Raw genomic sequence first — 56800 nt, forward strand, 5'->3', positions numbered from 1 at the left:
CGCCGAGAGCCCCGGGGTCGCCGTCGAAGTGAAACCGGCGAGTGCCGCACTGCACGTGCGCAACGCGAGCCCCGAGGTCGGCGAGGCCGCGCTCACCCGGGTCCGCCAGGGCGCCGCCAAGTGGAACGGCGTCCAGGTCACCGAGGGCAAGGCCGTCATCGAACTGGCGGTCATCACGACCGACAAGGGTGAGGCGCTCGACATCCTCCGGCACCGGGAGGGCGCCTCCGCGACGGTGTTCTTCGGCGACGACGTCACCGACGAGAAGGCCTTCGCGCGCCTGCAGGGACCGGACGTGGGGGTCAAGGTCGGCGAGGGCGACACGCTCGCCGAGTTCCGGATCGACCGCACCGAGGACGTGGGCGCGGCGTTGGCCTTCCTGCTCGAGGAACGCCGCACCTGGCTGAACGGTGAGAGCGCGCCGCCGATCGAACGGCTCACGATGCTCGCCAGTCCGCGCACGGTCGCGCTGCTGACCCCGGAAGCCGGGGTGACCTGGCTGTGTCACCCCGAACCGGACTCGGCGGCGGTGTTCGCGCACCTGCTCGGCGGGGTCGGGGCCGGGCACTTCACCGTCGAGCCGTACCGGGCCGGGCTGCCGCTGAGCCAGAGCTACGTCGACGGCACGATGACGGTGGAGACGCGCTGGGCGAGCCTGCAGGTCACCGACTACCTGCCGCACGACGTCCCGGCCGGACGGACCGAGCTGACCCGGGTGATCACCGGCCGGGCGAAGGCCGTGGTGACGTTCGCACCGCGTCCCGAGTTCGGCCAGGTGCAGGTGCACCTGGAGCCGGAGGAGAACGGTCTGCGGGTGTACGGCATGAACGATCCGCTGGTGCTGCGCTCGCCGGGTGTCGAATGGGAGATCGTCAGCGACGGCGTCCAGCAGACCGCACACGCGGTCATCGACCCCTCAAACGGGCCGATCGTTCTCGAACTACGTTGCGGCACCACGGATCTGAGCCCATCACCCGTACCGGAACCGGACCGCCGCGCACAGGCGGAGTCGTACTGGCGGGACTGGGCGGACGATCTGGAACTGCCGTCCCGCAAGCGTGGACTGATGAAGCGGTCGGCGCTGACACTGCGCGGGCTCGTGCACACCGACTCCGGTGCGATCCTCGCCGCAGCCACCACCTCGCTCCCGGAGGAACTCGGCGGCGTCCGCAACTGGGACTACCGCTACTGCTGGCTGCGGGACGCGTCGATGACCGCGTCCGCCCTGGTGACACTCGGCTCGCTCGGCGAGGCCGAGGGGCTCCTCGAGTGGGTGCACCGGGTCCTCGAGAGCATCCCCGGCCCCGAACGACTGCACCCGCTCTACACCATCCACGGCACCAATCTGCCGCCCGAGGCCGTGATCGACTCGCTGCCCGGATACGGGGGCTCGCGCCCCGTCCGCGTCGGCAACGCCGCGAACTCGCAGGTCCAGTTGGACGTGTTCGGACCGATCGTGGAGCTGATCGCGGACCTGGCGCAGGCCCGCGAGAAGAAGGGGATCGCCGAACCGCTGACCGACCGGGACTGGGACCTCGTGCTGGCGATGGTGTCCGCCGTGCAGCGCCGGTGGGCCGAGCCCGACAACGGCATCTGGGAGATCCGCGGAAACCCGCGCCACCACGTGTACTCGAAGGTCATGTGCTGGGTGACGGTCGACCGCGCGCTGAAGCTGGCCACGGACTTCGGCCGCTCCGCGGGAGTGGACTGGGAGGCGTTGCGGCACGAGATCGCCGACGAGGTCAAGGATCGCGGCTGGAGTGACCGCGCGAACTCGTACACCGCCGCCTACGACGGCACCGACCTCGACGCGGCCACCCTGCACATCGGCCTGTCCGGGCTGATCGACCCGTCCGACCCGAGGTTCGCGGCCACCGTCATCGCGACCGAGGCCGAACTGCGCAGCGGGTCGACCGTGTACCGGTACCACCACGACGACGGCCTGCCGGGCGGCGAGGGCGGCTTCCACCTGTGCGCGGCCTGGCTCGTCGAGGCGTACCTGCTGATCGGGCAGCGCGCCGACGCGGAGGCGCTGTTCGCGCAGCTGGTCGCCGCGGCCGGGCCCACCGGGCTGCTCGCCGAGGAGTACGACCCCGTCGCCGAACGCTCCCTGGGCAACCACCCGCAGGCGTACAGCCACATCGGGCTGCTTCGCTGCGCCCAGCTGCTGAGCTAGCGCCTGCGGCGCCTGTGAGTACTTGTGGTGGCCCTGGCAACCACAAGTACTCACAGGCGCGAAGCGCCTACGAGACGGTCATGTCCTCCGGCGCCCAGTAGGCGCGCAGTTCGACGATCTCGCCGGCGTCGTTGAAGCGGAAGGTGTCGATCGGAGCGGACGTGTAGGTGGTCCCGCCCGCCTTCGACACCACACTGAAGTGGGCCACTGCTTCGCCGCCCGCGACCCGGACGGCGAGCAGTTCGGCGGTGTTCTCCATCGCGGCACCACGATCGAAGAACTCCACGAGCGCGGCGCGACCCACCTTCGGCTCGCTGCCGACGGGATCCTCGACGACGGCGTCGTCCGCGAACAGGGCGGCCCGCTCGGTACCCGAACCTTCCGCGATCAGACGCACGTAGCTCTCCACGACTGAGCGCAGTTCCTCCGGTGTGGCCATGTCGAATCTCCCTTGCGATGAAACGATTTCGGTGCGGCTCGATGACCCGCGGGTCCACGCTAGGGGGACCCGCGGGTCATCGACCGCGCCATTCCGCTCATCGGGACGATGCGAGTGCGGCTACTCCGCCGGACCGCGTTCCCACCGCCGGGGCGGGGCCGCGGTGCGACCGCGCACCAGCTCGGTGTCGAGTATCTCGACGGTCGCGACCCCGGAATGCGAGTCCCGCAGCAGCATCGCGCCCGCTCGGCGCCCCTTCTCCTCCGCCGGCTGCCGGACGGTGGTCAGCCCGACCCGCGACGCGTCGGGCACGCCGTCGAAACCGGTGATGGACAACTCTGCGGGCACGTCGATGCCGCGCCACCGCGCGAACTCGAGCGCACCGAGCGCCAACACGTCGGTCGTGCACAGCAGCGCGGTGATGCGCGGGTTGAGCACCAGTGCCCGTTCGGCCGCCGCGTGCCCGGCACCGACCGTGTGCTCGGCGCTCTCGAAGACCGTGAGCGACAACGGATCCAGACCCGCGTCGGCCAACGCGTCCTGCACCCCGGCGATACGTTCGCGCTGAACGTGGAAATTCGGTGACAGGAGCCGCTCGGCATCGGCCCGACCGTTGCGCGCATCGTGACCGAGCCGCATGCACAGCACCCCGATCTCGGTGTGACCCAACGAGATCAGGTGATCGGCGAGCTCACGCATCGCGCCGCGGTCGTCGATGCCGACCAGGGCCGCCCCTGCGATCCGGCGGGGCTGGTCGCACACGACCACGGGCAGGTGCCGCTCGAGCACCGCGGCGAGGTGCGGATCGTCGTCGGCGACGGAGTAGACGACGAACCCGTCGACCCCCGCCTGCTGCACCACCGCCGCGGCGTCGACCTCGTCACGCCCGGGGCCGGCGGGAATCAGCATCAGCCCCTGCCCGGCCTCCTCGCAGGATTCGCTCAACCCGGCCAGGAAGCTCATCGCCGCGGGGTCCCGGAACGAGTAGCTGAGCGCCTCGGTCAGCAGCAGGCCCACGGCTCCCGCCTTGCGGGTGCGCAGCGACCGGGCCACCGGATCGGGGCCGGGGTAGCCGCGACGTTTGGCCGCCTCGAGCACGCGGGCACGCAATTCGGCGGAAAGCTGATCGGGGCGGTTGTAGGCGTTCGACACCGTGGTACGGGACACCTTGAGCTCCGCCGCAAGGGAGGCCAGGGTCGCCTGACGATGCGGATGACGAGAGCGGGGCATAACGGGACGGTACGCGCTCACCGGGTGACCGAGAGCACGGCCCCGCCAATGTACAACGGAAACGGTTTCCATTAATATTTTCGGCATGCCCTTCTCATCACTGCCGTTCCGCCGCGCCCGCGTCCACCTCCGTGGACGGACCGGCCGCGCGACGGCCGCGGCACTGGGACTGGCAACCGCCGCCACGCTGGGCCTGAGCGCGTGCGGCACCGCCACCTCCGACACCGGTCACGACGGCCGCATCAGGGTCGTCGCGTCGACCAACGTGTGGGGCTCGGTAGCCGCCGCCGTCGCCGGTGATCACGCGGACGTCACCTCGATCGTCACCGAACCGTCCGCCGATCCGCACTCCTACGAGGCCAGCCCCCGCGACGCCGCCGCCGTGACCGATGCGGACCTGGTCGTCTACAACGGCGGCGGTTACGACGAGTTCATCGAGGACATCCTCGGCAGCGGCCCCGACAAGCCGACGGTCAACGCCTTCGAACTGTTCGGCGCGGATACCGACCTGCACGCCGGGCACGACCACGACGCCGCGCATGACACCGCGGGCGAAGCCGGGCACGAGGCGACGGAGGGCGGCGAGTCGCACGCCGGGCACTCGCACAGTCACGACAACGGCGGGGTCAACGAGCACGTCTGGTACGACATCCCCACCGTCGACACCGTCGCCCACACGATCGCGGCCGAGCTCGGCGCGCTCGACCCGGCGAACGCCGCCGCGTACACCGCGAACGCCGAGACGTTCCACGGGAAACTGCACGGCATCGCCGACGCCACCGCAGAGATCGCCGCGAAGCACCCGCAGACCGCGATCGCGCAGACGGAGCCGACCGCGTTCTACCTGCTCGCCGCCGCCGACCTGCACGATCAGACGCCCGCCGACTTCACCCGGGCCGTCGAGGAGGGCAACGACCCGCCGCCGGCCGCGATCGCCGCGACCCGCGACCTGCTGACCGGCAAGAAGGTGGCCGTCCTCGTCTACAACAGCCAGACCGAGGACAAGGTGACCCGCGACATCCGGTCCACCGCGGAGACCGCGGGACTCCCGGTCGTCGAGGTCACCGAGACCCTGCCCGACGGTCTCGACTACGTGCAGTGGCAGACCGAGACGGCGGAGCGGCTCGCCGAGGCACTGGACGGCGCCGCCGCCGAGGCACTGGACGGCGCCGCCGCCGAGGCACTGGACGCCGCCGCGACCGGACCCGCCGCGTGACGGCCGCGGTCGCGCTGAAGGGCGCCGAACTGTCGTACGGCAGGCGCACCCTGTGGTCGGGGCTGGACCTGGACGTCGAACCGGGCGAGTTCGTCGCCGTCCTCGGCCCCAACGGGTCCGGCAAGACGTCACTGCTCAAGATGCTGCTCGGCCAGGTGCCGCTGACCGCGGGCACCGCGCGCATCGCAGGCAGTCCCGTCCGCGTCGGCAACCCGAACGTCGGTTACGTCCCGCAGCAGAAGACGATGGACGAGGGACTGCCGCTGCGCGGTCGCGACCTCGTCGGCCTCGGTGTCGACGGGCACCGCTGGGGCACCGGCCTGCGCGGCCGCAACGCCCGGAAGGCGATCGTCGACGCCGCGATCGCCGAGGTCGGCGCGCAGGCGTACGCGAACGCCCCCGTCGGCTCGCTGTCCGGGGGCGAGCAGCAGCGGCTGCGGGTGGCTCAGGCCCTGGTCGGTGATCCGAAGGTGCTGCTGTGCGACGAGCCACTGCTCAGCCTGGACCTGGCGAACCAGCACCGCGTCTCCGACCTGATCAACCAGCGCCGGCGCCGGCACGACACCGCGGTCCTGTTCGTCACCCACGAGATCAACCCGATCCTGCCGCTCGTCGACCGCGTCCTCTACCTCGTCGACGGCCGGTTCCGGATCGGCACCGCCGCCGAGGTGATGACCTCCGAGGTGCTCTCCGAGCTGTACCGCACCGAGGTCGAGGTGCTGCACGTGCGCGGCCGCCTAGTCGTCGTCGGGACCGGCGACGCGATCGACGCCCTCGGCGGCGCCGGTGAACTGAACACCGACTGCGCACACCACGAGGACCACGAATGAACGAGAACCTCGCATGAACGACAAACTCACCGGGGCGCTGTCGAGCATGCTCGACTGGCGGACGACCATCGACCTGCTGCAGTACGACTTCGTCCAGCAGGCGTTGCTCGCCGCCGCGATCCTCGGCCTGCTGGCCGGCGCGATCGGCCCGCTGATCATCAGCAGGCAGATGTCCTTCGCCGTGCACGGCACCAGCGAACTCTCACTGACCGGCGCGTCCGCCGCCCTGCTCGCCGGGATCAGCGTCGGGGTCGGCGCCATCGTCGGTTCGGTGATCGCCGCCGTGTTGTTCGCGCTGTTGGGAAGCAAGGCGCGCGAACGCGATTCGGTGATCGGCGTGATCATGTCGTTCGGTCTCGGCCTGTCGGTGCTGTTCATGTGGCTCTACCCGGGCCGCACCGGCACCAGCTTCTCCCTGCTCGTCGGGCAGATCGTCGGTGTCGGCAACAGCGGACTGCAGTTGCTGCTCGTGTTCGCGGTGATCGTGCTCGCCGTGCTCGTCGTCGTGTACCGGCCGCTGTTGTTCGCGAGCACCGACCCCGAGGTGGCGCGCGCCCGCGGGGTGCCGATCCGCGGACTGTCGCTGGTGTTCGCCGTGCTCGTCGGCGTCGCCGCCGCGCTCGGTGTGCAGATCGTCGGCGCCCTGCTGGTGCTGTCGCTGCTCATCACCCCCGCCGCGGCGGCCGCCCGCGTCACCTCCAGCCCGCTCAAGACCACGCTGCTGGCGATCCTGTTCGCCGAGCTAGCGGCGGTCGGCGGGATCCTGCTCTCGCTCGCCCCCGGTGTGCCGGTGTCGACGTTCGTCACCACCATCTCGTTCGTGATCTACCTGGTGTGCCGGGCGATCGGATCGCGGCGCCGCGCGAACTCGGGAAGGGTCGCGGTCGCGGCCGGGCACTGAGCCGAACGCACCCTAGGATTGACCTCCGATCGTTCGCGATGGGAGAACCGTGACTGGTAAGCGTTGGGAATTCTGGGTTGATCGTGGTGGCACGTTCACCGACATCGTCGGCCGCCGACCCGACGGCACCCTGGTCACTCACAAGCTGCTGTCGGAGAACCCGGCCCGGTACGCCGACGCAGCCGTCGCCGGCATCCGCGTGCTGCTCGGGTCGAGCGCCGACCCGATACGGCCCGAGGCTTCGCCCGGAGAGGTCGCCGTCACCGCCGACCGGGTCGAGCAGGTCCGAATGGGGACCACGGTGGCCACCAACGCACTGCTCGAGCGCACCGGGGCGCGTACGGCCCTCGTCATCACCAAGGGGTTCGGTGACGCGTTGCGGATCGGATACCAGAACCGGCCGCGCATCTTCGACCGGCAGATCGAGCTGCCGGAGTTGTTGTACGAGCGCGTGATCGAGGTCGACGAACGCGTCACGGCCGACGGAACCGTCCTGCGCACACCGGATCTCGACCGACTGGCCAACGAGCTCCGGCAGGCCCGCGCAGAAGGCATCGGTGCGGTGGCCGTGGTGTGCATGCACAGCCATCTGTATCCCGATCACGAGGCGGCGATCGGTGAGCTCGCCGATCGCATCGGGTTCCCCCAGATCTCGCTGTCCAGCGTGGCCAGCCCGCTGATGAAGCTGGTGCCGCGCGGGGACACCGCGGTGGTCGACGCCTACCTCTCGCCGGTGCTGCGCCGCTACGTCGATCTGGTGACCGGTCAGCTGCCGGGCGTGCGGCTGATGTTCATGCAGTCCAACGGTGGCCTCGCCGAGGCGGGCCACTTCCGCGGCAAGGACGCGATACTCTCGGGCCCGGCCGGCGGCATCGTCGGCATGGTGCGCATGTCCCAGATGGCCGGCTTCGACAAGGTGATCGGCTTCGACATGGGCGGCACCTCGACCGACGTGTCGCACTTCGCCGGCGAGTACGAGCGCGTGTTCGACACCCAGGTTGCCGGGGTCCGGCTACGGGCACCGATGCTGGACATCCACACCGTCGCTGCAGGCGGCGGCTCGATCCTGCACTTCGACGGCAGCCGGTACCGCGTCGGCCCGGACTCGGCCGGCGCCGATCCCGGTCCCGCCTGCTACCGGGGTGGCGGACCACTCACCGTCACCGACGCCAACGTGATGCTCGGCCGCATCCAGCCCGACCACTTCCCCCTGGTGTTCGGGCCGGGCGGCGACCAGCCCCTGGACAGCGCCGTCGTGCGCAGCCGCTTCACCGAGCTGGCGGCCGACATCCGCGCACGGACCGCGGACGACCGCTCACCCGAACAGGTGGCCGAGGGCTTCCTGCGCATCGCGGTGGCGAACATGGCCAACGCGGTCAAGCACATCTCGGTGCAGAAGGGGCACGACGTCACCGAGTACGCGCTGACCACGTTCGGCGGTGCCGGCGGCCAGCACGCATGCGCGGTCGCCGACTCGCTGGGCATCCACACCGTGCTGGTCCCGCCGATGGCCGGCGTCCTCTCGGCGCTGGGCATGGGCCTGGCCGATACCACGGTCATGCGGGAGCAGTCGGTGGTCGCGGCGCTGGGACCGGACACCATGCCCCGGATCCTCTCCGTCGCCGAGGCGCTGGAGTCGGCGGCCGTCACCGAACTCGGAGACGAGGGGGTCCCCGCGGACCGGATCCGGCTGACCCGGCGCGCGCACCTGCGCTACGACGGCACGGACACCACGGTGTCCATCGACCTGACCGATCCCGAGACCATGACCGCCGAGTTCGAGGGCGTGCACCTGCGCACCTATTCGTTCCTGATGGATCGCCCGCTCGTCGTCGACGCTGTGGCCGTCGAGGCAACCGGGCTCACGCACCATCCGGACCTGACCGGTGTCGCGGCGGCGCCCGACGACGCGCCCGGCGAAGCCCCCGACACCGTCCGGATGTACCACGACGGCGCCTGGCACGACGCGCCGCTGTACGAACGCGCACGCATGCGGCCCGGGGATGCGGTGACCGGACCGGCGATCCTCGCCGAGGCCAATTCCACCACCGTGGTGGACCCGGGCTGGCGCGGCACGCTCACCGCGGCGGGGCACCTGCTGCTCGAACGGGTGACCGCTCGGGGCGAGGCCGCAGTCGGCACGCAGGCCGACCCGGTGATGCTCGAGATCTTCAACAACCTGTTCATGTCGATCGCAGAGCAGATGGGCGCGGCCCTGGAGTCGACGGCGCAGTCCGTGAACATCAAGGAACGACTCGACTTCTCGTGCGCGCTGTTCGATCCGGACGGGAACCTGATCGCCAACGCCCCCCACATCCCGGTGCACCTCGGTTCGATGGGCAGCAGCGTCAAGGAGGTCATCGCACGCCGGCGGAACGACATGCGGCGTGGTGACGTCTACGCCGTCAACGACCCGTACCACGGCGGCACCCACCTCCCCGACATCACAGTCATCACACCGGTTTTCGATGAGCCGGGCGCACAGATCCTGTTCTACGTCGCCTCCCGCGGACACCACGCCGAGATCGGCGGGATCACCCCGGGGTCGATGCCTGCCACCAGCCGGGAGATCGACGAGGAGGGGGTGCTGTTCGACAACTGGCTGCTCGCCCGCGACGGCCGCATCCGCGAAGCCGAGACCCTCGACCTGCTGACCGGCGCGCGGTACCCGTCCCGGAATCCCGAAACCAACCTCGCCGACCTTCGTGCCCAGATAGCCGCGAACGCAAAGGGGGTCGACGAGGTCGCGAAGATGATCGGCCACTTCGGACTCGACGTGGTCGAGGCCTACATGCGGCACGTGCAGGACAACGCCGAGGAGGCGGTGCGCCGGGTCGTCGACACCCTCACCGAGGGCTCCTACCGGTACGAGACCGACTCCGGTGCGGTGATCGCGGTGCGGGTGAGCGTGGACCGGCAGAGTCGCTCGGCGACAATCGATTTCACCGGAACGTCGCCACAGCTCGAATCGAACTTCAACGCGCCGTCGTCGGTCGCGACGGCCGCTGTGCTCTACGTGTTCCGCACCCTCGTCGCCGACGACATCCCGCTCAACGACGGCTGTCTGCGGCCCCTGCACCTCGTCATCCCCGAGGGGTCGATGCTGGCGCCGAGCCATCCGGCCGCCGTCGTCGCCGGCAACGTGGAGACGTCGCAGGCCGTGACCGGCGCGCTGTACGGGGCGCTCGGCGTGCAGGCCGAGGGGTCCGGGACGATGAACAACGTCACCTTCGGCAACGACCGGCACCAGTACTACGAGACGCTCGGCTCCGGGTCCGGTGCAGGCGACGGGTTCGACGGCTCGTCGGTGGTGCAGACCCACATGACCAACTCCCGCTTGACCGACCCCGAGGTGCTCGAGTGGCGGCTCCCGGTACTCCTGGAGGACTTCGCGATTCGGCGCGGCAGCGGCGGCGACGGGCGCTGGCGCGGCGGCGACGGCGCGGTCCGCAGGCTCCGGTTCCTGGAGCCGATGCTGGTGAGCACGCTGTCGGGACACCGCCGGGTGCCGCCGTACGGCATGGCCGGCGGCTCCCCCGGCGGCCTGGGCAGCAACCGGGTCGAACGCGGGGACGGGTCGGTGGTACGGATGGCAGCCTGTGACTCGGTGGAGGTGCAACCGGGCGACGTCCTGGTCGTCGAGACGCCGGGCGGCGGCGGTTACGGCACCCCCTAGCGGCCGGGTCGGGCTCGCGGTCGGGTCGCCCGCATCGCCGTCAGCACACCGAGCACGGCGATCGCGGCGAACACCCCGTACAGCAGTCGCGCCGACCCGGTCGTCGACGTCCCCAGATTCACCAGCACGCCGGCGATCGCGGACCCGACCGCGTTCGACACCAGCTGCACGGTGTTGATCGCCGACGCGGCCCGCGCGCCCTGCACCGGGTCCTCGGAACTGGCCATGGCGAAGGCGGCGAGGTGCGGCCATGCGGCACCGATTCCGGCACCCACGACCGCCAACGCGACCGCCCACAACCAGATCACCGAGCCGGGGGCGTCGGAGCGCTGGCACATCGCCAACGCCGCGAACCCGGCGATCACGGCCGCGCCACCCGCCACCACGATCGCCCGCACGGTCCGGGCCCGGTGCGCGCCCGCGCTCGCCACCTCGCCGAGTGTCCAGCCGATCGCGAGCGCCGCGCCGAGAAACCCGGCCATGAGCGGTGCGAGCCCACCGAGCCGCTGCCCGAACAGTGGCACGAACGTCTCCGCCGTCGACGCGACCGCGAGGAAGCCGATGGTCAGGTACGTCCACTTCAGGGTGCCGCCGCGGGCGAAGGTCACCGAGGGCAGCACGCTGCCGCCCCGGGCGCGTTCGTATCCGACGAACACCGCAAGCAGCACCAGCGCGGCCGCGACGCCCACCGCGGTCCCGGTACCCGAGCCCGCGACACCGGCCACGCTCATCACCAGCGCGGCAGCCGAGAGCAGCACCATCGACACCACCGGCACGGTCTCGCCGGTCGACTCGGGTCGGCCGCCGACGATGTAACGGGGCACCAGGGCCGCGATGCCGACGCCGAGCACGGCGAGCGCGACGAACGCCAGCCGCCACGAACCGAACTGCGCGAACGCACCCCCGACGGTGGGTCCGACGAAGGTGCCCACACCCCACATCGCGGACACCAGGGCGGAGGCCCGCGTCCACAGGCCGGACGGCAGCACCGACCGGATCAACGCGTATCCGAGCCCACTGATCAGTCCGCCGCCCGCGCCCTGCAACGCACGCCCCGCGAGCAGCACCCACATCTCGGGGGCGAGCGCGCACACCACCGTGCCCGCGGTGAACGCGGCAATCGCGACCAGGTAGGCAGCCCGAGGCCCGACGAGCGCCAGCAGCCGACTGACCAGTACCGCGGACGCCACCGACGCCACGAGGAAGATCGTCGTGGCCCACGCGAAGAACCTGTCGCCGCCGATGTCCTCGACGGCGGACGGCAGCAGGCTGGCGGTCAGATAGATGTTGGTGGCGTACAGCGCGACCCCACCGGCCAGCACCACCATCGACCCGAGATGAGCGGGCCCAAGCAGATCTCGCCAACCCCTGGGTCCGGCTTCCGTGTCGATCACATGCACGACATCAACCGTAGAACCTCGAGTTCGGTCGAGGTCAAACCCGCCCCGCCGCCCCCAGGGCTAACCGCCCAGCGCGAACGCGACCAGGAACCCCAGCGCCGTCGACAGGCCGACCCACCAGCCACCCTCCCGATACGCCTCGGGCATCAGCGAATCGGCGAGGACCGCAATCGTGGCGCCACCGGCGAAGGCCTGGATCACCGCGATCCGCGACGGTGGAATCGAGTCGGACGCGGCGTACGCGAGCACCACCACCAGCACGAGCACGACTGCGGTGACGGTCCACAGCACCGCGGCGCGGCGCCGGTCGAAGTTCGGTTGCTTCCGCATCGACGCCGCGCCGGCCACCGCCTCCGGCACGTTGCCGACCGCGATCGCCACCAGCAGGACGAGCCCGCCCTCGACGCCGAGCGAGACTCCGAGGGCGGTGTTCTCGGGAATGCCGTCGAGCAGCGCGCCGAGCATCAGCGCCCAGCCGAGGGCGGCGGGTCCGAGCTTGTTCTCGATCAGGTGGTCGGCGACCACGTAGACCAGCGCACCGAGCATCAGCGCGATGCCGGCGACGACGACCCCTTCCGACTCGAACGCCGGCTGGAACAGTTCGGTCGACACCGCGGCCACCATCGCGCCCGCGCCGAACGCCATCAGCGCGGCCAGCAGCGGCCGCGGCAGGTCGTAGCGCAACCCGACGAACGCGCCGACGAGCATCGGCAGGGCGGTCCCGAGACCGTAGAGGAGGGCGGTCGCCATCCCGGGATCGTACGGCGGCGGAGCGGCGACCGCGGGTAGGCGACGGTGAGGGGGCGAGCGCGCTCGAAGCGGGTGGTTGACGTGCATCCACGCTCGCGGCACGGCCCCGCTCCGTGCCGCGAGCGGACAGGTGAGCGCCAATCGGCTCGCCGTGGAGTGCCGTGGCGGCGCTAGGCGACTCCGGCAGCACGGACGGCGGCTGCGAGCGCGAGCACGTCCAGGTCGCGGCCGCGGGGTCCGACGATGCACAGACCCACCGGGATCTCCACCGGCAGAGGCACGCTCACCGCGCAACGTCCGGTGGCACCGGCGATGCAGGTGAGCGCGAAGGTCGCGGCCCGCTCCCGTTCGATCACCTCGCCGCCGAGGATCGCCTCCGCAACGGTCGGCGCCACGGAGGACGCCGAGGGCACCAGCAGCAGGTCGTCACCGAGCAGGGCGTCCACCCGGGATGCGAAGCTCCACAACCTGTCCCAGGCCCGCCGCCGGTCCAGTGCGGTGTACCCGGCCGCCGTGTCGAACCGGGCGCCCACGTCGGGGTTCAGCGTGGCCCGGTGCCGGGAGATCCACGCACTGTGCGCGTGCCACGCCTCCCAGCCCTGGACGGTCTGGAAGTCGCGGACGGCGCCCGGCAGGGCGCCGGTGTCGATGTCACACCGTTCGATCGCCGGGAGGTTCGCGGCGTTCGTCCACCGGGTGACGGCCGCGGCCACGGCGTCCCGCACCTCCGCGGAGGCGAGCGCGACCAGCGCGTCGCACACCAGCGCCCGCGCGAACGTCCGCGGCTGCTGCGGCGGCAGCAGCACCCGACCGACCGCATGCAGGGTGCCGGGATCGCGCGCCAGCCACCCGACGGTGTCGAAGGACGGCGCCAGCGGCAGCACCCCGACAGCGGACACCGCGGCGTGCGTGGTGCGGATCCCGTACAGCCCCTGGTACGACGCGGGCACCCGGATCGACCCAGCGGTGTCCGTGCCGAGCCCGACCGCAGCATCGCCGAGCGCGACTGCGCTGGCCGGACCGGAACTCGATCCTCCTGGGATCCGTTCGGGTGCAGCGGGATTGGGAGGCGTCCCGTAGTGGGCGTTGGTCCCGGCGAGGCTGTAGGCGAACTCGTCGGTCCGGGCGATCCCCGCGACGGACGCGCCCGCCGCAAGCAGGGCCGCGACCACCGGCGCGGTGCGGGTGGCCGGCGAAGCCTCCGCGAGCCGGACCGGATTGCCGGCACCGACACGATGACCCGCGAGGTCGAACAGGTCCTTGACCGCGACGGCCATGCCGTCGAGCGGTCCGGATCCTGTGGGTTCGACCAGCGGGGACCCGCACTCGCGCCACACTGCGGAAGCGGAGCGACCCCGGTCCCCTGCGTCGATCATGCGCACCCCCGGGGCCGCGAGTCCTTCCGGTCCGCGCGCGGGCCGAGAGGACTCACGGGCGCGTCAGCGCCGCTGCCGGGCGATGTCCGCGAGCACGACGCCGGCCGCGACGGACGCGTTGAGCGACTCGACCGGGCCGGCCATCGGGATGCTCAGGATGGTGTCGCAGGTCTCGCGCACCAGACGCGAGAGGCCCTTGCCCTCCGAGCCGACCACGACCACGACCGGACCGGTGCCGTCGTACTCGTCGAGGGTGGTGTCGCCGCCGGCGTCGAGGCCGACGACCTGCACACCCTTCGCGGCCCAGTCCTTGAGCGTGCGGGTCAGGTTGGTGGCCTGCGCGATCGGCAGTCGCGCCGCGGCACCGGCGCTGGTCCGCCACGCGACCGCGGTGACCGACGCGCTGCGCCGCTGCGGGATCACCACACCGTGACCGCCGAACGCCGCGACCGAGCGGACCACCGCACCGAGGTTGCGGGGGTCGGTGATGTTGTCGAGCGCCACCAGCAGCGCCGGCTCCTGCTGGGTGCGGGCGTTCGCGAGGAGGTCGTCGGGGTGCGCGTACCGGAACGGCGGCACCTGCAGCGCGACACCCTGATGCAGGCCGTTGGCGCTCATCCGGTCCAGGTCGGTGCGCGGCACCTCGAGGATGGAGATGCCCTTGTCCGCGGCGATCTGCACGCTCTCGGACAGCCGGTCGTCGTTCTCGGTGCCGACCGCGACGTACAGCGCGGTCGCGGGCACACCGGCCCGCAGGCACTCGAGGACCGGGTTGCGGCCGAGCACGTTCTCCGGGCCGTCGGTGCCCTTGCGGGGCGATCCGCCGCGCCCGCCCGACCCACCGCCGACCGGTCGACCGGCGCCGGCCTTGGCCGCCGCACGGGCCCGCTTGGCGGCGGGGTGCTTGGTCCGCTCGACCGCGGGCGGGGTGGCGCCGCGGCCTTCGAGGCCCTTGCGCCGCTGGCCGCCGGACCCGACGACCTGGCCCTTCTTGGTGCCGGACTTGCGGACCGCGCCGCGCCTGCTCGAATTGCCTGCCATCACTACCCTGCTTCGTTGTGGTTCTTCTCGAGGGACCACTCGGGTCCGTTGGCGGTGTCGGTGACCGCGATGCCCGCGGCCGCGAGCCGGTCCCGGATCGCGTCGGCCGCCGGCCAGTCCTTGTCGGCCTTGGCCTGCTGCCTGGCGTCCAGACTGGAGCGAACCAGCACGTCCAGCGCGGCGTGCGCGGCGGACGCGTCGGTGGAGTCGCTCGTCCAGTGCGGGTCGAGTGGGTCGACGCCGAGGATGCCCATCATCGCGCGCACCTGCCCGGCGATCAGGACGGCGGTGTCGAGGTCACCGGCGGTCAACGCCCGGTTGCCCTCGCGCTGACGACCGTGGATCTCCGCGAGCGCCTTCGGCACCCCGAGGTCGTCGTCGAGCGCGGCCGCGAACTCCGCGGTCCAGGTGCCGACCGGCACCTCCCCCGCGCGTTCCGCGGTCTTGAGCACGAACGCCTCGATGCCCCGGTAGGTTTCCGCGGCGACGTCGAGCGCGTGATCGGAGTACTCCAGCATGGACCGGTAGTGCGCGCCGCCGAGGTAGAACCGGAGTTCCTGCGGGCGAACCCTTTTCAGGACGTTGGGCACCGACAGCACGTTGCCCAGCGACTTCGACATCTTCTCGCCGCCCATGGTGACCCAGCCGTTGTGCAGCCAGTACCGGGCGAACCCGTCCCCGGCGGCCCGGCTCTGCGCGAGCTCGTTCTCGTGATGCGGGAACACCAGATCCAGTCCGCCACAATGGATGTCGAACTCGCCACCGAGGTAGGCGCCGGCCATGGCGGAGCACTCGAGGTGCCAGCCGGGCCTGCCGCGTCCCCACGGCGTCGGCCAGGACGGCTCGCCCGGCTTCTCGGCCTTCCACAGCGTGAAGTCTCGCGGGTCGCGCTTGCCCTCGGCCGCGCTCTCGCCCTGGTGGACGTCGTCGAGCTTGTGCCCGGACAGCGCGCCGTACTTCTTCCAGCTGAGCACGTCGAAGTACACGTCACCCGCCGCGGCGTAGGCGTGCCCGGCGTCGATGAGCCGCTGCATCAGCTCGACCATCTGGGTGACGTGCCCGGTCGCCCGCGGCTCCGCGGACGGCGGCAGCACACCGAGCTGGTCGTAGGCCCAGGTGAACGACCGCTCGTACGTCGCGGCCCATTCCCACCACGGCCGACCCGCGTCGGCGGCCTTGTTCAGGATCTTGTCGTCGATGTCGGTGACGTTGCGGACGAACGCCACGTCGTGGTCGTGCGCGAGCAGCCACCGGCGGAGGACGTCGAACGCGACACCGCTGCGGACGTGGCCGATGTGCGGCTCACCCTGCACGGTCGCCCCACACAGGTAGATCGACGCGTGGCCGGGGACCAGCGGAACGAAGTCACGCAGGGCCCGCGTTTCGGTGTCGAAGAGTCGCAGGGTCACGACGTGCGATCCTACCGGTCCGCCGTGGCCGCGATGACCAGCGCCGTCGCCACCGCAGCGATGCCCTCGCCGCGACCGGTCAACCCGAGTCCGTCGGTGGTCGTCGCGGACACCGACACCGGCGCGTCGAGCACAGCCGAGAGCGCGTCCTGGGCCTCGACGCGCCGCGGACCGATCTTCGGCCGGTTGCCGATCACCTGGACCGCCGCGTTGCCGACCGCGAGACCGTGCTCGTCGAGCATCCGACGGACCTCCGCGAGCAGCGCCGCGCCGCTGGCGCCCGACCACTCGGGGCGACCGGTCCCGAACACCGATCCGAGATCGCCCAGGCCGGCCGCGGACAGCAGCGCGTCGCACAGTGCGTGCGCGGCGACGTCGCCGTCGGAATGGCCGGCGCAGCCGTCCTCTCCCTCGAACAGCAGGCCCGCGATCCAGCACGGCCGCCCCGGTTCGATCGGATGAACGTCCGTGCCGATGCCCACTCGCACTGCCCTGTGCTCCTATTCGTCGGTGTCCGGATCCGTCAACGCTCGCGCCAACGCGAGGTCGAGGGGGGTGGTGATCTTGAAAGCCAGTGGTTCGCCTGCGATGGTGCGGACCCGCGCCCCGATCCTCTCGACCAGCCCCGCGTCGTCGGTGGCGGCGGCGTCGGTGGCGTCGTAGGCCCGCCGCAGCAGGTCCGCGGCGAAACCCTGCGGCGTCTGCACCGCACGCAGCTCCGACCGCTCCGGGGTGCCGGTGACCACCCCGAGCAGGTCCACCGACTTGATCGTGTCGGCGACCGGCAGGGCCGGGACAACCGCCTCCCGTCCCGCGCGCAGCTCGGCAACGACCCGGGCGATCAGCGCGGGCGGGGTCAGCGCGCGGGCCGCGTCGTGCACGAGCAGCAGGTCCGCGTCGGCGGCCGCGGCGATACCCGCGCGCACCGAGTCCGTCCGTTCCGCACCGCCGCCGACCACGTCGACACCGGCGGGCAGGTCGTCACGGGTCCGCTCGACCAGGTCCGGCGGCACGATCACCACCACCCGGTCGACCGCGCCGGAGTCGAGCAGACCAACGACCGCCCACTGCAACAGCGTCCGCCCCCTCAGGGTCACGAAAGCCTTGGGCACGTCCTCGCCGAGCCGCGTCCCCTGCCCGGCGGCCGGAACCAATGCAACGACCCGGCCTCCGCTGTGCGCGTCGACCGGGCCTGTCACGGTGTTCATCTGTGTTTGTCCGCGTCGGGCGTCAGGACGCTGCCGCGAGAACCTCGTCGAGGATGGTTTCGGCCTTCTCGTCGTCCGTGCCCTCGGCGAGCGCGAGCTCACCGACGAGGATCTGACGGGCCTTGGCCAGCATCCGCTTCTCTCCGGCGGACAGACCGCGATCCTGCTCACGGCGCCACAGGTCGCGAACCACCTCGGCCACCTTGTTCACGTCGCCGGAGGCCAGCTTCTCCAGGTTCGCCTTGTACCGCCGCGACCAGTTGGTCGGCTCCTCGGTGTGCGGCGCGCGCAGCACCTGGAAGACCTTGTCGAGCCCTTCCTGACCCACAACATCACGAACGCCGACGTACTCGGCGTTCTCTGCGGGGACCCGGACGGTGAGATCGCCCTGGGCGACCTTCAGTACGAGATATTCCTTTTGTTCACCCTTGATGGTGCGAGTTTCGATTGCCTCGATCAGCGCCGCTCCGTGGTGGGGGTATACGACGGTGTCTCCGACCTTAAAAATCATCTGTCCCGTGCCCCTTTCGATCTGCCCAGTTTATCACGGGTTCCTCCGACACCGGTTCCAACGTCCCTGGTCAGACGCACAGCGGGCTGATCGGAGGGGTTGACACCAGGTCACGAACCTGCATCGGCGCGGCCGGGGAAGACGCCGCCCCACCGGAATTCGGCACACCGGTACACGACACCGCGCCCGCCAAAGATCGACCCGGGGAGGCCGCGCGCGGAGGGAACTACTACTCTGCCTAGTTGAGTTACACGACCCGACGCCGTGGAGGACACCCCGTGACAGCACTGAATGCGTCGACTCGCCGAGTCGCCACCGCCGTTGCCCTGGCCGCAGCAGCTGCCATCTCGCTGTCCGCCTGCAGCGCGGGCCAGATCACCCAGACCTCCACCCAGGTCGCCGCCGTCAACGGCAACTACGCGAACCAGGGCGACATCTCGCTGCGCAACGTGCACATCGTGTACCCGAACAGCGAGGAGTACAGCCTGAAGCCCGGCGGCACCGTCGCCCTCGCGTTCACCGCCGTCAACGAGAGCCAGCACCAGCCCGAGCGGCTCGCGAAGATCAGCACCGACAAGGCTGCGTCCGTCACCATCGCGGGCGAGGTCGGAGGCCGCGTGATCCGGCCGCAGACCGCGCTGAGCTCCGGCGTCCCGGACGCCACCGTGACCGATGACGGCGAGAAGATCGAGACCGACATCATCCTGGTCACCCTCAACGACATCGCCGAGGGCGTCTACCCCGGCCTGACCGTGCCGGTCACCTTCACGTTCGAGCGCGCCGGGGACATCGTCGTCGACGTCCCCGTCGACGCGGGACCGATCCTCGACCGCCACGAGTCCGACAAGTCCGGCAACGAGGGTGCCGGCACCCTCGCCGACCACGTCGCCGGTCACTGACCCGATCGCCGTCCGACGGCCCCCGACCTGCACCAGGTCGGGGGCCGTCGCCGTTTCCGGGGTCCCTCGCCGGACACCACACGAGAGTGGCGCAGGCCGGCGGGTCGGGTGCTGATCGGCCAAAATGGGATGCGACACAACCTGTTCGACCCGACGATCAGGAGCAGCACATGACCGGACCCCACGTGGTGCCCTTCGACGACGCAGCGCCCACCGTCGCCGGCTCGGCGTGGCTGGCGCCGACCGCCACCGTGATCGGAGACGTGACACTGCACGAGGAGGCCGGCATCTGGTACGGCGCGGTCGCACGCGGCGACGCCGCGCCGATCACCGTCGGCGCGGGCAGCAACATCCAGGACAACGTGACGATGCACGCCGACCCCGGCTTCCCTCTGACGGTCGGCGCGAACGTCAGCGTCGGCCACAACGCGGTCCTGCACGGCTGCACCATCGGCGACGACTCGCTGATCGGCATGGGCGCCGTGGTCCTCAACGGCGCTCGCCTCGGCGCGAACTGTCTCGTCGCGGCCGGTGCCGTGGTGCTCGAGGGCGCCGAGATCCCGGCCCGCTCACTGGTGGCCGGAGTTCCCGCCAGGGTGCGACGCGAGCTCACCGACGAGGAGATCGCGCACATCGCCCACAACGCGGAGAGCTACCGCGCGCTCGCCGGAAAGCACCGGGCCGCAACGACTTCCTGACACCGCATGCTGCCGGACGCCGACTCACCCGGAACCGCCGGGTGCCACGGCGACCGGGAGGACGGGTGTCGGTCCCTGCGCCTAGGGTTTCCTCCGTGGCCAAACCGAAGACCAGCTACCGATGCACCGCCTGCCAGTACACCGTCGCGAAGTGGGTCGGCCGCTGCCCGGAGTGCGGCGAGTGGGGGTCGGTCGAGGAGGCCGCCCCCGTCCTCGCTGCCGTCGCGAACCGGCCGGGCGCGAGCGGCGCGCGCGCGGGCACGGGCCTGGTCCCCACCTCCCCCGCCACCCCGCTGACGCAGGTCAGCGCGACCGTCAGCCGCGCCAAGCCGACGGGGGTACCCGAACTCGATCGGGTGCTCGGCGGTGGCATCGTGCCTGGATCGGTGGTGCTGCTCGCCGGCGAACCGGGAGTCGGCAAGTCGACCCTGCTGCTCGAGGTCGTGCACCGCTGGGCGCGCCGGGGTCCCGACGACCGGTCCCTGTACGTGACCGGCGAGGAGTCCGCCGGGCAGGTCCGATTGCGGGCCGACCGGACCGGCGCCGTCCACGACCGCGTGTACCTGGCCGCCGAATCCGACCTCGCGACGATCTTCGGCCACGTCGAACAGGTCAAACCGACCCTGCTGATCGTCGACTCGGTGCAGACGATGCTCGCCGCCGACGTGGAGGGCGTCACCGGTGGCGTCACCCAGGTGCGGGCGATCACCTCGGCGCTGACCACCCTCGCGAAGACCAGCGGCATCCCCGTGCTGCTCATCGGGCACGTCACCAAGGACGGCGCGGTCGCCGGTCCGCGCGCCCTCGAGCACCTGGTGGACGTGGTCCTGCACTTCGAGGGCGACAAGCACTCGACGCTGCGGATGCTGCGCGGGGTGAAGAACCGGTTCGGTTCCGCCGACGAGGTCGGCTGTTTCGAACTGCACGAGGACGGCATCGAGTGCGTCACCGACCCGTCCGGGCTGTTCCTGCACCACCGCGACGACACCGCCCCCGGCACGGCTGTCACCGTCGCGATGGACGGCAAACGCGCCCTCCTCGGCGAGGTGCAGGGACTGGTGGTGCCCACCCAGAACCCCTCTCCGCGCCGGGCGGTGAGCGGCATGGACGCAGCACGGGTTGCCATGGTGCTGGCGGTGCTCGCCAAACACGCCAACATCCGCACCCACGACAAGGAGGTCTACGCCGCGACGGTCGGCGGCATGCGGCTGACCGAACCCTCCGCCGACCTCGCCCTCGCGCTGGCCATCGTCTCCGCCGACCGCGACAAGCCGCTGCCGTCCGGGCTGGTCGTGCTCGGCGAGGTCGGACTCGCCGGTGAGGTACGCCGGGTCACCGCGGTCGGCCGCCGACTGGCCGAGGCCAAACGGCTCGGGTTCACGCACGCGGTGGTGCCGCGCGACTCCGGGCCGCATCCGGCCGGCATGCGAGTCGACGAGGTCGCCACGATCAGGGAGGCCCTGCGCGTGGTCCCCCGCCGGATGGAGGCCGTCTAGAGCGTCGAGTTGCCGAAGTTCGGGACCGTCGGCACACCGTCGACGAAGTCGCGCATCGGTTTGAAGTGCTCCGGCTTGATGGTCAGGAACAGTCCGCGGGAGGTCCCGGCGACCTCGTCGCTCGCGGTCGGCCCCTCCACGATCCGGACCTCCGAGCTGGCGTACACCTTGCGGCGGACCATGCCGTCGATGCGGGCCCGGAACTCGAGCACCGATCCGAGCGGGATCGGGCGGGCGAAGTCGACCTGCAGGTGACCGGTCACCACCGGCACCCCCAGAACCATGCAGGCCATGCCCTGCGTCTCGTCGAACGCCGTCGTCAGGATGCCGCCGTGAATGACGCCCGGGCCGCCCTGGAAGCGCGACTCGACGGTCAGCCGCCCCACGACCTCGATGCCCTCCGTCGCAGTGAAGTGCATCGCCGCACCGGTCGGCTGGTCGTCGCCACATCCGAAGCATTTCGCCCAGTGCTGAGGCAGCGCCTCACCCGGCGCGGGAAAGAAATCGGGACGGGTGGGGATTTCGAGATCATCGGGCAACGTCCAGGTACCGCTCATGTCTCGGTAATCTAGTCGCGACATGTCCGCGTGGGACGATCGCCTCCCGTGCACCGGTACGGCGCCGCGCGGATTCCAGCGAGGCAAGGGGGGGACGGCGATGGACGACACCGCGGCCACGCTTCGCGAAACGATTGCCCGGCTGGCACCGGGCACCGAACTGAGGGACGGGCTGGAACGGATCCTGCGCGGACGCACCGGCGCACTGATCGTTCTCGGCTACGACGACCAGATCGAGGAGCTCTGCGACGGCGGATTCGAGCTCGACGTGGAGTTCGCCCCCACCCGGCTGCGCGAGCTGTCGAAGATGGACGGGGCGGTGGTGCTCTCGACCGACGGCACGCGCATCGTCCGCGCGAACGTCCAGCTGGTGCCCGACTACAAGATCCCGACCGTCGAGTCCGGCACCCGGCACCGGGCCGCCGAGCGGACCGCGATCCAGACCGGCTACCCGGTGGTGTCCGTGAGCCAGTCGATGAGCATCGTCTCCGTGTACGTCGGCGGCGTCCGGCACGTACTGGAGGGCTCACCGACGATCCTGTCGCGCGCCAACCAGGCGGTCGCCACCCTCGAGCGGTACAAGTCGCGGCTGACCGAGGTCACCAACGCACTGTCCGTCGTCGAGATCGAGGACTTCGTCACACTCCGTGATGCGCTGACGGTGGCGCAGCGGCTGGAGATGGTCCGCCGGGTGTCCGTCGAGATCGAACGCGACGTCCTCGAACTCGGCACCGACGGCAGACAGCTGGCGCTGCAGCTCGAGGAGCTGGTCGGCAACAACGACGTGGCCCGCCAGCTGGTGGCGCGGGACTACCTGGCCGGCCCCGGCCAGCCGTCCACCGAGTCGGTCGAACACACCCTCGCCGCACTCGACAAGCTGACGGACGCGGATCTTCTCGACCTGACCACGCTCGCCCGGGCGTTCGGGTACCCGGGGACGATCGAGGCGCTGGACGCGCCGATGAGCCCCCGCGGATACCGCGTGCTGGCGCGGGTGCCGCGCCTCCAGTTCCATCAGGTGCACCGGCTGGTCGCCTCGTTCGGCACGCTGCAGGGGCTGCTCGCCGCGACGGCCGCCGACCTGCAGGCGGTCGACGGGATCGGTGGGCTGTGGGCCCGGCACATCCGGGAGGGGTTGTCCCGGCTCGCCGAGACATCGATCACGGGCCCGTTCGATTGAGCGGCTGGGCCGCCCGTGAGCGAATTTCACCCTCACCGAGATGAAGTTCACTCACGAGCAACGAAAGCGCATCAGCTCAGGTTGAACGGCTCCGGGGTGCTGCGCAGGTTCCCGAGCTGCCCGACCACGGTGTAGGCGCCGGCGCCGACCGGGTCCCGGGGTGCGGCGCATCCCGGCTCGGAGGTCGCCCCGGACCACTTGACCGTGAACGCAGCCTGCTCACCGGGCTTGAGTGTGCGCAGGTCGGGCGCGGCGTTCGGGTAGCAGTCGTTGTTCGACCACAGCCGCTGCTGGCCGTCGAGGGTGTAGACGAGGACCTGCTGCATCCCCGCGCCGAGGTCCCGGTCGCACGTCCCGTTGCCGATGTTGGTGATGACGATCCCGAACTCCGGCTCCTCCCCCGCCGGGTACGTCGCCTTGTCGGCGCTGACCTTGATGGCCAGGGAGTTGTCGGCGCACTGGCCCGCGGGCGCGGCGACGGCGGTACCGGACGGGGAGCCCTCGCCGGACGCCGCCGACGACTCCGATCCGGACGCGCCGCCCGCGGCGGAACTCGACTCCGTCGCCGATCCGGAGGCCGAGGTCGTCGACGTCAGCGACGAACTCACGGCCGCCGCATCAGCGGCGGGATCGTCGTCGCCCCCGCCGCGGAGGGCGGAGACGATCCAGATCAGCAGGAGAAGCGCGACGACCCCAGCACCGATGGCAAGCCAGCGACGTCGCCAGTAGATCTCGGGGGGCAGCGGCCCGGACGGTTCCATCACGGATACCACGGTAGGTGCCCGCGGTACACGCACCCTCAACCAGGTCCGGCGTGTCGTCCACCTGTCCGCGTGTCAGGCCTCCGGTCAGCTTTCGTCTGCGGTCTCTCCGACGTCGCCGACCACACTGATCAGCTTCACGCTGCCGTCGGCCAGCGTGTAGGTGACACCGACGATCGCGCAAGTGCCCTTCTCGACCTTCTCGGCGATGATCCGGGACCGGTCCATGAGCAGGCGGCCCGTCTCGATCACGTGCCGGCCTTCGAGCTCGTCGACGGTGCTCAGTCCCTCGTTACGGCCCATCAGGATCGACGGGGTGACTCGTTCGACGAGGCTGCGGATGAACCCGCCGGGGACCTCGCCGTCGTCGAGTGCCTTGAGCGTCGCGGCGACCGCCCCGCAGCTGTCGTGGCCGAACACGACGATCAGCGGCACGTTGAGTTCACCGACCGCGTACTCGATCGATCCGAGGACGGCGGTGTCGATGGTGTGACCTGCGGTACGCACGACGAACATGTCGCCGAGCCCCTGGTCGAAGATGATCTCGGCGGCGACGCGGGAGTCCCCGCATCCGAACAGCACCGCGGTGGGATGTTGTCCCTTGACGAGCTCCGCTCGGTCGGCGATGCCCTGGCTGGGATGCAGCGGCTGGTCACTGACGAACCGCTCGTTACCCTCCTTGAGGGCCTTCCAGGCTGAAATGGGGTTCGAATTGGGCATGTCAGCCATTGTGCACCCCTCCCCGAAACGGACATGGTGGCGACCTGGCGAAACAGCGAAGGGCAGAGTGACGATCCGGTGAAATCCAGCGCACTGATCGGCTGGTACGAGCGTGCGGCGCGTGACCTGCCGTGGCGGCACGACGGGGTCACGGCCTGGCACATCCTGATGAGCGAGATCATGCTCCAGCAGACCCCGGTCGCCCGGGTGGCGCCGATCTGGGAGCAGTGGGTGGCGCGCTGGCCGGTGCCGTCGGCGATGGCCGCGGCGGGCCAGGGCGAGGTGCTCCGGGCGTGGGGCAAGCTCGGCTACCCGCGCCGGGCGCTGCGCCTGCACGAGTGCGCGGGCGTGCTCGCCGCCGAACACGGCGACGTGGTGCCGGACGACGTGGACGTGCTGCTGTCCCTGCCCGGCATCGGCGCGTACACCGCCCGGGCCGTCGCGTGCTTCGCCTACGGACAGCGGGTTCCGGTGGTGGACACCAACGTTCGGCGGGTCATCGCCCGCGCCGTGCACGGGGCCGCCGAACCGGGGAACCCGTCGACGAACCGGGACCTCGCCGACGCGGCGGTGCTGCTGCCGCGGACCCGGGCCCGCGCGGCGGTGTTCTCGGCGGCGCTGATGGAACTGGGGGCGACCGTGTGCACGGCCCGCACCCCCGACTGCGGACGCTGCCCGCTCGACGACTGTGCGTGGGTGGCGGCCGGACGGCCCGCGCACACCGGACCGCCGCGCAGGGTGCAGAAGTTCGCGGGCACCGACAGGCAAGTGCGCGGCCGCCTCCTCGACGTCCTGCGGGACAGTCACGGACCCGTGGAACGCGCACGGCTGGACCAGGTCTGGCTCACCGACGTCGCACAGCGGGACCGGGCACTGGACTCGCTGCTCGTCGACGGACTGATCGAGCAGACCGAGGACGGGCTCTTCGCCCTCGCCGGGGAGGGCTGAGTCGGTTCGCCCAGCCGGTTTCGCCCCAGTCGGTTTCGCCCCAGTCGGTTTCGCCCTAGTCGTCGAGGCCGAGCTCGATCGAGCGGGCGAGAGCGGCCCCCAGCGCGTCGGCGTCCAGAACCAGGGTGTGCAGGGTCCGTGCGGCGATCAGCAGGGCGTCGAGGTCGTTGCCGTACACGCTGACCATGCCGCCCTCGGGATCGAAGCCCACCGCGTCGAGTGTCGCCGGGGACCGATCCGTCAGCACCGCCTGGAGTGCCCCCGAGAAGTCGTAGCCGGAACCCTCGATTCCATGTGCCTCCAGCGCCGTTCGGTGCTGATGGTATTCGGGCCCACCGGGCGAGTAGATGATGCTGGAGCCGTTGTCCCCGGTGACGAGAAGGACGGGGCGGAGGGCGTCGAAGTCGCTGGGAGTTGCCATGGCGCAACCGTATCCAAGCCGTCCGACACCAGCGCGAACCGGAGTTCGGTGCTACCGGGCGACTACGGCCGGTCGACGTCGGCGAGGAAGGTCTCGACAGCCGCGCGGTACTCGGCGGGCCGGTCGTCGTGCACGAGATGTCCCGCACCGGCGACCCACTCGTAGCGGGTCTCGGCCCTCCTCGGCATCCGCGCCATCTCCCGCATCTGCCCCGCCGGGGTGATGGTGAACTCGCCTTCGAGCAGCAGCGCGGGCGCCTGCACCTCCGCCCACTGCGACCAGAAGTCGCGGGTGCCCCACTCCTCGGAGATGTCGCGCCAGACGGGCACCTCGCCGTGCAGGTGGTAGCCGTCGTCGCGGCGGTCGAACGAGTCCATGAAGTACTGCGCGGCAACGGGTCCGAAGAACTCGACCATGTGCTGCTCGTCGCGGAACGGGGTCGGCCAGGACCCGATCATCGCCGCCCACTCCGCTGCGGTTCGCCCCCGAAAATCGGGCGCCATGTCCTCGACGACCAGTGCCCGCACCCGGCCGGGGTGGGCGGCGGCGAAACACCAGCCGTGCAGTCCGCCCATCGAGTGACCGATCACGGCCATCGGCTCGTCGATCGGGTCCAGCGCGGACGCAAGGTCGGCGACGAACGCCTCGGTGGTCAGTTCCGTCGGCGCCGGGCGGCCGTGCCCGGCCGCGTCGAACGTGTACACGTGGCCGTGATCGCGCAGCCATGGCACGTGTCGACGCCAGGTTCGGGCGCTGCCCATCAGCCCGTGGAGCAACAGAATCGGCCGGCCGGTCCCACCCTCGTCATGCAGCACGGCACCGAGGCTAGCCCGGTGCCGCGCCACATCGGTGAACAACTCCGATCAGTCCTGCCAGGGCGTGGGGACCGCGGTGTATCTCCGGCGCCGGATCGACGGTGCGACGGTGATCGCCAGACCGACCAGCGCCACACCGGTCACCAGGACGAGACCGGGCCGGAACTGGTCGAAACCGGCGCCGGCCGATCCCCCGGCATGCGATCCGGCGGTGACCAGCGCGGTGGTCAGTGCCAACACGAGCGCGGCGCCGACCTGGGCGGAGGTTTGCACCAACCCCGAGGCCAAGCCCTGCTCCGCGTCGTCCACACCGGCGGTGGCCTGCGCCATGATCGAGGTGAAACCGAGTGCGAACCCGATGCCGAGGAGGATCGCGGCGGGCAGGATCGCCACCGCGTACGTCGGCTGATCACTGCCGACGAACAGGAACCACAGGTAGCCCAGGCTGAGCGAGGTGAGCGCGGCCAGGATCATCGGGGAGGTTCCGAACCGGTCGATCGGCCGACCGACGAACGGCGATGTCACCGCGACGATCAACCCGGTCGGCAGCAGCGCCAGCGCCATCTTCAACGGCGACCAGCCCAATACAGACTGCAGGAAGATCGTCATCATGAACTGGAAGCTCAGGTAGGAGCCGAACAGCGCGACGACGGCAAGGTTGGCCCGCACGATGGTCCCGACCCGCAGGATGCTCAGCCGCACCAGCGGGTGCGGCACCCGGTTCTCGATCGCGAAGAACGAGATCAGCAGGGCCGCAGCGAGTACGAACGATCCGAGGGTGAGCGGATCTGCCCATCCGCGGGACGGTGCGGACACCACGGTGTAGACGGTGAGCAGCATTCCCGTGACGAGGGTGACCGCGCCGACGAGGTCGTGCCCTCCGCTGTCGGCCGGACGGTCCTTCGGGATCAGCACCCACGCCGCCGCGAGCGCGGCGACCGCGAACGGCACCGGCATCAGGAACGTCCACCGCCAGCCCGCGCTGGTGAGCAGACCGCCGAGGATCAGTCCGGACGAGTAGCCACTCGCGCCGAAGACCGAGAAGATCGACAGCGCCCGGTTGCGGGCGGAACCCTCCCGGAACGTCGTGGTCAGGATCGACATCGCGGTCGGAGCGGTGAACGCCGCGGCGAGGCCCTTCACGAACCGCGTCACGATGAGCAGGGTTCCGTTGTCGACGACGCCTCCGATCAGCGACGCGACCGCGAAGACGGACAGTGCCACGAGAAAGACGCGGCGGCGGCCGAGCAGGTCGGCGGTGCGCCCACCGAGCAGCAGCAGGCCACCGAAACCGAGCACGTAGCCATTGATGATCCATTGCAGCGAGGTGGTGTCGAGGCCGAGTTCGGCACCGATGGACGGGAGCGCGACGCCGACCATGGAGACGTCGAGTCCGTCGAGGAACATCACGACGCAGAGCACCGCGAGGATCCCCCAGAGGCGGCCGGTCCAACCCTGTTCGGGAGCTGGGGAATCCGGCGTTGTCAGGTTCGAGGTGGTTCCGGTGACAGTCACGTCGGCAAGATTAGATGCACACGCAATCAATGCACAAGCATAAATTTCCTTTGCATTTATTTTGCTTGCACCGATCCGGAGGCCGAACTAGGATGCGGCCATGACGACAGAAGCGGAGCTGCGCGACAGTTGGCGCGCCCTGCTCAGCCGGTACAACGGCATCGCATGCGAGCTCGACCGGCAGATGCAGAGCGCACACGGGCTGAGCATGAGCGACTTCGAGACGCTGGACCGCCTGGTGTCGGTGACCTGCACGCATCCACGGATGCAGGAACTGGCCGCCGACATGTACCTCAGCCCGAGCGCCCTCTCCCGCAGCGTCGCCCGGCTCGAGAAGGCCGGCCTGGTGTCGCGATCGCTGTGCGAATCCGACCGTCGAGGCGTCTTCGTCGACGTCACCGACGCCGGACGCGAGGTGCATGCCGACGCCGGCAAGATCCAACTGGCGGTACTGACCGAACATCTCGGCGAACCCGACACCGCCGCCGCGGGCTGAACCGGCCGGCACCGGGCCCGGCGGGAGTACCCTCGCGGCCATGGCAGTCGTGAAGATCAACGCAATCGAGGTGCCCGAGGGCGCCGGTCCGGAGCTGGAGAAGCGGTTCGCGCAGCGCGCGGGCACCGTGGAGAACTCGCCGGGGTTCCTCGGCTTCCAGCTGCTGCGTCCGACGGGCGGTGAGACCCGCTACTTCGTCGTGACCCAGTGGGAGTCCGAGGACGCCTTCGCCGCATGGCGTGACGGCGACGCCCGCGCCGCGCACGCCGGCGAGGCCAAGAAGCCGGTCGCGACCGGCGCCTCGCTGCTCGAGTTCGAGGTCGTCCTCGACGTCGCGGCGAAGCAGGCCTGACCCACCCCCTTCCGGCAGCGCCGGCCGCGCGCTTTCGCGGCGGCCGGCGCGCCGTCAACCCGCGAACCGACGCAGCGCCTCGGCCGTGCGTTCGTCGGCGGCGTGGAACGTCTCGATCGCCAGCTCCGCCACGGTGACGTCGAGCGGCGTCCCGAACACCGTCGTTGCGCTCAGGAGTGCCAGTTCACCTGCCGCCGTACGGATTCGGATCGGCACCACCAGCGCGCCCGGCTCCGGTTCGACCGCGGGATCGGCGCACGGATAGCCCGCGAGCTCGGTGGCGAGACCACCGAGCACCGGGTCGCCGGTCGCGGCAATCTGGTGCTCGAGGCGGCGCAGCACGTGGGCTCGCCACTGGCCGAGGTTCACGATCCTCGGGGCCATGCCCTCCGGGTGCAGACTCAGGCGCAGTACGTTGACCGGGGGCTCGAGCAGGTCCGCAGAGCAGCCGTCGACCAGCAGCGCGACCGCGTCGTTGCCGTCCACCAGGTGCCAGTGCCGGTCCACGACCACCGCCGGGGAAGGCAGATGTGCGTGCAGGATCTGCGAGATCGCCCGCGCCACCGAGGCCATCGGGACGTCACCGAGCGCATGCTCCGGGTAGGCGGGCGCGAAGCCCGCCGCAAGGAAGAGCGAATTACGTTCCCGCAGTGGAATGTCCAGCTGTTCACTGAGCCTCAACAGCATCGCCCGGGTCGGGCGCGAACGCCCCGTCTCGAGGAAACTGACATGCCGGGCCGACACCTCGGCACGGCCGGCCAGTTCCAGCTGACTCATCCGTCGGTGTTCACGCCAGTGGCGCAACAGATCACCGACCGGCCGATCCCGTCCCACGAGTGTGGTCATCGCCCGAGCCTAAGCGCGACCGGGGAGGCGGATCCATTACCTCCCGGGTAATCGACGACCGGCCGCACCGGCCGCACAGTGGTCTCGTCAGTCGGCCACCCGGGCCGGCACAACCGATCGAAAGAGGCTCCCATGAGCGACTTCGACACCCTCGCCGCCAGGTACATCGCGGTCTGGAACGAAACCGACCCCGGCGCGCGCCGCACCGCGATCGAGGAACTATGGGCGCCGGACGGTCGCTACGTCGACCCGACGGTCGCGGCGTGCGGTCACGCGGAGATCGACGCGACGATCGACGCGGTACAGGAGCGGTTCCCCGCGATGCGCTTCCGGCTCCGCGGCCCGGTGGACGGCCACCACGAGCAGGCGCGGTTCGGTTGGCAGCTCGGGCCCACCGGCGCCGAGGACCTGATCGAGGGCTTCGACGTCGTCGAGCACGACGAGGCGGGACGGCTCGTGCACGTGCTCGGGTTCCTCGACAAGGTTCCCTCCTGAGCCTCCCGACGGGCGGCCCGGACACCTTCCGGGCCGCCGAGGGATCGGGCGGTGGCGCCGTGTCCCGATTGACAGCGGAGGCAGGTCGGTGCGACAGTGCGCGAGTAATTGCGATGCCCGACGGGAATCCGGTACGAGTCCGGAGCGGTCGCGCCACTGTAATCGAGGGCTTCCTCGACAGCCAGACACCGTCGTCATCGCCTGTGCTTTGAGGGACGCGTAATCCCAAGGAGGAACGATGGCTGTTGTTCACACCCCCAGCAGGTCGACCGAGTCGGTCGGTGTTGCCCTGATCATCGCGGGCGTGGTCCTGCTCGCGATGCTGACCCTGTACCTGGTCGGTTTCGACCAGGGCGCGGTCTCGCGCACCGGCATGTACATGCACGAACTCATGCATGACGGTCGACACCTGCTGGGACTGCCGTGCCACTGACCGACACTTTCACGAAACTCCTCGTCCGCGGCCTGCTGGCCGGCCTCGTCGCAGGCCTGTTGGCCGGTGCCGTCGCGTTCGTGATCGGCGAACCGCACGTCGACGCGGCCATCGCGATCGAGGAAGCCGCCTCCGCCCCGGCCGAGGAGCACGCGCACGACACCACGGCGGCACACGACCACGGCGACGCCGAGGCCGGTGCAACGGCGGGCCACTCCCACGGCGACGACGCCCTGGTCAGCCGCGACGGCCAGCGGGCGGGGCTGTTCCTCGCGACCACGCTCGCCGGCCTGGCTCTGGGCGCGATCTTCGCGGTCGTCGCCCACTACGCACGCCGAGTCACCACGCTGTCCGGCCCGGTGCTGGCATTGGCACTGGCCGGTGCGGGCTGGCTCGCGATCGAGGCGGTGCCGTTCTTCAAGTACCCGGCGAACCCGCCCGCCGTCGGCGACCCGGACACCATCAACCAGCGCACCTGGCTGTGGCTCGCGTCGGTCGTCCTGGGTCTGTTCGCGGTGGCCGTGGCCGTCTACGTCGCACGCCTGGTGGCGTCCACCGGCTACCTGTCCATCCAGGTCGCGGCCCCGGTGCTGGCATTCCTCGCGGTCGTCGCCGTCGGCTACGTCGTGATGCCCGGCATCAACGAGGTCGGCGAGGACTTCCCCGCGACACTCCTGTGGGAATTCCGCATCTCGTCGCTCGCCATCCAGGCGACGCTGTGGCTGGCCCTCGGACTCGGGTTCGCGTTCCTCACCGAGCGCGCGACCCGTATGCAGCCCGCGCTCGCCGGCACGCGCTGACCCGTCCCCACCTGCCTGAAGGGCACCGTCGTTCGCATTGTCCGAACGAAGGTGCCCTTCAGCCGTTGGTGGGGTCTGGCGCCTCAGACGGCGCAGGAGCCGTCGGTGCAGGTGCCGTCCGCGTCGGCGGCACCGGCGAGGGTGACGATCGGACTCGCGTCGGCGTAGGCCTTCTCCAGCAGCTGGGTGAAGACCTCGACGGGCTGGGCGCCGGAGACACCGATCGCCCGGTTGGCGACGAAGAACGGAACCCCGGAGATACCGAGCGCGCGGGCCTGCGCGAGATCGTCACGCACGCGGTCGGCCTCGGCGTCGGAATCGAGGGCAGAGCGGACGGCGTCGGCGTCGAGCCCGGCCTCCGCGGCGATCGCGACCAGCTCGTCGCGGTCGTCGACGACTCGACCCTGTTCGAAGTGGGCGCGGAACAGCGCGGCCATCAGGTCCTCACCGCGGTCGCCTGCGAAGTGGACGAGCCGGTGCGCGTCGAAGGTGTTGGCCGCGATGACGGTCTCGAAGTCCATCGTCAGCCCGTCGGCGGCGGCGGTGCTCGCGACGTGCGCGAACATCTGCTTCACCTGATCAGCGGGCATGCCCTTCATCTCGACGAGTGCGTCGATCTCGGGGCGCCGCAGTCCGACCGGGGTGTCCGGGGAGAGCAGGTAGGACCGCCACACGACCTGCACCTGATCGCGGTGCGGGAACTGCGCGAGAGCGGTCTCGAACCGCTTCTTGCCGATGTAGCACCACGGACAGGCGATGTCGGACCACACCTCCAGCACGACGGGGGCGGACGGGTCAACGGATTCGAGGCTCACGACTGGTTGAAACATCGATCACCGTGAGTTTTGTTCCAGGGCCCGTCGGCCGGGTCGTCCCGGCATCAGGCGCCGGACAGGTGACCGAATCCCGATTGCGTCACAGGCGCAAATACGAACTGCCCCGGGAACCATTCGGTGCCCGGGGCAGTTTTCTTACATCGATTGAAATTGTTCGGTGCCGCGCGATTTCACTCCTACTTCGCGTCGGGGCAATCCTTCACCCACTTCACGTTCCCGTTGAAATTGCAGCTGCCGGCATGGGTGCCTACTGCGAACGCCGGGGCGGCGAAGCCGAGCGGCACAGCAGCAAGCGCCCCTACCAGGGCAATCTTCGCGACGAGATGGCGGGCGGGAGCCTTGACGGAGTTGGCCACGTTATTCGATCCTCACTTCGGCGGCAGTCGTTGGTCCGAGGCGACGGATTAACCGAAGTCTCACGATGTGCCATTTTTTCAAAGGGAATTCCGCGTCTCACGGCGTCTTCACGCATCGGCGCGGCGAAATCCATGATAAATGAGCTCACGCCATTTTGCGAGGATCAATCTTTTGTACAGCGATCAAACGAGCGCCGCGTCCAGGGTGATCGGCACACCCGTCAACGCCTTGCTGACCGGGCACGTCTCCTTCGCCGCCTGCGCGACCCGCGCGAACCCGTCGGCGTCGAGACCCTCGACCTCACCCCGGACGGTCAGCGTGATCCCGGTCAGCTTGAATCCGGGATCGTCGGGGCCGAGACCGACGACAGCGGTGACCTCCAGGCTCTGCGGCACCCCGCCTGCCTCACCGATCAGAGCCGACAGCTGCATCGCGTAGCACGCCGAGTGTGCCGCCGCGATCAGCTCCTCGGGGCTGGTGGCGCCATTCGCCTCCTCCGCGGCGCGTTTCGGGAAGGAGACGTCGAACGTCGCCAGGCCCGAGCTGGTCAGCTCGGTCTGGCCGGAGCCCTGCTCGAGGGTTCCGTTCCATGCGGTGCGTGCGATACGAGTGGGCATGAGCGATTCCTTCCGAGTGGCGGACGAGCGGACACCACCAGTCTCGTCCCGGCCGCCCCCCGCGAGCGCCCTTTTCGGCGCACCGGCGACCGGCCTAGGACTCGGCCATCTTCCGGTCCGGATCGTCGGCGGTGTCCTCGGACGCGTACCGCTCGAGCAGTGCACGCTCCGCATCCCCTCGGGGGAACGCGAAGAACACCAGCGCGGCACCGATCAGCACGATCACGATCGCGGCGGCGTACGCGCGGTTGTCGCCCTCGAGGAAGGCCGAACGGGCCGCGGCGATGATCTGCTGCGCGTACTGCGGATAGCGCTCGGCAATGTTCACCGCCCCCGCGAACGACTTCTCCAACGCGGTTTGCGTCTGCTCGCTGACCTCGGACGCCTGCGGGGTCGCGGCGATGGTGGCCGAGAACGACGCCGTGTATCCCGCGGTGAGCAGTGCACCGAGGATGGACTGCACGATCGCACCACCGAGATCGCGCTGCAGATCGGCTGTGCCGGAGGCCATTCCGGCACGCGACACCGGGACGGACCCGGTGAGGGAGTGCGACGCCGGGGTTCCCGCCAGGCCCACGCCTGCGCCGAGGAGCATGAAGCCGAGCGCGATCACCCAGTAGTCGGCGTCCTCATTCCACAGCAGCAGCGCCACCGCGAGTCCCGCGACAATGGCGACGTACCCGGTCAGCAGCGTGAACCGCGATCCCCTGGACTCGACGAGCCGGGCCGAGTGCGGCGCGACCAGGATCATGACGACCGCGGCGGGCAACGCCGCCGATCCCGCCGCGATGGTGGAATACTCGAGCACGTTCTGCAGATACTGCTGGCTGACGTACATCGCCCCCATCAGCGTGCCGAACACGATGATGCCCGCCACTGCAGCGACCCAGAAGATCCGGCGCCTGGCGATCCTCAGGTCGAACAGGGGGTTGCGGGCGCGCAACTGGCGGAGGACGAACACGATCCCGGCGACCGCCGCGATCCCGAGCGCGACCAGAGCCGTCGTCTTCATCCCGTCCACGGGGAGGAAGTTGATGCCGAGCACAAGGGCACCCACCAGGACCACCGACACCATCCCTCCCAGATGGTCGACCGGATCGGACGACTCGTTGACGTGGCTCGGCACGAACACCATCGTCATCGCGAGCGCCACCAACACCAGCGGAATGGTCACCAGGAACACCGAACCCCAGAAGAACCATTCCAGCAGGGCCCCGGCGACCAGCGGACCCAGCGCGGACAACCCGCCGCCAATCGCCGACCACAACGCGATCGCCTTGGTTCGTGCCGCGCCCGCCCACAGTGCGGTGATCAGGGCGAGGGTGGTCGGGTAGGCCATGCCCGCGGAGAGGCCGCCGAGCACCCGGGCGAGAAACAGCACCTGCTCGTTCGGCGCGAATCCGGCGAGCAGGCAGGCAGGCAGCGACAGCAGCATGCCCAGCACCAGCATCGTCTTGCGGCCGTAGCGGTCCCCCACCGCGCCGAGATAGAGCACCGACGCGGCCAGGCCCAGCGAGAACCCGACCGCGATCAGGTTCAGCGACGTCTGACTGGCGTCGAAGTCGCGCCCGATGTCGGGCAGCGCGACGTTCGCGACGGCAAGGTTCAGATTCGCCACGGCCGCAACGAGAATCAGCGTCGTCAGCACCAGCGACGCACGCGCGGGACGGGTCTCCACGAGGGTTGCCACCGTACAAGTGGACACCACGTCCGCACCTTCCGCCATCGATCCGGGGAACACCGTGGCAAACCGCGTGGTCCGGTGTAGCCTCGGCCTGCACTTCCCACGGACGGCAAGCCGGCGGTGATCCGTCGGGCCTCTCGTCACCGGCGACCCGGCCGACCGGTGCGGCCCGGTCACTGCCCCCAGAAGCGCATTTCAGGGAACCGCGGTGACGGACCGTCCAGGAGCGCGCCGTCACGATCACGAAGAAACCGGTCGAACATCGCGGGGACGTACTCGCGCTGCACCGCGATCGCGCGCTCGGGCGAGCCGATCCCGGCCGCGGTGGTGATCGACGGCAACACCCCCGAGGCAATGGGGATGAAGACGGGTAGGTCCGAATAACTGAAGTGCCCGGAGTCGAGTAGGGCAATCGCCCGCACCCAGCCGCGGTGGTTCGTCAGGAACGGACCCCACGTCGGATCCCAGGTCACCGGGCCGCCACCCCTCGACCGGTAGGTGGCCCCGCTCGCCAACAGCAGGACCGGTCGATCCGGCGGCTCCGTCACCGCGGACGACGGCTCGTCGTCGGACCCGATCGCTCCGTCGAGGTCGACGACGGCATCGACGCGCGCGTCCACCCGCATCACCTCCACCGCTGTGTACCCGCCGTACGAGTGCCCGAACATCCCGACCCGGTCGAGGTCGAGGCCCTGTGCGAGGCCAGCGGGGAGCGCGGCCTGCTCGGCGTCCGGGTTCACGCCTGCCGCGATCCGGGACAGATCGTCGAGCACGAAGCGGCTGTCGGCGACCCGGACATCGATCATCGACTCGTCCCGCAGCACCGCGGTGTCCACGTACTCGACGCGCTCACCGGGGAACGCCACCGCCGGGGTCTCGAAGGTGTGATCCATCGCGACCACCACGAAGCCACGGCTCGCGAGCTCCTCGGCCATCACCGTGTATACGCCGCGCGCGGTGCCGAAGCCGGGCGAGAACAGCACGGTCGGCACCGCCCCGAGCGCATCGTCGACCGGGGCTCCGACGTACGAGTTCCCCGTCACTCCGGTCAGGGGACGCCCGCCGAGCGGGTAGCCGAGAGCCGCCTCGGCACCGGTGTAGCCGGCGCGTGGACGGCCGGCCACGTCCCGCGCCGGATACCACACGGTGACCATCAGTTCGCGGCGCCGGTCAGGATGCCAGGGGTCGGCGCGGCCTTCGTCGATCAGGTGCAGTGCCGCACTGCCGACCGGGTACGGTCCGGTCGGTGTCGGCAACACCACCCCCTGCGCATGGGCCACCGGCACGGCGAGGGCCTGCACCAACCCCGCGACGAGCACCAGCACAGCCGCGGCGGTCACGCGTACGAGCCTGCGCTCGGACACCGGCGCCCCCTGCGATCGTTCGTCGTTCGATCATAAGAAACTCCGCAACCGGCAACCGGCAACCGGCAACCGACCCACACACCACGACGCCCCGGAAGCGGATGCTTCCGGGGCGTCGTGGTGTGTGCTGTGGCTACTCGCCTGCGGCGGTGTCGGACTCGCCTGCGCTCGCCAGCGCCTCGGCCGGCGAATCGGGAACCTTGACCGGCTTCGGGGTTCCGGTGAACGTGAACTTCGCGTTCTCGCCGGCACCCTCGCCGTCCCAGCCCTCGACGTCGACCAGGACGATCTGGCCCGGGCCCAGCTCGTTGAAGAGGATCTTCTCCGACAGCTGGTCCTCGATCTCGCGCTGGATGGTGCGACGCAGCGGCCGCGCACCCAGCACCGGATCGAAGCCACGCTTGGCGAGCAGCGCCTTCGCCTGCTCGGTCAGCTCGATGTCCATGTCCTTGTTCTTCAGCTGCTTCTCGACACGGCCGATCATCAGATCCACCATCTCGATGATCTGTTCCTGCGTGAGCTGGTGGAAGACGATGATGTCGTCGATGCGGTTGAGGAACTCGGGACGGAAGTGCTTCTTGAGCTCGTCGTGAACCTTGAGCTTCATGCGCTCGTAGTTCGACTCGCTGCCGCTGCCGGACGAGAAGCCCAGCCCGACGGCCTTCGAGATGTCGGCGGTGCCCAGGTTCGAGGTGAAGATCAGCACCGTGTTCTTGAAGTCGACCGTGCGACCCTGACCGTCGGTGAGGCGGCCGTCCTCGAGCACCTGCAGGAGGGTGTTGTAGATCTCCTGGTGCGCCTTCTCGATCTCGTCGAACAGCACCACCGAGAACGGCTTGCGCCGCACCTTCTCGGTGAGCTGGCCGCCCTCCTCGTAGCCGACGTAACCCGGAGGGGCACCGAACAGCCGCGAGGCGGTGAAGCGGTCGTGGAACTCGCCCATGTCGATCTGGATGAGCGCGTCGTCGTCGCCGAACAGGAAGTTCGCCAGCGCCTTGGACAGCTCGGTCTTACCGACACCGGACGGGCCGGCGAAGATGAACGAACCGGACGGACGCTTCGGATCCTTCAGGCCGGCACGGGTGCGGCGGATCGCCTTCGAGACCGCCTTGACGGCGTCCTCCTGGCCGATGATCCGCTTGTGCAGCTCGTCCTCCATACGGAGCAGACGGGTGGTCTCCTCCTCGGTGAGCTTGAACACCGGGATGCCGGTCCAGTTGCCCAGGACCTCGGCGATCTGCTCGTCGTCGACCTCGGCGATGACGTCGAGGTCGCCGGAGCGCCACTGCTTCTCCCGCTCGCCGCGCTGCGCGACCAGCTGCTTCTCCTTGTCGCGCAGGCTCGCGGCCTTCTCGAAGTCCTGCGCATCGATCGCGGACTCCTTCTCCCGGCGCGCGTCGGCGATCTTGTCGTCGAACTCGCGCAGGTCCGGCGGCGCGGTCATCCGGCGGATGCGCATCCGGGCGCCTGCCTCGTCGATCAGGTCGATCGCCTTGTCCGGCAGGAAGCGGTCGTTGATGTAGCGGTCCGCGAGGGTGGCCGCCGCGACGAGCGCACCGTCGGTGATCGAGACGCGGTGGTGCGCCTCGTACCGGTCCCGCAGACCCTTGAGGATCTCGATGGTGTGCTCGACCGTCGGCTCACCGACCTGCACCGGCTGGAACCGGCGCTCGAGGGCGGCGTCCTTCTCGATGTACTTGCGGTACTCGTCGAGGGTGGTCGCACCGATGGTCTGCAGCTCGCCGCGGGCCAGCTTCGGCTTCAGGATCGAGGCCGCGTCGATCGCGCCCTCGGCCGCGCCGGCACCGACCAGGGTGTGCAGCTCGTCGATGAACAGGATGATGTCGCCGCGGGTGTTGATCTCCTTGAGGACCTTCTTCAGGCGTTCCTCGAAGTCACCGCGGTACCGGCTGCCCGCGACCAGGGAACCCAGGTCGAGGGTGTAGAGCTGCTTGTCCTTGAGGGTCTCGGGGACCTCGCCGTTGACGATGGCCTGCGCCAGGCCCTCGACGACGGCGGTCTTGCCGACGCCGGGCTCGCCGATCAGCACCGGGTTGTTCTTGGTGCGACGGCTGAGCACCTGCATGACGCGCTCGATCTCTTTCGAGCGGCCGATGACCGGGTCGAGCTTGCCCTCGAGCGCGGCCTGCGTCAGGTTGCGGCCGAACTGGTCGAGAACCAACGAGGTGGACGGGGTGCCTGCCTCGCCGCGGCCTCCGCCGGTCTCCGTAGGCTCCTTGCCCTGGTAGCCGGACAGCAGCTGGATGACCTGCTGACGGACCCGGTTCAGGTCGGCGCCAAGCTTGACCAGCACCTGGGCGGCGACGCCCTCGCCCTCACGGATCAGGCCGAGCAGGATGTGCTCGGTGCCGATGTAGTTGTGGCCGAGCTGCAGCGCCTCGCGCAGGCTCAGCTCCAGCACCTTCTTCGCACGCGGGGTGAACGGGATGTGACCGGACGGGGCCTGCTGCCCCTGCCCGATGATCTCTTCCACCTGGCTGCGCACGCCCTCGAGGGAGATACCCAACGACTCAAGCGACTTCGCCGCCACACCCTCGCCCTCGTGAATGAGGCCGAGCAGGATGTGTTCGGTGCCGATGTAGTTGTGGTTGAGCATCCGGGCCTCTTCCTGGGCCAGGACAACAACGCGCCGTGCGCGGTCGGTGAACCTCTCGAACATCGCTCTCCCTCACGTTCTTTATGGGTAGATCCCCAGCGGGATTTACGAGCCGCACCTCCACTCTAGTGGCCGGTGATGCGACCTGCGCCGCCTCCATCCCATTGAAGACGGGGACAGTCTGCATGCTTACCTGTCCCAACGCAGCAGCCAGGGGTTTCGTTTCCCGACGGCGCTACGCCATCAGCGAACAGTGCCGGAAGGGGCGGTTTGCTCCCCCGCAATGCGTTCCTATTGTCCGAACGAGAAACGGTCGAGGAAATTCCCGCCGCCGAACATCGAGGTTTCCGACCGGCGGCCCGGAACACGATTCGCCGCGCTCGGACGACGGGCGACGAAGTCGGGACCATCGACCCTAGCCTCGGGATTCGGCCCGGCCGAGACTTGTCCACAAGGACAAGATCGTGAGGACCACGCCATGGACGCCATCATCCCCGACACCGATGTCGTACGCACCGCAGTGGACCTGGCCTGCCGGGCCCCGTCGGTGCACAACAGTCAGCCGTGGCTGTGGCGTTACGACGCAGGCCGGCTCGACCTGTACGCCGACCCCAGCCGCCTCCTGGTTGCCGCCGACCCGCGCGGCCGGCAGCTGCTCATCAGCTGCGGCGCGGCCCTGCACCATCTGACGGTCGCGCTGACGGCACTGCGCTGGTGTGCCCACGTCGACCTGCTCCCTGACCCCGCACAGCCGCAACTGGTGGCGACGATCCGCTTCAGCCGGGATGCGCGACCCCAGTCGCACGATTTCGACCTGCTCGCCGCGATCCGGCGGCGCCGCACCGACCGCACCGCGTTCGCGCCGCTGCCCGACAACCCGTTGCTGCACAAACTGCTCGGCACCGTCACCGACGACGACGTGACGGTGACCTTCCTGGCCGCCGACACCCGCCCCACGCTGGCCGAGGCCACCGAGCTGAGCTCCGCGGCACGCCGATACGACGCCTCCTACCAGGCCGAACTGCACTGGTGGGCCGGGCACAGCTTCGAGACCGAGGGCATCCCGGAGAGCGCACTGGCGACCCGCGCCGAGCGCGCGAAGGTGCCGGTCGGTCGTACGTTCCCCGACCCGCACACCGCACCGGTCCCGGGTGATGACGCGGTCGACGAATCGACCGTGCTGGTGCTCAGCACCCGGGGGGACGGCCCCACCGACTGGGTTCGGTGCGGTCAGGCCCTGTCCGTGGTCTCGCTCGAGGCGACGGTGCAGCGGCTCGCCACGTGCCCGCTCACCCACCTGACCGACATCGATCGCAGCCGCGACGTCATCCACGCGCTCGCCCCCGAGGCCGGGTTCCCGCAACTGCTGATCCGGGTCGGCACGCCGACCCACCCGGCGACGTTGAACGACACCCCGCGCCGACCGGTCACCCAGGTGCTGACCTTCGCTTAGGGCGTGCCCCAGTACTAGCCGACGACCGGCGGGACGAACACGCACGGCACCGGTCGCGGATGCGCGGGATCGAGCGCGTTGAGCACGAGCGTCGCCGCGACCGGTTCACCGGCAATGGAGAGGTGGTCGCCGAAGTTCCGGTCGCAGCGGTCCTGGACGAGGATGTTGGTTGCGTTCGGACCCTCCTCGTAGCCGCTCGTGTACGGGATCACGACCTCGTCGTACCGGGTGATGATGTTCGTGTAGGTGATGCCCGGCGCGTAGACACCGCCGTCACGCAGCGCGGTCATGAACCGGGATCCGGCGACGAACTGCCCGCACGCGGAGCACAGCGGGGCGATCGCAGGCCCGGCCACGTCGAGCCCGCCCTGACGGAGCGCGGCGAGGTTCGTGTCCAGCTCGAACGCTCCCTCTCCGTTCCACAGCGGCGCCAGCGAGACGTACTTCCCCACCTTGTCGGCGCCACCGAGGAACTTGACCCAGTACGTCGGCATGAGGGTGCCCTGGGAATGGCCGACGATGTCGACCTTCCGCGCGCCCGTTGCGGCGAGCACCCGATCCACGAACGCACCGAGTTGTGCGGCGCTCTCCTCCATCGGGGCCATCCCACCGAGGGCGCTGATCGGCCACGGGAGAGCCTCGTGGGCGCCGTAGGTCAGGGCGAAGACGCAGTAACCCTCGTTCGCCAGCAGAGGCGCGTAGGTCGCCCAGTTGGTCTGCCGGTTGCCTGCGGTGCCGTGCACGAGCACGACCGGCTCCGGATGCTCCGCGGTGGGCTTGCAGTTCCAGTCGTTCGACCCCGGGGCGGATCCGCCGGGATTGCCGAGTTCCAACGGGACGCCGGCCAGGAACTGGTACGGAACGGGGAGGGGTGCCGGTGTCGCGCGGACATTACCGGCGCCGAGAAATAGAGTCGCCGATGCAAGAATTAACGCAGCGAACAATGCGGCACCGAGCCTGACACCGGAGACATTTCGCACTCGCACCACGCACCCCCCTTTGTTGACGCCGTTTCCCCTGCCCGCAGGCTAGCAGCGCAGCCATGCGTGGACAGGGGAAACGGGCAGGGAAATGTGGTGGTTCAGTTTGCCTTGTTGTACAGCTCGGTGATTTCGGCGGAAATTCGACCCCGGGCGGACACGGGATGGCCATTGCGCCGCGCCCACTCGCGGATCGCGGCACTCTGTTCGCGATCCACCGCCACTCGGGACTTTCCGGCGACCTGAGCAGGCTTTCCGCGACGACGACCCGTCGACTTGCGTGCGTGCGAAACCCACACCTCGAGCTGCTCACGCAAACGGGCCGCATTCTCCGACGACAGATCGATCTCGTAGGTCACCCCGTCGAGCCCGAACTCAACCGTTTCGTCAGCTGTCGACTCCTGATCCACGTCGTCGATCAGAGTGACGGTGACCTTCTTTGCCATGACCCGAGTTCCCTTCGCAATAACGCGCATTCCGAGCCCCGTGCACCGGATTCCGCGAGTCTACCCCCGCACCGAGAATACCGAATGTCGGATAATGGCAAATCTATTAGAAATCGATCACCGCGCGGACGGCCGGACAATTGGGAACAAGATGGTTTCCCGGATACCGAATCCGGTCAATGCCATCAGCAGTCGGTCGATGCCCATACCGGTGCCGGTGGTCGGCGGCATGCCGTGCTCCATCGCCGCGAGGAACTCCTCGTCGAGGGCCATCGCCTCGTCGTCACCGGCCGCGGCCAGACGCGCCTGATCGACGAACCGCTCGCGCTGGATGACGGGATCGACGAGTTCCGAGTACCCGGTGGCCAACTCGAAGCCCCGCACGTACAGGTCCCACTTCTCCGTGACCCCGGGCAGGCTGCGATGCTGCCGGGTCAGCGGCGACGTCTCGACCGGGAAGTTGCGGACGAACGTCGGCTCGTGGAGCTGATCGCCGCACTGGTGCTCCCACAGCTCCTCGACGAGCTTGCCGTGACCGTAACCCTTGTCCTTCGGCACCTCGAGACCCACCTTCGCGGCGAGCGCGAGCAGCTCGTCGACGGTGGTGTCCGGGGTCACCTCGACGCCGATCGCGGCGGACAACGACGGATACATCTCCATCGTCTTCCACTCGCCGCTCAGGTCGTACTCGGTGCCGTCCGCCAGCGTGACGACTTGCGTGCCCAGGGCGTTCTGCGCAACCTCCTGGATCAATTCGCGGATCATCGTCGCGGAATCGTCGTAGGTGCCGTACGCCTCATAGGTCTCGAGCATCGCGAACTCCGGCGAATGCGTCGAGTCGGTGCCCTCGTTGCGGAAATTCCGGTTGATCTCGAAAACCTTCTCGATGCCACCGACCACGCAGCGCTTGAGGAACAGTTCCGGAGCGATCCGCAGGTACAGGTCGATGTCGAGCGCGTTCGAGTGCGTGATGAACGGCCGGGCTGCGGCACCACCGGCGATGGTCTGCAGCATCGGGGTCTCGACCTCGAGGAAGCCCCGGCGTTCGAGCGCGTTGCGCAGTTCCCGCACCACCGAGACCCGCTTGCGGGCCATCTCACGGGCCTCGGGCCGCACGATCAGGTCGACGTAGCGCTGACGGACGCGCGACTCCTCGTTCATCTCCTTGTGCGCGACCGGGAGCGGACGCAGCGACTTGGACGCGAGCTGCCACGAATCGGCCATCACCGACAGCTCGCCGCGGCGGGAGCTGATCACCTCGCCGCGCACGAACACGTGGTCGCCGAGGTCGACGTCCGACTTCCATGCGGCGAGGGCGTCCTCACCGACGTTCGCGAGGCTGAGCATCGCCTGCAGCTGGGTGCCGTCGCCCTCCTGAAGGGTCGCGAAGCACAGCTTGCCCGTGTTGCGGACGAAGATCACCCGGCCCACAACACCGACCTGCTCGCCGGTCGCGGTGTCCGGCTCCAGGTCGGGGTACTTCGCGCGAATCTCCGCCAGCGAGTGGGTGCGCGGCACCGAGACGGGATACGCCTGCCCGCCCTGCTCCAGGATCCGCTCCCGCTTCTCGCGGCGGATACGAAGCTGCTCGGGGGTGTCGTCGTGCTCGGCTGCTACATCACTCACGGTTGACCAGGGTAATGCCCCGCCGTGAGGAGCGACCGCGACGGTCGTCCCAAGCGGCCGACGGGACCCGCCGACGCCGGGCGTGACCGCCGCTCAGTGAGCGGCGACCGCCTCGGTGTCCCGGATCAGGTGCCGGGACCGGGTGGCGACGCCGAGCAGGCCGGCGGCCCGGATCGCCTGGTACCCGCCGACCAGATCACTGGCCCGGCGCAGACCCAGTTCCTGCAGCGCCGCCGCGGCCAGGCTGGAGGTGTACCCCTCGGAGCAGACGACGATCCACTCGACGTCGTGGTCGGCGGCCAACGCGATGCGCGCGTTGCTGGCCGGGTCGAGTCGCCACTCGAGCACGTTGCGCTCGATCGCCAGCGCGCCGGGCAGGGTGCCCTCGCGATCGCGCTGGGCCTGCGGTCGGATGTCGACCAGGATGGCGCCCCGGGCGACGGCGTCCGCGAGTTCGAACACGGTGGTGCGCCGGTAGGCGCTGCGGGCATTCTCGAGCATTTCGTCGATGGTCATGCCGACAGTCCTTCCGGGAGATCGGTGAGCTCGGTGCGGGTGCGGCGCAGGCTGCCGCGATCGGTGACCTCGTAGTACGACATCGCGGTCAGTGGTGGTGAGTAGGCGTGCACGCTCAGTGTCGGCAGGCCGGGTCCGGCGGCGCTGTCAGGCGCCTGCATGACGTCGTGCACCCATCCCAGCGGGAACGACGCCTGGTCGCCGGCGTCCAGCGTTCGGTACTTGAGTTCGGTTCCGCCCCAGCGATATTCGGCCAGCGATCCGCTGAGGACGGTGAGCGCGCCGAAAGAACCGGCGTGATCGTGCAACTCCGTCGCCTCACCGGGGACCCAGCTGATCAACCAGACGTCGACGTCGTCGTCCGCGTGCAACCGGGTGGACCAGCGCTGCTCGGTGGGAAAGAGGCCGCCCGCGGGAAGCAGATGCGCGAACCGGCCGTCGAGCACGTCCTGCGCGCCCTCGTCGGTGATGCGCAGCAGGTCAGCGGGGCGGAGCCGGCTCGGGGACACCGACGGTCGCGAGGCGGGAACGGACGCAAGGGTGGAGACCACAGATGTGGAAAGCATGGAAGTAACTCCAGGAGAATGTGAACAGCGGAGGCGAATGGACGTGCCTCAACCGAGTCGAGGCGGCAGTCAGCCTCGACAACACTCCTGAGCAACCATGCGAGCAATCACGTCGACCAGTGTGACACAGATTCGAAGTCTGGCAAAGGTTCGGGCGGAAAGAAGTCGGTCACACCACCGGCGAACGCTTGGCCGCGCGGCGGGCCTGGGTGCGCTCGTACACGATGCGGAGACCCTCGAGTGCGAGGTCGCGTTCGAGGTGCGCGATGGTCTCGGACTCCGGCATCACCAGCGGCGCACTGTCTCCGGTCGCGATCACCGTCACGTCGTCACCCGCGAACGCGGGCAGCTCCGCCCGCACCCTCCGCACCAGGCCGTCCACCAGCCCGGCGAATCCGAACACCGCGCCGGCCTGCATGCACTCGACGCTGTTCTTCCCGACCACCGCGCGGGGACGCACCAGTTCGAACTTGCGCAGCGCAGCCGAATGCGAGGCGAGTGCGTCGGTCGAGGTCTCCAGCCCCGGGGCGATCGCGCCGCCGAGGAACTCACCCTTCTCCGACACGACGTCCACACAGGTCGCGACCCCGAAGTCGACGACGATGCACGGACCGCCGTAGAGATGGTGTGCGGCAAGACTGTTCACGATCCGGTCGGCCCCGACCTCCTTGGGATTGTCGACCAGCAGCGGCACCCCGGTACGAACCCCGGGTTCGACCACCACGTGCGGGACCTGCCCCCAGTATCGGGACAGCATCACCCGCAGTTCACGCAGCACCGACGGCACCGTCGACAGCGCCGAGACGCCGACGATCTGCTCGACCCGCGAGCCGAGCAGTCCCCGCAGCATCAGCGCCAACTCGTCGGCCGTCATCCGCGGGTCGGTGCGCATGCGCCAATCCTGCTCCAGCCGTGCGTGTTCCCCGCTGCCGGTGAACACACCCAGCGAGATCGTGGTGTTGCGGACGTCGACCGCCAGCAGCACGGCTACACCAGCGCCGAGGTGTTCTCCAGGGTGCTCAGCATCCGTGGAGTGATCAACCCCGAACCCTCCGGTGCGTGCGCCGGATCCGACCCCAACTCGACCTGCCGGTTGTCGGCGTCGACGAACACCACGCGCGGGTTGTAGTCGCGGCACTCCTGCTCGTTCATCACGCCGTACGCGATCAGGATGACGAGATCACCGGGGTTCACGAGATGCGCTGCCGCACCGTTGATCCCGATCACACCACTGCCACGCTCACCCGCGATGACGTAGGTCTCGAGCCGGGCACCGTTGTCGATGTCGACGATGCACACCTGCTCACCCTCGAGCAGGTCGGCGGCGTCCATCAGGTCCTGGTCGACGGTCACCGAGCCGACGTAGTGCAGGTCGGCGTGGGTGACGGTGGCGCGGTGGATCTTCGACTTCATCATCGTGCGAAACATGTTCAGCCCCTTAGGTCTAACGGGTGATCTGGTCGTCGGCGGTGGTCGCCGCGGAGGTGGTCTGGGAGTCGGTGTCCCGTTCGAGGAATCCGGTGCCGACAGCGACACCGACGTTGTCGATCAGCCGGGTGGAACCCACCCTGGCCGCGACCAGCAGGCGCCCGTCACCCCGTTCGGGGGCCGGACCGAGATCGACGCCGCGGACCTCGAGATAGTCCACCTCGACCTCCGGCGTGGCGGCGAGCACCTCGCGAGCAGTCGCGAGGATCGCCTCCGGTCCCCCGGCCGCCGCGTGGGCGCCAGCGACGAGGGCCGCGGAAATCGTGGCAGCAGCGGCTCGTTGGTTCTCGTCGAGGTAACGGTTCCGCGAGGAGAGCGCCAGGCCGTCCTGTTCCCGCACGGTGGGGACTCCGCGGATCTCGACGTCGAAGTTCAGGTCGCGGACCATCTGCCGGATCAGCGTGAGCTGCTGGTAGTCCTTCTCGCCGAACCAGGCGGTGTTCGGGGAGACGATCTGCAGCAGCTTCGCGACCACCGTCAACATTCCGGCGAAATGCGTTGGACGGCTGGAACCTTCGAGCTCGGCCCCGACGGGGCCGGGGTGGATCATGGTGCGCTGCCCATTCGGGTACATCGCGGCGGCCGTCGGAACGAACGCCAGCTCCACGCCCTCCCCACGCAGCAGCTCCAGGTCCGCGTCGAGGGTGCGCGGGTAGGCGTCGAGGTCCTCCCCCGCTCCGAACTGCAGCGGATTGACGAAGATCGAGACCACCACGACCGCACCCCGCAGCTTGGCCTGCCGCACCAGTTCCAGGTGACCGGCATGCAGCGCACCCATGGTGGGCACGAGCGCCACCTGCCTGCCGACCCCGCGCAGCGCCCGGGTGACCTTCGTCAGCTCGGCGGGCTCGTGGTGCACGGTCAGCTCGCCGCGCGTGTAGCCGTTCACGATTGGTCCTCCAGCATCTCGATCAGCGCCGGGTCCGCCCCGACGATCTGCGCCGACCGCAGCGACAACGCCCGATAGCCGGCCGCAAGTTGTGGGTCCACCTCGCCGAGCACGCGCAGGTGGGTCGCGACCGCGGCCCGGTCGCCACGCGCCACCGGGCCGGTCAACGCGGCGGAACCGCGGCGCAGCGCGTTGTCGAGCGCGGCCGACAGCAGCGGCGCGAGCACCCGCTCGGCCACACCGTTCGGGGCACCGTCGACGGCCTGCTGCCCGAAGAGTTCGTCCCCGGCCAGGGCCACGCGCAACGCCGCCACCGCGTCGGACACGAGGGTGACCAGGTGATTGCTGCCGTGCGCGAGGGCCGCGTGATACAGGGGCCGCACCTCTTCGCGGACCCGCACGGGCTCGCCGCCGATCTCGAGGACCAGTGACTGGGCGATCGCATATCCGATCTCGTCCGCGGCGGTGATCCCGAAGCAGGCCGACGCCAGGCGGGCCACGTCCTCGTCGTGTCCGGTGAACGTCATCGCCGGATGGATCGCCAGGGGCACCGCGCCGATCTGTGTCAGCGGGGTCAGCACACCGATACCGTTCGCTCCGGACGTGTGCGCGACAAGGGTCCCAGGCCGAACCGATTCGGTGGCGGCAAGGCCGTGCACCAGGTCCGCGAGCTCGTCGTCGGGGACGGCCAGGATCAGCAGCTCGCAGCGGGCCGCGACATCGGCGGCAGGCAGAATTTCGGAGTCCGGCAGACGCTGCTCGGCACGGCGCACCGAGGCGTCGGATACTGCGGAGCACGCCACCACCAGGTGGCCGACTCGTTCGAGTGCCGCACCGAGTGCGGTGCCGACGCGTCCCGCCGAGACGATTCCCACCGTCAGTCGTGCGGGCGCCGGGTCCGGAAAAGACCCGTCTCGAGTGATCTCTGATGAGGTCACCGTTGTTCCTCTCGTTCGTTCCAGTCCCGCGGTGCGGGTACCGGACGTTCACAGCGAGGATAGTCGGCAACTCCGACGCGCCGCCATGGTCGAGAAAGTGATCTATGGCTCACTCGCGACGGCGGCGACCCGCCCGGGGGCCCTCCGAATCCGGGGACGCGGCCTGCATGTTCGCCATGATCTCGGCGACGGTGAGCCCGCTCGAGTGGGCCCCGGCGACATCACCGGGTCCCACTTCGTCTTCGGTCGAGCGGCGCCGTGAGCGGCGCGACGGCGGCGCCAGTTCGTCCTCCGGCGTCGGGCCTGCGGGTGCATCGGTGGCAGGCACCTCGGCCACGGACGTATCGATCCGGGGCGCACCGGTCGAGGGCGCATCCGTCGAGGTCTTCGGCGGTGTCGGTGTCGCCGCCTGCGCCGGCACCGGCTTCCGCGGTCCCGACTCGGCCGACCGCGAGTGCGGCTGCGGCTGCGGCTGTGGCTTCGCGGGCTGCGGCTGTGCGGGCTGCGGCTGCAGGGACTGCGGCGCCGCCACCCTCGGGGGCTGGCCCGCATCCGTCGGCTCGTCCTCCTCCCCGACCACGGACACCTCCGCCGTCACCGGCTCGTCGAACGGTGTCGCGAAGGTGGGGCCGGACCCGGGATCGGCGTACGCGGGATTCGGCGCGAACGGTACCGGTGGCCGGACGCCCTCGCGCGCGGCCGAGAGCTGGCCCATCCGGGACCCCTCGGCCTCGATCGCCACCCGGTCGGCGGGCAGACGACCGTCGAACAGCACCTCGAGGCTGCCGCGCAGGGCGGCGAGTTCGACCCGCAGTGCCGCGATCTCGGACACGTCGACGTTCACTTCGCTGCGCACCCGCGCCTCGACCCCGGCCTCGTACTCGCGGCGGGCACTGATCTCCCGCTCGAGCTGGAGTTCGTACACGGTCTGCAGGTCGCGGATCTTGGCCTTGTCCGCCGCGGACTCCCGGCGGTAGCGGGTCATCGCGATTGCGCCGATGACAGCGGCCCACAGCGCAGCCATCAGACCGATGCGCAGCACCTGCACGCTGTCGCTGAAGATCAGGAACAGGCTTGCGACCACAGCCAGCACCACGAGGCCGGCCACGATCATCTGGCTCGCGCTGCGCTTGTTTCTCCGCATCGAACCCGCGCGACCAGAAAGCGTCATGGCGCCCAGGATAGCCGTCGCCGACGACTACTCCGGAGTACGTCCACGGCGATTCCCGTACCTGCGCGAACTACATCGCCGGTTCGTCCGGGGGCTCGTCCGGCGTCTTACAGCAATGTTCGAGCCACATCGCCGCGGCGGCCAGGGCCACGCCACCCACCAAACCCACCAACGTTCCGGTGGTGTCCTGTGCCGCCGCGTCGACCTCCGCCCGCTCCGGCAACAGGAACAGCAGCAGACCGAGCCACACCCCCGCACTCGCCGCACCGACCAGGGCGGACGCTTTGGCAAGGGCGACCGCGCGGGCCGCGGTGATCGGGTGCAGCTGATGCCGGTCCGTGCCGATCCGATGGTCCTCCACGCGCGCCCGGATCACGAACGCCAGGACCACCTCGATCAGCGCCACCGGATACAGCGATGCACCCGCAAACATCGAGATCGGAGGGAGTGAACCGTAGAAGGTCCGGACGAGGAGCCAGGTGGCGAGGGCCGCGAACAGCGCCAACCCGAGCAGGTCACGGACCCGCGTGGGCTTCATCACGACGTCACCAGGACCGCGTCGGTGCGGCGGACACCCGCCGTCTCCGTCCGGTCGAGCCCGGCCAGCAGATCGCGGACCCGAACCTGCGAGCCGTCGACGACCAGCACCGCGTCCGGCTCGATCTCCAGCCACGGCATCAGTACGAACGCGCGCAGGTGGGCGCGCGGGTGCGGCAGCGTGAGCTCCGGGTCGTCACTGACCACGCCGTCGCAATCCACCACGTCCACGTCCAGGCTGCGCGGACCCCAGCGCACGTCCCGAACCCGGTCCGCCTGTTGTTCGAGTCCCTGACCGAAGGTCAACCAGCCCCGGCAGTCGAGATCGGGGTCGTCCACGATCAGCGTCGCGTTGAGGAAGTCCTGCTGTTCCACGCCGCCCCACGGCGCGGTGGCGTACACCCCGGACGCCGCGACCAGCCGCGGGCCCAGCCCCTCGACCACCGACCGCAGGTTCGCGAGCGGGTCACCGAGGTTCGATCCGATCGACAACACCGCCCGGCTCATCGGCGCAGACCCTCGCGGGAACGCCGGGCGACCACCGCCACGTCCGCAAACGTCAACGGGATCGGCGCCGACGGCTTGTGCACGGTCACCTCCACCGCGCTCACCCGCTCGTCACGCAGCACCGCCTCCGCGATCTCGGCGGCGACCGTCTCGATCAGGTCCCGCGGTGGACCGGCGACGATGTCCGCAGCGGTCTGCGCCAGCGCGCCGTAGTCGAGGGTGTCGGAGAGATCGTCCGAGGCGGCGGCCGGCGCGAGGTCGAGCCAGACCGTCACGTCGATGAAGAAGTCCTGGCCGTCGCGCTTCTCGTGCTCGAACACCCCGTGATTTCCGCGCACCTTCAGCCCGCGCAACTCGATGCGGTCAGACATCACCGACCTCCTCCGCCGCGGACCATGCCCGCTCCACCGCGATCGCATCCCGTGACGCACGCACATCGTGCACCCGAACTCCCCAGGCGCCCTGCCGAGCGGCGAACGCCGACACCACCGCGGTCGCGACCTCGCGGCCGTCGGGGACGCGGTCACCGTCCGCATCCGCAAGCAGGGTGCCGAGGAACCGCTTGCGGGAGGCCCCGATGAGCACCGGGAACCCGAGCGCGTTCAGCCTCGGCAGCGCGCCGAGCAGGGCCCAGTTGTGCTCGGCGGTCTTCGCGAACCCGAGGCCCGGGTCGAGAATCAGCCGGGACGGGTCGACACCGGCGCCGACCGCGGCGTCGACCGACTGCATCAGCTCGTCGCACACGTCGGTGACCACGTCGCCGTAGTGCAGCACCCCACCCGCGTGCACGTACTCGCCGGCCGACCGCCAGTGCATCAGGATCCACGGCAGCCCGGCATCGGCCAGGACAGACGCCATCGCCGCATCCGCGCGTCCGCCGGAAACGTCGTTGACGACGCTCACGCCCGCTTCGATCGCCGCCTCCGCGACGGAGGCGCGCATCGTGTCGACGCTGACCGGGATACCCTCTGCGACGAGGTCGGCGATGACCGGTGCCACGCGACCGGCCTCGACGTCCGGATCCACGCGCTGGGCGCCGGGACGCGTCGACTCACCGCCGACGTCGATGATGTCCACGCCGAGCCGACGCAACTCCAGCCCGTGCGCGACGGCCGCGTCCCTGTCCAGGTACCGGCCGCCGTCGGAGAAGGAGTCGCTGGTGACGTTGAGGACACCCATCACGACGCAGCGCCCCGGCGTCGGGAGCACGGTCACCTGCGGACGATGAGATCCAGCGCCTCGGCACGCGAGGCGGCACTGGACTGGAAGATGCCCCGGACCGCCGACGTGGTGGTGCTGGCGCCCGGCTTGCGGATGCCGCGCATCGCCATGCACAGGTGCTCGGCCTCGACGACGACGATGACACCGCGCGGATCGAGCTTGCGGACCATCGCGTCGGCGATCTGACTGGTCAGCCGCTCCTGCACCTGCGGGCGCTTCGCGTACAGGTCGACCAGCCGCGCCAGCTTCGACAGCCCGGTCACGCGGCCCGTGGCCCCCGGGATGTACCCGACATGCGCGACCCCGTGGAACGAGACCAAGTGGTGCTCGCAGGTGGAGTACAGCGGGATGTCGCGGACAAGCACCAGTTCCTGGTGTCCCTCGTCGAACGTCGTGTTCAGCACCTCGTCGGGCTCGGTGTACAGGCCCGCGAACACCTCCCGGTACGCCCGCGCCACCCGCGCCGGGGTGTCGAGCAGGCCGGGACGGTCCGGGTCCTCGCCAACGGCGATCAGCAGCTCACGGACCGCCGCCTCGGCCCGAGGCTGGTCGAAGGCACGACCGGTCTCGATCGACCGCAGCACCTCGTCTGCCTCATTCGTTCCCACGCCACCGAGTTGATGAACCGACACCTGATCGCACCTCCACTTCGTTCGAAACCCGCGTCCGCGGTCCGTTTCGGGACGGACCGTGCAAAACACTATGCGTCGCGACCTACTGCTGTCCGTTCGGCCCTTCCCAGCGCTGAGTGGAGACGTCCTTGTCCTCCACCGGCGGGTTCGGGTGCGTCGGCTGAGGCTGGTGCGTCGGCTGAGGCGGGTGCGGCGGCGGGTTCCACTGGGGGTACCCGGCATACGGGTTCTCCGCCTGCTCCGGATACGGGCTGCCCGCGGGGCGGGCGTGCTGCGCCTCACCGCGCGGAGGCCAGCCCGGCGCCGACCACCCGGCCGGGGCGCCGTAGTCCGGCATCGACCCCTGCGGCTGCTGCGGCGGCGGGTACGGCTGGTAGCCCGCGGGCGGAACCTGGTAGCCGTTCTGCGGCGGCTGCGGAACACCCTGCTGCGGGACGCCGGCCTGCGGCATCCCCGCCTGCGGGGTGGACGGCCCGGCCGGGACCGCCTCCCGAGTCGCGAACGTCGGCGTGCGCGACGGCTCCTCCGGCAACGGCTCACCGCGCTCGATGGCCAGCTCGCGCGGGGTCTTGATCGGCGGCTTCTCCGACGGGGTGCGGTCACCGAAGTCGTTGAACGCGGTGATCCGCGGCCGCTTCTCGACGCTGGTGAAGATCTTCTCCAGGTCCTTGCGGGTCAGCGTCTCGTGTTCGAGCAGTTCCGCCGCCAACACGTCGAGGACGTCGCGGTACTCGTTGAGGATCGACCATGCCTCGGTGTGCGCGGCCTCGATCAGGTTGCGCACCTCCTCGTCGATCTCCCGGGCCACCTCGTGCGAGTAGTCCGACATCTGCCCCATCGACCGGCCCAGGAACGGGTCGCCCTGCTCCTGGCCGTACCTGACGGCGCCGAGCTTGGCGCTCATGCCGTACTCGGTGACCATCGCGCGGGCGATCTTGGTCGCCTGGTCGATGTCCGAGGAGGCGCCGGTCGTCGGCTCGTGGAACACCAGTTCCTCGGCGGCACGGCCACCCATCGCCATCACCAGTCGCGCGATCATCTCCGAGCGGGTCATCAGACCCTTGTCGTCCTCGGGGACCGTCATCGCGTGACCACCGGTTCGCCCGCGGGCGAGGATCGTGACCTTGTAGATCGGCTCGATGTCCGGCATCGCCCACGCCGCGAGCGTGTGTCCGCCCTCGTGGTACGCGGTGATCTTCTTCTCGTGCTCGCTGATGATCCGGCTCTTGCGCCGCGGGCCGCCGATCACACGATCGACCGACTCCTCGAGCGCGGCCTCGGTGATCACCGCGCCGTTCTCGCGGGCGGTGAGCAGTGCCGCCTCGTTGATGACGTTGGCCAGGTCGGCACCGGACATGCCGACGGTCCGCTTCGCCAGACCCTCGAGGTCCGCGTGCTGGTCGAGCGGCTTGCCCTGCGAGTGCACCCGCAGGATCGCGCGGCGGCCAGCGAGGTCCGGGTTGGTGACCGGGATCTGCCGGTCGAACCGGCCCGGGCGCAGTAGCGCCGGGTCCAGGATGTCGGGGCGGTTCGTCGCGGCGATCAGGATGATGCCGGTGCGGTCGCCGAAGCCGTCCATCTCGACGAGCAGCTGATTGAGGGTCTGTTCGCGCTCGTCGTGACCGCCGCCCAGGCCGGCGCCACGCTGGCGGCCGACGGCGTCGATCTCGTCGACGAAGATGATGCAGGGGCTGTTCTGCTTGGCCTGCTCGAACAGGTCGCGGACGCGCGAGGCGCCGACACCGACGAACATCTCGACGAAGTCCGAACCGGAGATCGTGAAGAACGGCACCCCGGCCTCACCGGCGACCGCGCGAGCGAGCAGCGTCTTGCCGGTACCGGGCGGGCCGTACAGGAGCACACCCTTCGGAATCTTCGCGCCCAGCGCCTGGTAACGGGCCGGGTTCTGCAGGAAGTCCTTGATCTCGTAGAGCTCTTCGACGGCCTCGTCGGCGCCCGCGACGTCCGCGAACGTGTTCTTCGGCATGTCCTTCGACAGCTGCTTGGCCTTCGACTTGCCGAAGCCCATCACGCCACCGCGGCCACCGCCCTGCATGCGGCCCATCACGAAGACGAACAGGCCGAGCAGGATCACCATCGGCAGCACGAACAGCAGGATCTGGGTCAGCCAGCCCTGCTGCGTGATCTTGGTGTTGTACTTGTCGAGCCCGGCCTGCTGCACCTCGGTGAAGATCTGCTCGGAGGCGGCGCTCGGGTACTTCGCGATGATCTGCGTCGAGTTGTCGGTGGCCTCGTTGCCCTGCTTGAGGGTCAACCGGATCTGCTGCTCCCGGTCGTCGATCTGCGCGTCGGTGACATTCTTGGCGTCGAGCTGCGCGATCGCCACCGAGGTGTCGACACTCTTGTACCCGCGGGTGTCGTTGCCGAAGTAGCTGAACGCATAGATGATCAGCAGGATGCCGGCGACGATCGCCAGGTTGCGAAACACTGTCTTGCGGTTCATACAGGTTCAGCCGCTGGGGCCAGTCCTTTCCAGTTCCGGTCGAGCCTTACAGCTCGGGTCGAGCTCGGTGCGCCGGCGTTCCGGCTGCTCACCGGACAATCAAAGATTACCGCGAACACCACCGGTGATCGCCGTTAGCACGTCCGTGTGCGTGCACGACTCCCTTGCTCCAACGCGCGAGAGGGCGCGATGGTTCCAAGATCGCGCCGGGCGTGGCGGCGACCACTACTGTCTGCAGCCATGACGCTGTCCTATGCCGAGGTTGTCGATCAGGTCGCGCGGTCGCAGGCACGTGTCGAGGAGACACTGACCACCCTCACCGCTGCCCGGGCGCGGGCCGCGTCGGCGCTGCCCGGGTGGAGCCGCGGCCACGTGATCACCCACCTCGCCCGCAACGCCGACGGGCTGCGCCGGTTCGTGCTCGGAGTCCGGGCCGGAACGGCGAACGAGATGTACCCGGGCGGCCCCGACGCGCGTGCCGCCGCGATCGAGGAGGGCGCCGACCGGCCCGTGAACCTGCTCACCGCCGATCTGCGCTTCGCAGGCCGTCGGCTCGTCGACGACCTTCGCGCCGCCGCGCCCGACCGGCTCGACACCCCGGTGAAGTGGCGCAAACCGGTCACCGCCCGCGACATCCCGGTGCTGCGGTGGCGGGAACTCGAGATCCACCACCTGGACCTCGACCTCGGCTACAGCTGCACCGACTGGCCGACGGAATTCGTCGAGTCCACGCTCGACACCCAGCTGCCCGAACTCGCGGCCGTCGCGCCGGACGTCGAACTCCCCGACCTGCCGCGGGCCGAGCTGCTGTCCTGGCTGATCGGCCGGCCCACCCGCCCCGACCTGCCCGAGCTGCCCGGGTGGCCGTTCTGAACCCGTCGACGCCGCTGGAGCGGCACCGGTCGGGACTATCCTGAAGGTTCGAGGCTCCTCCACGGCAGGTCACGGCCGCAAGCGGCCACGGGTAGATGTCATGACGCAGCGCCACTCCCGATCGATTCCCGACCCGACGACCGCGGCCCACGCGGCCGAGCAGACGGCTGCGTTCACCGACACCGCCGAGTCGGCCAACGAGCTCTCCCGCGAGGTCCCCGAACGGGCCGGTGAACTCGAGGACCTGATGACCGGCACCGCGCGTGATCCCGCCCATCCCGACGACCTGTCGACCCTCCCCGCCGGGGACCGCCGCACCCTCGACGACCTCGACGTCGGTGAGCGTGTCGACGACTTCGACCTGCTCGTCGCGCTCGGCCGCGGCGCCTTCGCGCGGGTGTTCCTGGCCCGGCAGCGGTCGCTGCAGCGGCTCGTCGCGGTCAAGATCTCCCGCGACCACGGCACCGAACCGGAGACGCTCGCCCAACTCGACCACGACTACATCGTCCGGGTCTTCGACCAGCGCGTCGTCCCCGACCTGGAGATGAAGCTGCTGTACATGCAGTACGTGCCCGGCGGCACGCTGCTCGGGGTGCTCCGCCGGGTGCGCGACACCCCGGCCGGGCAGCGATCCGGGGCGTTGCTGCTCGCGGCGATCGACGCCACCCTCGACGCGAAGGGTGAGATCCGGCCCAGCGATTCGAGCGTGCGCGACGAGATCGCGGCGCTGTCGTGGCCGGAAACCGTCGCGTGGATCGGGAGCCGCCTCGCCGAGGCACTCGACTACGCCGGGAAGCACGGAGTCCTGCACCGCGACGTGAAGCCCGCGAACGTGCTGCTGACCGCCGAGGGCGTCCCCAAGCTCGCCGACTTCAACATCAGCTTCAGCGACCGGATCGCCGGTACCAGCCCCGTCGCCTACTTCGGCGGTTCGCTCGCCTACATGTCGCCGGAACAGCTGTGCGCATGCCACCCGGGACTGCCCGGCGCCGCGGCCGACCTCGACACCCGCAGCGACATCTACGGGCTCGGGGTGGTGCTGTGGGAGCTGCTCACCGGGCACAGGCCCTTCCCCGATGTCGACCCCGCCGACCCGGTCGCGCTCGACCGGATGGTCGCCCTCCGCGAGGCCGGGGTCGGGCCCGAGGCGGACGGCAGCCTGCCCCCGGACTGCCCGGCGACGCTGCGGCGTGTGCTGCGCACCTGCCTGGACCCGGATCCGGAACGACGCTGGCCGAGCGGCGCCGAGCTGGCCCGGCAGTTCGACCTGTGCCTGGACCAGCACGCACGAGCCCTCGTCGACCCGCCGCCGAGCCGCTGGCGGTCAGCTCTGCAGCGCTGGGCGGTCCCGATCCTGATCGCCGCGGTGGTGATCCCGAACGCGCTGGCCGGCGCCTACAACTATCACCACAACAAGACGCTG

At 69.9% G+C, this 56800-nt stretch carries 57 protein-coding genes and 1 riboswitch (2 of these 58 cut by a window edge); of the genes, 18 read left to right on the forward strand and 39 right to left on the reverse strand.

Going from position 1 to position 56800, the window contains the following annotated elements; all coding sequences use genetic code 11:
• Positions 1-2176, forward strand: partial view of a trehalose-phosphatase gene (gene otsB / locus ACWDU4_RS02720; protein ID WP_450112307.1) — the 3' portion only. The gene continues 365 nt to the left of window position 1, outside the view; the window shows 2176 of its 2541 coding nt (coding positions 366-2541); its start codon lies off the left edge, out of view; the stop codon is at positions 2174-2176.
• A gap of 67 nt (positions 2177-2243) precedes the next feature.
• Here the strand turns inward: otsB and ACWDU4_RS02725 are convergent, their stop codons facing one another.
• Entirely contained in the window at positions 2244-2615 is a 372-nt protein-coding gene (locus ACWDU4_RS02725) for a nuclear transport factor 2 family protein (RefSeq protein WP_450112308.1), read from the reverse strand.
• 120 nt (positions 2616-2735) lie between these two features.
• Positions 2736-3845, reverse strand: a complete 1110-nt coding sequence (locus ACWDU4_RS02730; RefSeq protein ID WP_450112309.1) for a LacI family DNA-binding transcriptional regulator — start codon at positions 3843-3845, stop codon at positions 2736-2738.
• 85 nt (positions 3846-3930) lie between these two features.
• Here ACWDU4_RS02730 and ACWDU4_RS02735 point away from each other — a divergent pair, with 85 nt between their 5' ends.
• The 4 genes from ACWDU4_RS02735 to ACWDU4_RS02750 are packed head-to-tail and all read left to right on the forward strand — an operon-like array spanning position 3931 to position 10468.
• Positions 3931-5061 carry a metal ABC transporter solute-binding protein, Zn/Mn family gene (locus tag ACWDU4_RS02735; protein WP_450112310.1) on the forward strand — a complete coding sequence of 377 codons (1131 nt, stop codon included), beginning with the start codon at positions 3931-3933 and terminating at the stop codon, positions 5059-5061.
• Positions 5058-5891, forward strand: coding sequence for a metal ABC transporter ATP-binding protein (locus ACWDU4_RS02740; protein WP_450112311.1), 834 nt, complete (start codon positions 5058-5060; stop codon positions 5889-5891). The genes ACWDU4_RS02735 and ACWDU4_RS02740 overlap by 4 nt, the downstream gene beginning before the upstream one ends.
• 13 nt (positions 5892-5904) lie before the next feature.
• Entirely contained in the window at positions 5905-6792 is an 888-nt protein-coding gene (locus ACWDU4_RS02745; protein WP_450112312.1) for a metal ABC transporter permease, read from the forward strand.
• A gap of 49 nt (positions 6793-6841) precedes the next feature.
• Positions 6842-10468, forward strand: a complete 3627-nt coding sequence (locus ACWDU4_RS02750) for a hydantoinase B/oxoprolinase family protein (protein WP_450112313.1) — start codon at positions 6842-6844, stop codon at positions 10466-10468.
• Here ACWDU4_RS02750 and ACWDU4_RS02755 read toward each other — a convergent pair.
• From ACWDU4_RS02755 to carD, 8 genes are all read right to left on the reverse strand, one after another.
• Positions 10465-11868: an MFS transporter gene (locus ACWDU4_RS02755; protein ID WP_450112314.1), complete on the reverse strand. Its 1404-nt coding sequence runs from the start codon at positions 11866-11868 to the stop codon at positions 10465-10467. The genes ACWDU4_RS02750 and ACWDU4_RS02755 overlap by 4 nt on opposite strands.
• A gap of 60 nt (positions 11869-11928) precedes the next feature.
• Positions 11929-12618 (reverse strand): ZIP family metal transporter, encoded by a 690-nt coding sequence (locus ACWDU4_RS02760; protein ID WP_450112315.1) that lies wholly within the window; start codon positions 12616-12618, stop codon positions 11929-11931.
• Positions 12619-12788: 170 nt separating this feature from the next.
• Complete coding sequence (locus tag ACWDU4_RS02765; RefSeq protein ID WP_450112316.1) at positions 12789-13994, reverse strand: amidase family protein; 1206 nt, start codon at positions 13992-13994, stop codon at positions 12789-12791.
• A gap of 63 nt (positions 13995-14057) precedes the next feature.
• Positions 14058-15035 (reverse strand): 23S rRNA (guanosine(2251)-2'-O)-methyltransferase RlmB, encoded by a 978-nt coding sequence (gene rlmB, locus ACWDU4_RS02770; protein ID WP_450112317.1) that lies wholly within the window; start codon positions 15033-15035, stop codon positions 14058-14060.
• 2 nt (positions 15036-15037) lie between these two features.
• Complete coding sequence (gene cysS / locus ACWDU4_RS02775; RefSeq protein WP_450112318.1) at positions 15038-16444, reverse strand: cysteine--tRNA ligase; 1407 nt, start codon at positions 16442-16444, stop codon at positions 15038-15040.
• A gap of 11 nt (positions 16445-16455) precedes the next feature.
• Positions 16456-16932, reverse strand: coding sequence for a 2-C-methyl-D-erythritol 2,4-cyclodiphosphate synthase (ispF, locus tag ACWDU4_RS02780; protein ID WP_450112319.1), 477 nt, complete (start codon positions 16930-16932; stop codon positions 16456-16458).
• 12 nt (positions 16933-16944) lie between these two features.
• Entirely contained in the window at positions 16945-17652 is a 708-nt protein-coding gene (gene ispD / locus ACWDU4_RS02785) for a 2-C-methyl-D-erythritol 4-phosphate cytidylyltransferase (RefSeq protein ID WP_450112320.1), read from the reverse strand.
• Between the two features lie 22 nt (positions 17653-17674).
• On the reverse strand, positions 17675-18163 hold the full coding sequence (carD, locus tag ACWDU4_RS02790; protein WP_345352957.1) for an RNA polymerase-binding transcription factor CarD: 489 nt from the start codon (positions 18161-18163) through the stop codon (positions 17675-17677).
• Positions 18164-18441: 278 nt separating this feature from the next.
• Here carD and ACWDU4_RS02795 point away from each other — a divergent pair, with 278 nt between their 5' ends.
• The 3 genes from ACWDU4_RS02795 to radA all read left to right on the forward strand — a co-directional run bounded on the left by ACWDU4_RS02795 (position 18442) and on the right by radA (position 21256).
• Positions 18442-19062 carry a hypothetical protein gene (locus tag ACWDU4_RS02795; protein ID WP_450112321.1) on the forward strand — a complete coding sequence of 207 codons (621 nt, stop codon included), beginning with the start codon at positions 18442-18444 and terminating at the stop codon, positions 19060-19062.
• A gap of 170 nt (positions 19063-19232) precedes the next feature.
• Entirely contained in the window at positions 19233-19760 is a 528-nt protein-coding gene (locus ACWDU4_RS02800; protein ID WP_450112322.1) for a gamma carbonic anhydrase family protein, read from the forward strand.
• A gap of 95 nt (positions 19761-19855) precedes the next feature.
• Entirely contained in the window at positions 19856-21256 is a 1401-nt protein-coding gene (gene radA / locus ACWDU4_RS02805; RefSeq protein WP_450112323.1) for a DNA repair protein RadA, read from the forward strand.
• Here the strand turns inward: radA and ACWDU4_RS02810 are convergent.
• Positions 21253-21813, reverse strand: a complete 561-nt coding sequence (locus tag ACWDU4_RS02810; RefSeq protein WP_450112324.1) for a PaaI family thioesterase — start codon at positions 21811-21813, stop codon at positions 21253-21255. The two genes, radA and ACWDU4_RS02810, sit on opposite strands and share 4 nt — an antisense overlap.
• Before the next feature lie 100 nt (positions 21814-21913).
• On the opposite strand from ACWDU4_RS02810, the gene disA reads away from it, so the two are divergent.
• Positions 21914-22993: a DNA integrity scanning diadenylate cyclase DisA gene (gene disA / locus ACWDU4_RS02815; protein WP_450112325.1), complete on the forward strand. Its 1080-nt coding sequence runs from the start codon at positions 21914-21916 to the stop codon at positions 22991-22993.
• A gap of 71 nt (positions 22994-23064) precedes the next feature.
• Here disA and ACWDU4_RS02820 read toward each other — a convergent pair whose 3' ends face one another.
• Together ACWDU4_RS02820 and ACWDU4_RS02825 are read right to left on the reverse strand one after the other, a co-directional pair.
• A complete protein-coding gene (locus ACWDU4_RS02820) occupies positions 23065-23757 on the reverse strand; it encodes a hypothetical protein (protein WP_450112326.1) in 693 nt (230 codons plus the stop codon).
• A gap of 84 nt (positions 23758-23841) precedes the next feature.
• Positions 23842-24474, reverse strand: a complete 633-nt coding sequence (locus tag ACWDU4_RS02825; protein WP_450112327.1) for a carbonic anhydrase — start codon at positions 24472-24474, stop codon at positions 23842-23844.
• A gap of 33 nt (positions 24475-24507) precedes the next feature.
• Between ACWDU4_RS02825 and ACWDU4_RS02830 the strand changes: the two genes are divergently transcribed.
• A complete protein-coding gene (locus ACWDU4_RS02830) occupies positions 24508-25422 on the forward strand; it encodes an A/G-specific adenine glycosylase (RefSeq protein WP_450112328.1) in 915 nt (304 codons plus the stop codon).
• Positions 25423-25477: 55 nt separating this feature from the next.
• Here the strand turns inward: ACWDU4_RS02830 and ACWDU4_RS02835 are convergent, their stop codons facing one another.
• The 3 genes from ACWDU4_RS02835 to ACWDU4_RS02845 form a co-directional block, all read right to left on the reverse strand.
• Positions 25478-25843 (reverse strand): Imm51 family immunity protein, encoded by a 366-nt coding sequence (locus ACWDU4_RS02835; RefSeq protein ID WP_450112329.1) that lies wholly within the window; start codon positions 25841-25843, stop codon positions 25478-25480.
• A 62-nt stretch (positions 25844-25905) separates the two neighbouring features.
• Positions 25906-26658: an alpha/beta fold hydrolase gene (locus tag ACWDU4_RS02840; protein ID WP_450112330.1), complete on the reverse strand. Its 753-nt coding sequence runs from the start codon at positions 26656-26658 to the stop codon at positions 25906-25908.
• Between the two features lie 48 nt (positions 26659-26706).
• A complete protein-coding gene (locus tag ACWDU4_RS02845) occupies positions 26707-28173 on the reverse strand; it encodes an MFS transporter (RefSeq protein WP_450112331.1) in 1467 nt (488 codons plus the stop codon).
• A 100-nt stretch (positions 28174-28273) separates the two neighbouring features.
• Here ACWDU4_RS02845 and ACWDU4_RS02850 point away from each other — a divergent pair, with 100 nt between their 5' ends.
• Together ACWDU4_RS02850 and ACWDU4_RS02855 are read left to right on the forward strand one after the other, a co-directional pair.
• Entirely contained in the window at positions 28274-28669 is a 396-nt protein-coding gene (locus ACWDU4_RS02850; RefSeq protein ID WP_450112332.1) for a MarR family winged helix-turn-helix transcriptional regulator, read from the forward strand.
• Between the two features lie 40 nt (positions 28670-28709).
• Positions 28710-29021, forward strand: coding sequence for an antibiotic biosynthesis monooxygenase family protein (locus ACWDU4_RS02855; RefSeq protein ID WP_450112333.1), 312 nt, complete (start codon positions 28710-28712; stop codon positions 29019-29021).
• Positions 29022-29075: 54 nt separating this feature from the next.
• On the opposite strand, the gene ACWDU4_RS02860 is transcribed toward ACWDU4_RS02855, so the two are convergent.
• Positions 29076-29867: a helix-turn-helix domain-containing protein gene (locus ACWDU4_RS02860; protein ID WP_450112334.1), complete on the reverse strand. Its 792-nt coding sequence runs from the start codon at positions 29865-29867 to the stop codon at positions 29076-29078.
• Between the two features lie 132 nt (positions 29868-29999).
• On the opposite strand from ACWDU4_RS02860, the gene ACWDU4_RS02865 reads away from it, so the two are divergent.
• The 3 genes from ACWDU4_RS02865 to ACWDU4_RS02875 all read left to right on the forward strand — a co-directional run bounded on the left by ACWDU4_RS02865 (position 30000) and on the right by ACWDU4_RS02875 (position 31595).
• Positions 30000-30362, forward strand: a complete 363-nt coding sequence (locus ACWDU4_RS02865; protein ID WP_450112335.1) for a nuclear transport factor 2 family protein — start codon at positions 30000-30002, stop codon at positions 30360-30362.
• Positions 30363-30455: 93 nt separating this feature from the next.
• Positions 30456-30573: riboswitch (cobalamin riboswitch) on the forward strand.
• A gap of 27 nt (positions 30574-30600) precedes the next feature.
• A complete protein-coding gene (locus ACWDU4_RS02870) occupies positions 30601-30795 on the forward strand; it encodes a CbtB domain-containing protein (RefSeq protein WP_450112336.1) in 195 nt (64 codons plus the stop codon).
• Positions 30786-31595 (forward strand): CbtA family protein, encoded by an 810-nt coding sequence (locus tag ACWDU4_RS02875; RefSeq protein ID WP_450112337.1) that lies wholly within the window; start codon positions 30786-30788, stop codon positions 31593-31595. The genes ACWDU4_RS02870 and ACWDU4_RS02875 overlap by 10 nt, the downstream gene beginning before the upstream one ends.
• 83 nt (positions 31596-31678) lie before the next feature.
• Here ACWDU4_RS02875 and ACWDU4_RS02880 read toward each other — a convergent pair whose 3' ends face one another.
• The 6 genes from ACWDU4_RS02880 to ACWDU4_RS02905 form a co-directional block, all read right to left on the reverse strand.
• Positions 31679-32425: a DsbA family oxidoreductase gene (locus ACWDU4_RS02880; RefSeq protein WP_450112338.1), complete on the reverse strand. Its 747-nt coding sequence runs from the start codon at positions 32423-32425 to the stop codon at positions 31679-31681.
• Positions 32426-32607: 182 nt separating this feature from the next.
• Positions 32608-32787: a hypothetical protein gene (locus ACWDU4_RS02885; protein WP_450112339.1), complete on the reverse strand. Its 180-nt coding sequence runs from the start codon at positions 32785-32787 to the stop codon at positions 32608-32610.
• Positions 32788-32970: 183 nt separating this feature from the next.
• Entirely contained in the window at positions 32971-33405 is a 435-nt protein-coding gene (locus ACWDU4_RS02890; protein WP_450112340.1) for an OsmC family peroxiredoxin, read from the reverse strand.
• Positions 33406-33499: 94 nt separating this feature from the next.
• Complete coding sequence (locus ACWDU4_RS02895; RefSeq protein ID WP_450112341.1) at positions 33500-35131, reverse strand: MFS transporter; 1632 nt, start codon at positions 35129-35131, stop codon at positions 33500-33502.
• A 131-nt stretch (positions 35132-35262) separates the two neighbouring features.
• The gene (locus tag ACWDU4_RS02900; protein ID WP_450112342.1) at positions 35263-36429 is read right to left on the reverse strand and encodes an alpha/beta hydrolase family protein; all 1167 of its coding nucleotides are present in this window, start codon (positions 36427-36429) and stop codon (positions 35263-35265) included.
• Positions 36430-36586: 157 nt separating this feature from the next.
• A complete protein-coding gene (locus ACWDU4_RS02905; RefSeq protein ID WP_450112343.1) occupies positions 36587-39133 on the reverse strand; it encodes an ATP-dependent Clp protease ATP-binding subunit in 2547 nt (848 codons plus the stop codon).
• 415 nt (positions 39134-39548) lie between these two features.
• Here ACWDU4_RS02905 and ACWDU4_RS02910 point away from each other — a divergent pair, with 415 nt between their 5' ends.
• The gene (locus ACWDU4_RS02910) at positions 39549-40523 is read left to right on the forward strand and encodes an Acg family FMN-binding oxidoreductase (protein ID WP_450112344.1); all 975 of its coding nucleotides are present in this window, start codon (positions 39549-39551) and stop codon (positions 40521-40523) included.
• 14 nt (positions 40524-40537) lie between these two features.
• Here ACWDU4_RS02910 and ACWDU4_RS02915 read toward each other — a convergent pair whose 3' ends face one another.
• The 16 genes from ACWDU4_RS02915 to ftsH all read right to left on the reverse strand — a co-directional run bounded on the left by ACWDU4_RS02915 (position 40538) and on the right by ftsH (position 54504).
• Positions 40538-41503 carry an esterase/lipase family protein gene (locus ACWDU4_RS02915; protein ID WP_450112458.1) on the reverse strand — a complete coding sequence of 322 codons (966 nt, stop codon included), beginning with the start codon at positions 41501-41503 and terminating at the stop codon, positions 40538-40540.
• Positions 41504-41604: 101 nt separating this feature from the next.
• Positions 41605-41949, reverse strand: a complete 345-nt coding sequence (locus ACWDU4_RS02920) for a histone-like nucleoid-structuring protein Lsr2 (protein ID WP_450112345.1) — start codon at positions 41947-41949, stop codon at positions 41605-41607.
• A 117-nt stretch (positions 41950-42066) separates the two neighbouring features.
• Positions 42067-43575 carry a lysine--tRNA ligase gene (gene lysS / locus ACWDU4_RS02925; protein ID WP_450112346.1) on the reverse strand — a complete coding sequence of 503 codons (1509 nt, stop codon included), beginning with the start codon at positions 43573-43575 and terminating at the stop codon, positions 42067-42069.
• A 93-nt stretch (positions 43576-43668) separates the two neighbouring features.
• Positions 43669-44091, reverse strand: a complete 423-nt coding sequence (locus ACWDU4_RS02930; protein WP_450112347.1) for a rhodanese-like domain-containing protein — start codon at positions 44089-44091, stop codon at positions 43669-43671.
• Positions 44088-44657: a cysteine dioxygenase gene (locus tag ACWDU4_RS02935; RefSeq protein WP_450112348.1), complete on the reverse strand. Its 570-nt coding sequence runs from the start codon at positions 44655-44657 to the stop codon at positions 44088-44090. The genes ACWDU4_RS02930 and ACWDU4_RS02935 overlap by 4 nt, the downstream gene beginning before the upstream one ends.
• Positions 44658-44826: 169 nt before the next feature.
• Complete coding sequence (locus ACWDU4_RS02940) at positions 44827-45642, reverse strand: type III pantothenate kinase (RefSeq protein ID WP_450112349.1); 816 nt, start codon at positions 45640-45642, stop codon at positions 44827-44829.
• A 2-nt stretch (positions 45643-45644) separates the two neighbouring features.
• The gene (gene panD, locus ACWDU4_RS02945) at positions 45645-46085 is read right to left on the reverse strand and encodes an aspartate 1-decarboxylase (RefSeq protein ID WP_450112350.1); all 441 of its coding nucleotides are present in this window, start codon (positions 46083-46085) and stop codon (positions 45645-45647) included.
• A gap of 16 nt (positions 46086-46101) precedes the next feature.
• A complete protein-coding gene (gene panC / locus ACWDU4_RS02950) occupies positions 46102-47034 on the reverse strand; it encodes a pantoate--beta-alanine ligase (RefSeq protein ID WP_450112351.1) in 933 nt (310 codons plus the stop codon).
• The gene (locus ACWDU4_RS02955; protein WP_450112352.1) at positions 47031-47972 is read right to left on the reverse strand and encodes a Rossmann-like and DUF2520 domain-containing protein; all 942 of its coding nucleotides are present in this window, start codon (positions 47970-47972) and stop codon (positions 47031-47033) included. The genes panC and ACWDU4_RS02955 overlap by 4 nt, the downstream gene beginning before the upstream one ends.
• Positions 47973-48081: 109 nt before the next feature.
• Positions 48082-49143, reverse strand: coding sequence for a DUF6779 domain-containing protein (locus tag ACWDU4_RS02960; RefSeq protein WP_450112353.1), 1062 nt, complete (start codon positions 49141-49143; stop codon positions 48082-48084).
• A gap of 70 nt (positions 49144-49213) precedes the next feature.
• Positions 49214-49681 (reverse strand): DUF3180 domain-containing protein, encoded by a 468-nt coding sequence (locus ACWDU4_RS02965; RefSeq protein ID WP_450112459.1) that lies wholly within the window; start codon positions 49679-49681, stop codon positions 49214-49216.
• Positions 49681-50187 (reverse strand): 2-amino-4-hydroxy-6-hydroxymethyldihydropteridine diphosphokinase, encoded by a 507-nt coding sequence (folK, locus tag ACWDU4_RS02970; protein WP_450112354.1) that lies wholly within the window; start codon positions 50185-50187, stop codon positions 49681-49683. Before folK ends, ACWDU4_RS02965 begins: the two co-directional genes overlap by 1 nt.
• A complete protein-coding gene (folB, locus tag ACWDU4_RS02975; RefSeq protein ID WP_450112355.1) occupies positions 50184-50558 on the reverse strand; it encodes a dihydroneopterin aldolase in 375 nt (124 codons plus the stop codon). The genes folK and folB overlap by 4 nt, the downstream gene beginning before the upstream one ends.
• Positions 50551-51402 (reverse strand): dihydropteroate synthase, encoded by an 852-nt coding sequence (folP, locus tag ACWDU4_RS02980; protein ID WP_450112356.1) that lies wholly within the window; start codon positions 51400-51402, stop codon positions 50551-50553. Before folP ends, folB begins: the two co-directional genes overlap by 8 nt.
• Complete coding sequence (gene folE / locus ACWDU4_RS02985; RefSeq protein ID WP_450112357.1) at positions 51399-52016, reverse strand: GTP cyclohydrolase I FolE; 618 nt, start codon at positions 52014-52016, stop codon at positions 51399-51401. Before folE ends, folP begins: the two co-directional genes overlap by 4 nt.
• A gap of 106 nt (positions 52017-52122) precedes the next feature.
• Entirely contained in the window at positions 52123-54504 is a 2382-nt protein-coding gene (gene ftsH / locus ACWDU4_RS02990; protein WP_450112358.1) for an ATP-dependent zinc metalloprotease FtsH, read from the reverse strand.
• Positions 54505-54744: 240 nt separating this feature from the next.
• Here ftsH and ACWDU4_RS02995 point away from each other — a divergent pair, with 240 nt between their 5' ends.
• Together ACWDU4_RS02995 and ACWDU4_RS03000 are read left to right on the forward strand one after the other, a co-directional pair.
• The gene (locus ACWDU4_RS02995; RefSeq protein ID WP_450112359.1) at positions 54745-55377 is read left to right on the forward strand and encodes a maleylpyruvate isomerase family mycothiol-dependent enzyme; all 633 of its coding nucleotides are present in this window, start codon (positions 54745-54747) and stop codon (positions 55375-55377) included.
• Positions 55378-55477: 100 nt separating this feature from the next.
• Positions 55478-56800 carry the 5' portion of a serine/threonine-protein kinase gene (locus ACWDU4_RS03000; protein ID WP_450112360.1) on the forward strand. Its footprint extends 699 nt past the window's final position, so 1323 of the gene's 2022 nt are visible here — the first part of the coding sequence; it begins with the start codon at positions 55478-55480; the stop codon falls past the right edge of the window.

The sequence above is a fragment of the Rhodococcus sp. NPDC003348 genome (genome assembly GCF_053589375.1).

Excerpts from the sequence above, each read along its gene's own strand:
- ACWDU4_RS02725 (WP_450112308.1), bottom strand. The coding sequence starts at position 2,615 with ATGGCCACACCGGAGGAACTGCGCTCAGTCGTGGAGAGCTACGTGCGT.
- ACWDU4_RS02730 (WP_450112309.1), bottom strand. The coding sequence starts at position 3,845 with ATGCCCCGCTCTCGTCATCCGCATCGTCAGGCGACCCTGGCCTCCCTT.
- ACWDU4_RS02735 (WP_450112310.1), top strand. The coding sequence starts at position 3,931 with ATGCCCTTCTCATCACTGCCGTTCCGCCGCGCCCGCGTCCACCTCCGT.
- ACWDU4_RS02745 (WP_450112312.1), top strand. The coding sequence starts at position 5,905 with ATGAACGACAAACTCACCGGGGCGCTGTCGAGCATGCTCGACTGGCGG.
- ACWDU4_RS02760 (WP_450112315.1), bottom strand. The coding sequence starts at position 12,618 with ATGGCGACCGCCCTCCTCTACGGTCTCGGGACCGCCCTGCCGATGCTC.
- ACWDU4_RS02765 (WP_450112316.1), bottom strand. The coding sequence starts at position 13,994 with ATGATCGACGCAGGGGACCGGGGTCGCTCCGCTTCCGCAGTGTGGCGC.
- rlmB (WP_450112317.1), bottom strand. The coding sequence starts at position 15,035 with ATGGCAGGCAATTCGAGCAGGCGCGGCGCGGTCCGCAAGTCCGGCACC.
- ispD (WP_450112320.1), bottom strand. The coding sequence starts at position 17,652 with ATGAACACCGTGACAGGCCCGGTCGACGCGCACAGCGGAGGCCGGGTC.
- carD (WP_345352957.1), bottom strand. The coding sequence starts at position 18,163 with ATGATTTTTAAGGTCGGAGACACCGTCGTATACCCCCACCACGGAGCG.
- ACWDU4_RS02800 (WP_450112322.1), top strand. The coding sequence starts at position 19,233 with ATGACCGGACCCCACGTGGTGCCCTTCGACGACGCAGCGCCCACCGTC.
- ACWDU4_RS02810 (WP_450112324.1), bottom strand. The coding sequence starts at position 21,813 with ATGAGCGGTACCTGGACGTTGCCCGATGATCTCGAAATCCCCACCCGT.
- disA (WP_450112325.1), top strand. The coding sequence starts at position 21,914 with ATGGACGACACCGCGGCCACGCTTCGCGAAACGATTGCCCGGCTGGCA.
- ACWDU4_RS02825 (WP_450112327.1), bottom strand. The coding sequence starts at position 24,474 with ATGCCCAATTCGAACCCCATTTCAGCCTGGAAGGCCCTCAAGGAGGGT.
- ACWDU4_RS02830 (WP_450112328.1), top strand. The coding sequence starts at position 24,508 with ATGGTGGCGACCTGGCGAAACAGCGAAGGGCAGAGTGACGATCCGGTG.
- ACWDU4_RS02835 (WP_450112329.1), bottom strand. The coding sequence starts at position 25,843 with ATGGCAACTCCCAGCGACTTCGACGCCCTCCGCCCCGTCCTTCTCGTC.
- ACWDU4_RS02850 (WP_450112332.1), top strand. The coding sequence starts at position 28,274 with ATGACGACAGAAGCGGAGCTGCGCGACAGTTGGCGCGCCCTGCTCAGC.
- ACWDU4_RS02855 (WP_450112333.1), top strand. The coding sequence starts at position 28,710 with ATGGCAGTCGTGAAGATCAACGCAATCGAGGTGCCCGAGGGCGCCGGT.
- ACWDU4_RS02860 (WP_450112334.1), bottom strand. The coding sequence starts at position 29,867 with ATGACCACACTCGTGGGACGGGATCGGCCGGTCGGTGATCTGTTGCGC.
- ACWDU4_RS02865 (WP_450112335.1), top strand. The coding sequence starts at position 30,000 with ATGAGCGACTTCGACACCCTCGCCGCCAGGTACATCGCGGTCTGGAAC.
- ACWDU4_RS02870 (WP_450112336.1), top strand. The coding sequence starts at position 30,601 with ATGGCTGTTGTTCACACCCCCAGCAGGTCGACCGAGTCGGTCGGTGTT.
- ACWDU4_RS02880 (WP_450112338.1), bottom strand. The coding sequence starts at position 32,425 with ATGTTTCAACCAGTCGTGAGCCTCGAATCCGTTGACCCGTCCGCCCCC.
- ACWDU4_RS02890 (WP_450112340.1), bottom strand. The coding sequence starts at position 33,405 with ATGCCCACTCGTATCGCACGCACCGCATGGAACGGAACCCTCGAGCAG.
- ACWDU4_RS02895 (WP_450112341.1), bottom strand. The coding sequence starts at position 35,131 with ATGGCGGAAGGTGCGGACGTGGTGTCCACTTGTACGGTGGCAACCCTC.
- ACWDU4_RS02905 (WP_450112343.1), bottom strand. The coding sequence starts at position 39,133 with ATGTTCGAGAGGTTCACCGACCGCGCACGGCGCGTTGTTGTCCTGGCC.
- ACWDU4_RS02910 (WP_450112344.1), top strand. The coding sequence starts at position 39,549 with ATGGACGCCATCATCCCCGACACCGATGTCGTACGCACCGCAGTGGAC.
- ACWDU4_RS02920 (WP_450112345.1), bottom strand. The coding sequence starts at position 41,949 with ATGGCAAAGAAGGTCACCGTCACTCTGATCGACGACGTGGATCAGGAG.
- ACWDU4_RS02930 (WP_450112347.1), bottom strand. The coding sequence starts at position 44,091 with ATGACCATCGACGAAATGCTCGAGAATGCCCGCAGCGCCTACCGGCGC.
- ACWDU4_RS02935 (WP_450112348.1), bottom strand. The coding sequence starts at position 44,657 with ATGCTTTCCACATCTGTGGTCTCCACCCTTGCGTCCGTTCCCGCCTCG.
- panD (WP_450112350.1), bottom strand. The coding sequence starts at position 46,085 with ATGTTTCGCACGATGATGAAGTCGAAGATCCACCGCGCCACCGTCACC.
- ACWDU4_RS02960 (WP_450112353.1), bottom strand. The coding sequence starts at position 49,143 with ATGACGCTTTCTGGTCGCGCGGGTTCGATGCGGAGAAACAAGCGCAGC.
- ACWDU4_RS02965 (WP_450112459.1), bottom strand. The coding sequence starts at position 49,681 with ATGAAGCCCACGCGGGTCCGTGACCTGCTCGGGTTGGCGCTGTTCGCG.
- folK (WP_450112354.1), bottom strand. The coding sequence starts at position 50,187 with ATGAGCCGGGCGGTGTTGTCGATCGGATCGAACCTCGGTGACCCGCTC.
- folB (WP_450112355.1), bottom strand. The coding sequence starts at position 50,558 with ATGTCTGACCGCATCGAGTTGCGCGGGCTGAAGGTGCGCGGAAATCAC.
- ftsH (WP_450112358.1), bottom strand. The coding sequence starts at position 54,504 with ATGAACCGCAAGACAGTGTTTCGCAACCTGGCGATCGTCGCCGGCATC.
- ACWDU4_RS02995 (WP_450112359.1), top strand. The coding sequence starts at position 54,745 with ATGACGCTGTCCTATGCCGAGGTTGTCGATCAGGTCGCGCGGTCGCAG.